The organism is Acinetobacter sp. YH12094, from assembly GCF_013419295.1.
GTDB lineage: Bacteria > Pseudomonadota > Gammaproteobacteria > Pseudomonadales > Moraxellaceae > Acinetobacter > Acinetobacter amyesii.
In genome coordinates this window covers 57,672-115,342 of the sequence record NZ_VPAK01000009.1, presented here as the reverse complement: position 1 = coordinate 115,342, position 57,671 = coordinate 57,672, and the positions used below count along the sequence as shown (strand labels likewise).

50 protein-coding genes and 3 tRNA genes (2 of these 53 cut by a window edge) are annotated in these 57,671 nt (G+C 40.6%); 37 read left to right on the top strand and 16 right to left on the bottom strand.

Annotation, left to right across the window (positions count from 1 at the left end; translation table 11 throughout):
* The 6 genes from FTU34_RS09030 to FTU34_RS09005 all read left to right on the top strand — a co-directional run.
* Positions 1–795, top strand: the 3' portion of a protein-coding gene (locus tag FTU34_RS09030) for a sodium:proton antiporter (RefSeq protein ID WP_180035353.1). Its footprint begins 705 nt before the window's first position; 795 of the gene's 1,500 nt are visible here — the last part of the coding sequence; its start codon lies beyond the left edge, outside the window; it ends in the stop codon at positions 793–795.
* 385 nt (positions 796–1,180) lie between these two features.
* A complete protein-coding gene (locus FTU34_RS18125) occupies positions 1,181–1,372 on the top strand; it encodes a BapA prefix-like domain-containing protein (RefSeq protein WP_373685092.1) in 192 nt (63 codons plus the stop codon).
* Complete coding sequence (locus FTU34_RS09020; RefSeq protein WP_180035355.1) at positions 1,347–1,544, top strand: hypothetical protein; 198 nt, start codon at positions 1,347–1,349, stop codon at positions 1,542–1,544. Before FTU34_RS18125 ends, FTU34_RS09020 begins: the two co-directional genes overlap by 26 nt.
* A 27-nt stretch (positions 1,545–1,571) precedes the next feature.
* Positions 1,572–1,793: an Ig-like domain-containing protein gene (locus FTU34_RS09015; RefSeq protein WP_180035356.1), complete on the top strand. Its 222-nt coding sequence runs from the start codon at positions 1,572–1,574 to the stop codon at positions 1,791–1,793.
* A gap of 30 nt (positions 1,794–1,823) precedes the next feature.
* On the top strand, positions 1,824–2,183 hold the full coding sequence (locus FTU34_RS09010) for a type I secretion C-terminal target domain-containing protein (protein ID WP_180035357.1): 360 nt from the start codon (positions 1,824–1,826) through the stop codon (positions 2,181–2,183).
* 71 nt (positions 2,184–2,254) lie between these two features.
* A complete protein-coding gene (locus tag FTU34_RS09005; RefSeq protein ID WP_180011029.1) occupies positions 2,255–2,572 on the top strand; it encodes an MGMT family protein in 318 nt (105 codons plus the stop codon).
* 109 nt (positions 2,573–2,681) lie between these two features.
* Here the strand turns inward: FTU34_RS09005 and FTU34_RS09000 are convergent, their stop codons facing one another.
* Entirely contained in the window at positions 2,682–3,122 is a 441-nt protein-coding gene (locus FTU34_RS09000; protein WP_078189919.1) for a universal stress protein, read from the bottom strand.
* 294 nt (positions 3,123–3,416) lie between these two features.
* Positions 3,417–3,833, bottom strand: a complete 417-nt coding sequence (locus FTU34_RS08995; RefSeq protein ID WP_180035358.1) for a hypothetical protein — start codon at positions 3,831–3,833, stop codon at positions 3,417–3,419.
* Between the two features lie 167 nt (positions 3,834–4,000).
* On the opposite strand from FTU34_RS08995, the gene FTU34_RS08990 reads away from it, so the two are divergent.
* Positions 4,001–4,077 (top strand) — tRNA-Met (locus tag FTU34_RS08990).
* Positions 4,078–4,341: 264 nt separating this feature from the next.
* Here the strand turns inward: FTU34_RS08990 and FTU34_RS08985 are convergent.
* Together FTU34_RS08985 and FTU34_RS08980 are read right to left on the bottom strand one after the other, a co-directional pair.
* Positions 4,342–5,967 carry an NAD+ synthase gene (locus FTU34_RS08985; protein WP_180035359.1) on the bottom strand — a complete coding sequence of 542 codons (1,626 nt, stop codon included), beginning with the start codon at positions 5,965–5,967 and terminating at the stop codon, positions 4,342–4,344.
* Positions 5,968–6,342: 375 nt separating this feature from the next.
* Complete coding sequence (locus FTU34_RS08980; protein WP_180035360.1) at positions 6,343–6,855, bottom strand: hypothetical protein; 513 nt, start codon at positions 6,853–6,855, stop codon at positions 6,343–6,345.
* A gap of 30 nt (positions 6,856–6,885) precedes the next feature.
* On the opposite strand from FTU34_RS08980, the gene FTU34_RS08975 reads away from it, so the two are divergent.
* The 5 genes from FTU34_RS08975 (at position 6,886) to FTU34_RS08955 (ending at position 13,659) form a co-directional block, all read left to right on the top strand.
* A complete protein-coding gene (locus FTU34_RS08975; RefSeq protein WP_373686491.1) occupies positions 6,886–8,523 on the top strand; it encodes an AAA family ATPase in 1,638 nt (545 codons plus the stop codon).
* Positions 8,511–9,947 carry a VWA domain-containing protein gene (locus FTU34_RS08970; RefSeq protein WP_180035362.1) on the top strand — a complete coding sequence of 479 codons (1,437 nt, stop codon included), beginning with the start codon at positions 8,511–8,513 and terminating at the stop codon, positions 9,945–9,947. Before FTU34_RS08975 ends, FTU34_RS08970 begins: the two co-directional genes overlap by 13 nt.
* Before the next feature lie 239 nt (positions 9,948–10,186).
* Positions 10,187–11,143 carry a metal-dependent hydrolase gene (locus FTU34_RS08965; protein ID WP_111884407.1) on the top strand — a complete coding sequence of 319 codons (957 nt, stop codon included), beginning with the start codon at positions 10,187–10,189 and terminating at the stop codon, positions 11,141–11,143.
* 12 nt (positions 11,144–11,155) lie between these two features.
* Positions 11,156–12,022 carry an SDR family NAD(P)-dependent oxidoreductase gene (locus FTU34_RS08960; protein ID WP_180035363.1) on the top strand — a complete coding sequence of 289 codons (867 nt, stop codon included), beginning with the start codon at positions 11,156–11,158 and terminating at the stop codon, positions 12,020–12,022.
* A complete protein-coding gene (locus FTU34_RS08955) occupies positions 12,019–13,659 on the top strand; it encodes an NAD(P)/FAD-dependent oxidoreductase (RefSeq protein WP_180035364.1) in 1,641 nt (546 codons plus the stop codon). The genes FTU34_RS08960 and FTU34_RS08955 overlap by 4 nt, the downstream gene beginning before the upstream one ends.
* Before the next feature lie 320 nt (positions 13,660–13,979).
* On the opposite strand, the gene gltA is transcribed toward FTU34_RS08955, so the two are convergent.
* On the bottom strand, positions 13,980–15,257 hold the full coding sequence (gene gltA, locus FTU34_RS08950; RefSeq protein ID WP_078189909.1) for a citrate synthase: 1,278 nt from the start codon (positions 15,255–15,257) through the stop codon (positions 13,980–13,982).
* A gap of 1,027 nt (positions 15,258–16,284) precedes the next feature.
* On the opposite strand from gltA, the gene sdhC reads away from it, so the two are divergent.
* The 13 genes from sdhC (at position 16,285) to pgaD (ending at position 34,598) form a co-directional block, all read left to right on the top strand.
* Positions 16,285–16,683 (top strand): succinate dehydrogenase, cytochrome b556 subunit, encoded by a 399-nt coding sequence (gene sdhC, locus FTU34_RS08945; RefSeq protein WP_078192993.1) that lies wholly within the window; start codon positions 16,285–16,287, stop codon positions 16,681–16,683.
* Positions 16,683–17,048: a succinate dehydrogenase, hydrophobic membrane anchor protein gene (gene sdhD, locus FTU34_RS08940; RefSeq protein ID WP_078192992.1), complete on the top strand. Its 366-nt coding sequence runs from the start codon at positions 16,683–16,685 to the stop codon at positions 17,046–17,048. Before sdhC ends, sdhD begins: the two co-directional genes overlap by 1 nt.
* A gap of 12 nt (positions 17,049–17,060) precedes the next feature.
* Entirely contained in the window at positions 17,061–18,959 is a 1,899-nt protein-coding gene (gene sdhA, locus FTU34_RS08935; RefSeq protein ID WP_078192991.1) for a succinate dehydrogenase flavoprotein subunit, read from the top strand.
* Between the two features lie 14 nt (positions 18,960–18,973).
* Positions 18,974–19,681 (top strand): succinate dehydrogenase iron-sulfur subunit, encoded by a 708-nt coding sequence (locus FTU34_RS08930; RefSeq protein ID WP_078189905.1) that lies wholly within the window; start codon positions 18,974–18,976, stop codon positions 19,679–19,681.
* Positions 19,682–20,475: 794 nt separating this feature from the next.
* Positions 20,476–23,298, top strand: a complete 2,823-nt coding sequence (locus FTU34_RS08925; protein ID WP_180035408.1) for a 2-oxoglutarate dehydrogenase E1 component — start codon at positions 20,476–20,478, stop codon at positions 23,296–23,298.
* Between the two features lie 16 nt (positions 23,299–23,314).
* Positions 23,315–24,532, top strand: coding sequence for a 2-oxoglutarate dehydrogenase complex dihydrolipoyllysine-residue succinyltransferase (gene odhB, locus FTU34_RS08920; protein ID WP_111884404.1), 1,218 nt, complete (start codon positions 23,315–23,317; stop codon positions 24,530–24,532).
* 60 nt (positions 24,533–24,592) lie between these two features.
* Positions 24,593–26,023, top strand: coding sequence for a dihydrolipoyl dehydrogenase (gene lpdA, locus FTU34_RS08915; RefSeq protein WP_180035365.1), 1,431 nt, complete (start codon positions 24,593–24,595; stop codon positions 26,021–26,023).
* 180 nt (positions 26,024–26,203) lie between these two features.
* On the top strand, positions 26,204–27,370 hold the full coding sequence (gene sucC, locus FTU34_RS08910; RefSeq protein WP_078192988.1) for an ADP-forming succinate--CoA ligase subunit beta: 1,167 nt from the start codon (positions 26,204–26,206) through the stop codon (positions 27,368–27,370).
* A gap of 13 nt (positions 27,371–27,383) precedes the next feature.
* A complete protein-coding gene (gene sucD / locus FTU34_RS08905; protein WP_180024115.1) occupies positions 27,384–28,274 on the top strand; it encodes a succinate--CoA ligase subunit alpha in 891 nt (296 codons plus the stop codon).
* Positions 28,275–28,506: 232 nt separating this feature from the next.
* Positions 28,507–30,963, top strand: coding sequence for a poly-beta-1,6 N-acetyl-D-glucosamine export porin PgaA (gene pgaA, locus FTU34_RS08900; RefSeq protein ID WP_180035366.1), 2,457 nt, complete (start codon positions 28,507–28,509; stop codon positions 30,961–30,963).
* Positions 30,963–32,828, top strand: coding sequence for a poly-beta-1,6-N-acetyl-D-glucosamine N-deacetylase PgaB (gene pgaB / locus FTU34_RS08895; protein WP_257226250.1), 1,866 nt, complete (start codon positions 30,963–30,965; stop codon positions 32,826–32,828). Before pgaA ends, pgaB (FTU34_RS08895) begins: the two co-directional genes overlap by 1 nt.
* On the top strand, positions 32,828–34,099 hold the full coding sequence (pgaC, locus tag FTU34_RS08890; protein WP_180035367.1) for a poly-beta-1,6-N-acetyl-D-glucosamine synthase: 1,272 nt from the start codon (positions 32,828–32,830) through the stop codon (positions 34,097–34,099). The genes pgaB (FTU34_RS08895) and pgaC overlap by 1 nt, the downstream gene beginning before the upstream one ends.
* Positions 34,086–34,598, top strand: a complete 513-nt coding sequence (gene pgaD, locus FTU34_RS08885; RefSeq protein WP_180035368.1) for a poly-beta-1,6-N-acetyl-D-glucosamine biosynthesis protein PgaD — start codon at positions 34,086–34,088, stop codon at positions 34,596–34,598. The genes pgaC and pgaD overlap by 14 nt, the downstream gene beginning before the upstream one ends.
* A 54-nt stretch (positions 34,599–34,652) precedes the next feature.
* On the opposite strand, the gene pgaB (FTU34_RS08880) is transcribed toward pgaD, so the two are convergent.
* The 4 genes from pgaB (FTU34_RS08880) to FTU34_RS08865 all read right to left on the bottom strand — a co-directional run bounded on the left by pgaB (FTU34_RS08880) (position 34,653) and on the right by FTU34_RS08865 (position 39,749).
* Positions 34,653–35,954, bottom strand: coding sequence for a poly-beta-1,6-N-acetyl-D-glucosamine N-deacetylase PgaB (gene pgaB / locus FTU34_RS08880; RefSeq protein WP_257226249.1), 1,302 nt, complete (start codon positions 35,952–35,954; stop codon positions 34,653–34,655).
* A 260-nt stretch (positions 35,955–36,214) separates the two neighbouring features.
* Complete coding sequence (locus FTU34_RS08875) at positions 36,215–37,927, bottom strand: flotillin family protein (protein WP_180035369.1); 1,713 nt, start codon at positions 37,925–37,927, stop codon at positions 36,215–36,217.
* A 176-nt stretch (positions 37,928–38,103) separates the two neighbouring features.
* Positions 38,104–38,742 carry a YqiJ family protein gene (locus tag FTU34_RS08870; protein ID WP_180024121.1) on the bottom strand — a complete coding sequence of 213 codons (639 nt, stop codon included), beginning with the start codon at positions 38,740–38,742 and terminating at the stop codon, positions 38,104–38,106.
* Between the two features lie 464 nt (positions 38,743–39,206).
* The gene (locus FTU34_RS08865; protein ID WP_111884395.1) at positions 39,207–39,749 is read right to left on the bottom strand and encodes a hypothetical protein; all 543 of its coding nucleotides are present in this window, start codon (positions 39,747–39,749) and stop codon (positions 39,207–39,209) included.
* A gap of 320 nt (positions 39,750–40,069) precedes the next feature.
* On the opposite strand from FTU34_RS08865, the gene cysD reads away from it, so the two are divergent.
* The 7 genes from cysD (at position 40,070) to FTU34_RS08830 (ending at position 44,982) form a co-directional block, all read left to right on the top strand.
* A complete protein-coding gene (gene cysD, locus FTU34_RS08860) occupies positions 40,070–40,984 on the top strand; it encodes a sulfate adenylyltransferase subunit CysD (RefSeq protein ID WP_078189893.1) in 915 nt (304 codons plus the stop codon).
* Between the two features lie 129 nt (positions 40,985–41,113).
* Positions 41,114–42,727 carry a sulfate adenylyltransferase subunit CysN gene (gene cysN / locus FTU34_RS08855; RefSeq protein WP_180035370.1) on the top strand — a complete coding sequence of 538 codons (1,614 nt, stop codon included), beginning with the start codon at positions 41,114–41,116 and terminating at the stop codon, positions 42,725–42,727.
* An 84-nt stretch (positions 42,728–42,811) separates the two neighbouring features.
* Complete coding sequence (locus tag FTU34_RS08850; protein ID WP_180035371.1) at positions 42,812–43,435, top strand: DUF4238 domain-containing protein; 624 nt, start codon at positions 42,812–42,814, stop codon at positions 43,433–43,435.
* Between the two features lie 75 nt (positions 43,436–43,510).
* On the top strand, positions 43,511–43,759 hold the full coding sequence (locus FTU34_RS08845) for a hypothetical protein (protein WP_180035372.1): 249 nt from the start codon (positions 43,511–43,513) through the stop codon (positions 43,757–43,759).
* 113 nt (positions 43,760–43,872) lie between these two features.
* Complete coding sequence (locus FTU34_RS08840; protein ID WP_180035373.1) at positions 43,873–44,394, top strand: PadR family transcriptional regulator; 522 nt, start codon at positions 43,873–43,875, stop codon at positions 44,392–44,394.
* A complete protein-coding gene (locus FTU34_RS08835) occupies positions 44,391–44,708 on the top strand; it encodes a DUF3861 domain-containing protein (RefSeq protein WP_180011006.1) in 318 nt (105 codons plus the stop codon). Before FTU34_RS08840 ends, FTU34_RS08835 begins: the two co-directional genes overlap by 4 nt.
* 13 nt (positions 44,709–44,721) lie before the next feature.
* The gene (locus FTU34_RS08830; protein ID WP_180026651.1) at positions 44,722–44,982 is read left to right on the top strand and encodes a DUF2798 domain-containing protein; all 261 of its coding nucleotides are present in this window, start codon (positions 44,722–44,724) and stop codon (positions 44,980–44,982) included.
* A gap of 13 nt (positions 44,983–44,995) precedes the next feature.
* Here FTU34_RS08830 and FTU34_RS08825 read toward each other — a convergent pair whose 3' ends face one another.
* Complete coding sequence (locus FTU34_RS08825; protein WP_180035374.1) at positions 44,996–45,346, bottom strand: co-chaperone YbbN; 351 nt, start codon at positions 45,344–45,346, stop codon at positions 44,996–44,998.
* Between the two features lie 131 nt (positions 45,347–45,477).
* Between FTU34_RS08825 and FTU34_RS08820 the strand changes: the two genes are divergently transcribed.
* Positions 45,478–46,470 carry an NAD(P)H-quinone oxidoreductase gene (locus FTU34_RS08820; RefSeq protein WP_180035375.1) on the top strand — a complete coding sequence of 331 codons (993 nt, stop codon included), beginning with the start codon at positions 45,478–45,480 and terminating at the stop codon, positions 46,468–46,470.
* A gap of 498 nt (positions 46,471–46,968) precedes the next feature.
* Here the strand turns inward: FTU34_RS08820 and FTU34_RS08815 are convergent.
* A tRNA-Leu gene (locus FTU34_RS08815) sits at positions 46,969–47,054 on the bottom strand.
* A gap of 10 nt (positions 47,055–47,064) precedes the next feature.
* Positions 47,065–47,138 (bottom strand) — tRNA-Cys (locus FTU34_RS08810).
* 152 nt (positions 47,139–47,290) lie between these two features.
* On the opposite strand from FTU34_RS08810, the gene folD reads away from it, so the two are divergent.
* Complete coding sequence (gene folD, locus FTU34_RS08805) at positions 47,291–48,139, top strand: bifunctional methylenetetrahydrofolate dehydrogenase/methenyltetrahydrofolate cyclohydrolase FolD (protein ID WP_078192972.1); 849 nt, start codon at positions 47,291–47,293, stop codon at positions 48,137–48,139.
* Positions 48,140–48,402: 263 nt separating this feature from the next.
* Positions 48,403–49,071 carry a methyltransferase gene (locus FTU34_RS08800; protein ID WP_078189884.1) on the top strand — a complete coding sequence of 223 codons (669 nt, stop codon included), beginning with the start codon at positions 48,403–48,405 and terminating at the stop codon, positions 49,069–49,071.
* A 67-nt stretch (positions 49,072–49,138) separates the two neighbouring features.
* Here the strand turns inward: FTU34_RS08800 and FTU34_RS08795 are convergent, their stop codons facing one another.
* The 3 genes from FTU34_RS08795 to FTU34_RS08785 form a co-directional block, all read right to left on the bottom strand.
* On the bottom strand, positions 49,139–49,567 hold the full coding sequence (locus FTU34_RS08795) for a hypothetical protein (RefSeq protein ID WP_078193296.1): 429 nt from the start codon (positions 49,565–49,567) through the stop codon (positions 49,139–49,141).
* A gap of 197 nt (positions 49,568–49,764) precedes the next feature.
* The gene (locus FTU34_RS08790) at positions 49,765–51,084 is read right to left on the bottom strand and encodes an MFS transporter (RefSeq protein WP_180035376.1); all 1,320 of its coding nucleotides are present in this window, start codon (positions 51,082–51,084) and stop codon (positions 49,765–49,767) included.
* A 287-nt stretch (positions 51,085–51,371) separates the two neighbouring features.
* Positions 51,372–52,691 carry an MFS transporter gene (locus FTU34_RS08785; RefSeq protein ID WP_078192971.1) on the bottom strand — a complete coding sequence of 440 codons (1,320 nt, stop codon included), beginning with the start codon at positions 52,689–52,691 and terminating at the stop codon, positions 51,372–51,374.
* Positions 52,692–53,032: 341 nt separating this feature from the next.
* On the opposite strand from FTU34_RS08785, the gene glpD reads away from it, so the two are divergent.
* Positions 53,033–54,550 carry a glycerol-3-phosphate dehydrogenase gene (gene glpD, locus FTU34_RS08780; RefSeq protein ID WP_180035377.1) on the top strand — a complete coding sequence of 506 codons (1,518 nt, stop codon included), beginning with the start codon at positions 53,033–53,035 and terminating at the stop codon, positions 54,548–54,550.
* Positions 54,551–54,630: 80 nt separating this feature from the next.
* Here glpD and FTU34_RS08775 read toward each other — a convergent pair whose 3' ends face one another.
* Positions 54,631–56,463, bottom strand: coding sequence for a phosphoenolpyruvate carboxykinase (GTP) (locus FTU34_RS08775; RefSeq protein WP_180007483.1), 1,833 nt, complete (start codon positions 56,461–56,463; stop codon positions 54,631–54,633).
* A 412-nt stretch (positions 56,464–56,875) separates the two neighbouring features.
* Between FTU34_RS08775 and FTU34_RS08770 the strand changes: the two genes are divergently transcribed.
* Positions 56,876–57,671, top strand: the 5' portion of a protein-coding gene (locus tag FTU34_RS08770) for a diacylglycerol kinase family protein (RefSeq protein ID WP_078192968.1). 143 nt of this gene lie beyond the right edge of the window; 796 of the gene's 939 nt are visible here — the first part of the coding sequence; it begins with the start codon at positions 56,876–56,878; the stop codon falls past the right edge of the window.

Sequence of the window (57,671 nt, the reverse complement as noted above, 5' to 3'; positions counted from 1 at the left end):
AAACATGAAATGGAGTCCTTGATTTTAACCACAGCATTATTGGCAAGTGGTTCATATCTAGTCGCTTTATTCGCACATGCATCTGCACCAATTGCATGTGTTATTGGTGGTCTGATCGTTGGGAATAAGTGGAAAGAAATCCTTCAAGATCGTGAAATCCGTGAAGTCAATCATTTCTGGCATACCGTGGAAGGGATCATCAATTCCTTCTTATTTACCCTGATCGGTCTTGAGTTATTTATCTTAGATTTAAGTATCAGCTTGATTTTAGGCGGCATGGTGGCGTTTATTATTTTGCATGCATCGCGCTTTGCAGCAAACTATTTATCTTTCGCATTTTTCCCGAGTTTCCGTAAAAAAAGCTATAACGGTAGTCTTGCGATTTTATCCTGGGGTGGGGTTCGTGGAGGCATTTCATTGGCTTTGATCCTCGCTGTTGCCAATATTCCTGAACTCAGTGAATACAGTAGTATTTTGATTGGATATACATTTATTGCGGTATTAATGTCGGGGCTCGTGTGTGGTCTAGGTTTACCTGCTGTGATGAATGCTTTTTATTACAATCCGAATGAAGAAACCAAAGGCTTTAAAGGTTGGTACCAAAGAATGTGCCATAAAATGAATAAAAAGGGCTTCCAATATATTGTGGGTGAAGATATCCATGGTAATGAAACCATTACGGTTTATAACCCAGAAGCGTTAATAGATACCAAAGCGGATGATGGTGTTGCTGCTGTACATAACCCAGAAAAAGTGCAAGAAGTTCGTCGTTTGGAGAACCCTGAAAACTTCTAAAACTGTTTTGTTTGACTTAAAAAAGGAAATGCTTGAGCATTTCCTTTTTTTATTTCTAGTTATGTTTCATCATGGTACATCAAAATGGGGGGAAATTATGACTGTTCATTCATTGGTGTTATTGTGACTTACATCACATAAATAAGTGTTTGTTATTACTTGCATAAAGATGGATCTAAAATCTAAATGTATTGATAAAAATATTAAAATATTCAAACAATTATGCAAAAAAATACACAAAGCATGATATAACGAACACAATTAAAAAAATTGGTTTTAATGATTTGTAATTAAAGAAATTATTAATCACCAACAAATCATTACAAAACCAAAAAACATAAAAACGGCCCTAATACAAATAAATGAGGTTTTACCTATGTCGTAAATTTCTGTCATTTCTAAAGAAAGTCATAAAGTTTTGTATCAAGTTGAATCCAATCAAGTTGGGCTTATCGAAAATTCTGTCATCGTACTCAAAATCCGGAAAGAGGATGTTACTTCAATTACAAAGAATGGTGCTGACGTAATAATCACCTTAAAAAAATGGGGAAGTGATTACTGTACAAAACTATTTTAGTGAGGCGACACCAGACAATAGTTTGGTATTTGAGGGTGAAGACGGTACATGGTATTGGGCAAAATTTACAACAGCCAATGGTGATATTGCGGATGTTATTCAGTATCAACTTTTAGAAGAAATTAAACTGCTGCTTTATAACGATTCATTGACGGATGTAATTTTACCCTGAATTGCGGGAGCAGATGGTGCTGGTTTATTGGGTGCAGCTATTGTTGGTGAATTTGATTATTCTGGTGGTTCTAAGGATACGACTAAACCTGACGCGTCTAAAGATGTGGTGATCACCGATGATGGTGAGCACGTCACAGGTGAAGGTGAGCCGGGTACAACGGTAGAAGTAAAAGATCAAGATGGCAAAGTCATTGGCGCAGGCACAGTGGATTTATCAGGGAATTTTGATGTTGAATTTAAAAATTAATTAACCAAGGGTGAAACCATTGAAGTCACTGTGATAGATAAAGTAGGCAATGATCAATTCAACACCAAAGCGGGCATTGATACGGTTATTTATAAAGTATTGGATCAAGCCGATGCAACGGGCGGTAATGGACATGATACTTGGAATGACTTTAATTCGTCTGTAGGCGATAAAGTGAATATCAAAGCCTTGTTACAAGGTCAAAATGTCAATCAGTCGAATATTGATCAGTTTGTTTCGGTGAAAGCGGATGGCAAGGGCAACACTGTGATCAGCATTGATCGTGATGGAACAGGATCTAAATTTGGTGATAAAGTTGAATTACTCACTTTGAAAAATACCGATGTGACTTTACAAGATCTAATCGATCACAACCAATTACTGTACTAATCTGTCAAAATTAAGTATTAATCAAAGAGAACCTTCGGGTTCTCTTTTTTATGCGGCTCAAAGGAGATCAGATGAAGCAGAGTGATGAATTGGCAACGCAAATTTTGTCGGTCATTCAATTGATACCGCAGGCGAAGATTGCCACTTACGGACAAATTGCCAAATTAGCGGGTTTACCGAAGCATGCACGACTGGTTGGCTATGTACTCAAGCATCTAGATACAACATCAACGATCCCATGGCATCGGGTGGTGAATGCTCAGGGAAAAATCAGCACGCAGCGTTGCAATGAAAAAGGTGAAAATATCCAGCAATTGAAATTGGCAGCTGAAAATGTCTTTGTGGTGAATGGACGCATCTCATTGAAACAATATCAATGGTTACCCTAAAAAATCCTTGCCTTAAACATAGAATTATAATTTTATAATTGATGAAGTAGTCAATAAAAAGCCCTCTAGGATCAGAAGGCTTTTTATTTCACGCTATAAATCTAATGGCTTATTTGCGTACAACCAAAACAGGAATGTCTGAAGCACCTAGTACGCTTTGAGCTACGCTGCCCAAGAAGAATTTTTTGATCCCTGTACGGCCATGTGAACCAATAATAATCAAGTCCGCATGTGTTTCTTCTGCAGCTTTAACCAGTTCAGTATGCACCACTTGACCTTCAAGTAAGCGAGTTTCAACAGTGACACCTTCAGTTGAAAATTTCGCTTTTGCTTCTTCAAGTGTATTTAAAATCGATGCACGAGCACGTTCAATTAAATCATTGGTTTGCGCTGCTGAAATATACTCTGCAGCAATATATGGATCGAGCGTCAGTACTTGAACCACAGTAATTTTACTGCCAAAAGTTTTTGCAAACTCGACAGCTTTAGCCACCGCAGCATAAGAAGTTTCTGAACCGTCCACTGGAACTAAAATATTATTTAAAGCCATCTTATTTCTCCTTATCTGATCAATTGAATTTGGATGGAAAAACCTGAAAAAAAGCGCTATTTACATTGATCATAGTTTCATCATACGCTTTTTTATTTAGGAATAAAACCAAGTAAATTCATAGGGATATTGCGAAATTAGCAATAAAAATATTGCAAAAATATGGACTTGTTTTCACCATGCTTAGCGATAGCAAAAATGCTCAATAATGTAAGCAGCTATGTCTAGATTGTAAGACAATTTGGTGCAGAAAAAATTGAGCTTTGATAATTTCATTTAACAGCGGACATGGTTTTAATCACACTGTTTCTCTTGCTCTGTCAGGGTAATATGCAACGCTTGTTGCTCAAGCAAGCTTAATTTATGCAAAGTATCTTCAGGAAAGATCTGTTTCTGTAGGCGTTGAATCTGTCGAGCTGATAAATACTGATTGGCACAATACATTGCAGCTTCATTGGCGCGAGCAACACTGACTAATTTCTCCTGATCATTGAAGTCGAGACGAATGATGGGTTGCTGTGCTCGGCTAAGTTGAGCCATGCTGCGCTTTTGTTGCATGCTCAATAAGGGCTGTTTATTAATCCAAGTCGCCACATCACGTCGCACACCATAGTAGTCAACAAAAATAGGCGAAACGATTTGGCAGCCCGTCAAGGTCATGACGGCTAGGCTGAGGGTCAGACAGGCTTTTTTTATCGAATTGACTTGCATGATAAAACTCTAATTTTTAATCAAAAAATATAGTGATTAGGGCTAAAAATAGCATGATTTGCTTAAATAGTAACATCTTGAACTTTGCTTGTTTAAACTCTGAACAATTGCATACAAAAATGCTTGACGATAATGTGTGAAATCTAGATAATGCCACCACAGTTTACGGCTATGTAGCTCAGTTGGTTAGAGCACCGCACTCATAATGCGGGGGTCACAAGTTCAAGTCTCGTCATAGCCACCATTTTTATAGACCAAGCTCTCAGCTTGGTCTCTTTTTTTGTGCCTAGAAAAAGTCAAATAGATTGAAATAATTACTGCACTAATAAAATGATCTGTTAACGGTGTTTATGTAGAAAAAAGAGAACTCAAATCTTTAACTGCATTATTTTATGACCTAACTTTTGAAATACACATCTCAATTACTTTTTATATTTACTGCTGTGTTTTTTGCGCCTATAAAAAGCCCAGTTATAGAACTGGGCTTTTTTTAATTTGAATCGAATAATTAGATACCCGGTTTCCAACCATTCACGATTGGGTAGCGTCGTTCACGGCTAAATGCACGTGAGCTGATACGTGGACCAATCGCGCCTTGGCGACGTTTGTATTCGTTTAGATCAACCAAACGGATGACTTTTTTCACCACTTCAGCATCAAAACCTTTGGCAATGATGTCATCTTGGCTCATGTCTTCTTCGATATACGCATATAAGATGGCATCTAATACATCATATTCAGGTAATGAGTCTTGGTCTTTCTGATCTGGACGAAGTTCCGCAGAAGGTGGACGTGTAATTACACGTTCAGGGATCACTGGTGTTTCTGAAATGCTGTTACGATATTTTGCTAGTTCAAATACAATCGTTTTATAGACGTCTTTAAGAACCGCAAAGCCACCGACCATGTCACCGTACAATGTACAGTAGCCAACAGATAATTCAGACTTGTTCCCTGTAGAAAGGACTAAATTGCCGAACTTGTTCGATAAGGCCATTAGCAACGTACCACGAGAACGCGCTTGTAGGTTTTCTTCAGTCGCATCAGTCGGTGCATCGCCAAAGAAAGGGAATAAGGTTTGCATAAAGCCATTCACAATTGGATTGATTTCGGCAATACCAAAAGTTACGCCCATATTCTTGGCTTGTTCAGCAGCATCTTCAACGCTGATTTGCGCGGTATAGGTATATGGCATCATGACCGCTTGAACTTTATCGGCGCCAATCGCATCGGCAGCAATCGCTAAAGTTAATGCTGAGTCAATACCACCAGATAGACCTAAAATCACGCCAGGGAAGCCTGAACGTTGTACGTAGTCACGGGTTGCGATTACAAGGCTTTGGTAGATTTCAGCCATGGTATTTAATACAGGCGTGATTGCACCTGTTTTAAAGGCTTTTTGTTCAGCATCGTATTCTGCGATATATAGATCTTCAACAAAACTCGGTGCTTGCAATGCAACTTCACCTGAATTGTTCATCACAAAGCTTGTGCCATCAAAGACAAGGTCATCTTGACCGCCCACTTGGTTACAGTAAACCAAATTGATGTTCAATTGTTTGGTCAATGCAGCCATGGTTTCAATGCGATGCTGTGGTTTACCAACTTCATAAGGTGAAGCATTTAAAACCAAAGCGGTTTCAACATTTAACTGAGCAAGCTGTTGAACAGTTGGTAATGCCCAAACATCTTCGCAAATCAACACACCAAACTTATGACCTAAATATTCAAAGACTAGGTGTTGATGACCTTCACTGAAATAACGTTTTTCATCAAAAACGCTATAGTTTGGAAGATTTTGTTTATTGTAAATCCCGAGAACTTGACCATTTTTCATGACAGCAGCAGAGTTATAGCGCTGACCATCTCCAGTTTGATTTACAAAACCAAAGACTAAAACGATGTCCTTAATGCTCGCTAATTGTTCAAAAGCTTGCTGTGTACGTTTATTTAAACTTGGACGTAATAATAAATCTTCAGCAGGATAACCAACTGTAGAAAGTTCCGGAAAAACAATAATATCTGCGTTCTGTTCTTTTGCAACATTGGCTTGTTGAAGCATTTTTGCTGCGTTTGATTCTAGGTTACCAATATGCGGAGAGAACTGAGCAAGTGCAATTTTAAAACTATTCATTCCAACTAAATCCTATTCCTATAGGTGAATACACTTAACACACTGATTTGTATTATTGTGATTATTCAGCGAGTGTATTTAGATACGAAAAATACTGCCGAAAGGCGAAAACAAAACACCATCATCGTATGATAATTCACTTGTTTTGATGCAAAGCAAAAAAATAAGGTGAGCCTATTTTATCTGAATTTAAGCGAGATACTAGAGGTATTCATAGCTTTTAAAAGCCTAGCTGAGCTTATGTGCCATAAAGTAAATATTAATGCTGTTTTTTTGTACTCAAAATAGCGTCAATGGTCGAGCACTAGTGTGAAATAGAATGATCAGGCGATATTCAATTTTATCTAAAAATATTCGCTACAGAGCATGGAAGCTTTATAGCTCAATTTGATGAACAAGTTCTGGATATAAAATAATATTTTTAATTCGCTTTAAATAGATGTCACGTGCAATGTCACCTTGTTGCTCAATGTTGTAGTCAAAAAATGCCTTGTGTGCTTTGAGGGTATAGCGGTATGGATTATATTTTTTAAAACTGAAGAAATACGCCATCTGCAAAATAGCACCCCGACCCAAAACATTGATCTGTTGCTGGTATTGATAAACATGGGCCATTTCATGAATAAACAGGGCACGATATCCTAAAGACGCTTTGGCATAGTCCGCTTTAAACAGTAAATTTCGTGCATGGATACACCCCTGAGGCGCCATGACCACATGCGCCGATTGCCAAGGCAAAAAAGGGTGATTCATCACTTTCACTTGCTCATATTGAATCAAATCACCAAACACACTGCGACACATGGATATTTCACCTGCCGTGAGGGATCGATATTTAAAACCTTCAAGTTTTAATAGTCGAATGAGTGTGTGAAAAAAGGGCAACATGATGAAAGGTGTCTAAATCTCTAAAGGGATGTGCAGTTTAACTATAACCTGAAAATAAGGCATCGCGCTGTTGCTCTGTATTTAAAAAGCGATATTTTTGCATCTGCTACAGCGAAAAAACAGTTAGGGCGTTACAATTCAGTTTTCGGTCAAACAGATAGTCAGATGCAAGCACGGATCAATACTTTAATTTCTGAAATCAGCAAAAATATGTATGAACGTGAGCAGATTATTGCTTTGAGTTTGTTGGCTGGTGTTGCGGGCATGAATACCTTTTTATATGGTTTGCCCGGCACAGCAAAAAGTTTGATTTCACGTCGAATCGCTTCTGCTTTTGAAGTCCATGACTATTTTGAATATTTGATGAATCGTTTCAGTACGCCGGAAGAAATTTTTGGGCCAGTTTCTATTAAAGCCTTAAAAGAAGATCAATACATTCGTAAAACAGAACATTATTTACCACGGGCAGATTTTGCTTTTTTAGATGAAATTTGGAAAGCCAGTCCAGCGATTTTAAATACTTTACTGACCTTGGTGAATGAGCGGAGTTTTAAAAATGGTGACATTGTCCAAAAAGTTCCATTGAATGTTTTGGTCAGTGCATCGAATGAAATTCCCGAACCAAATCAAGGTCTAGATGCCTTATATGATCGTTTTATTTTGCGCTTAGAAGTGCCGCCGATTGCTGTTGCAGAAAACTTTCATGCACTATTACAGGCCAAGCCGAGTCAAGTCAGTGTTGAAGTCGATGCGACCTTAAAAATAAAAAAAGCCGAGTTGCAAGATTGGCGGGAACAGATATATCAGGTGGAATTACCCGCTTCGATTTTAAATCTGTTTGATCAACTTAAAACTCGACTCAACCATAACTTTGAAGATCACGTGGTCTATGTCTCTGACCGTCGTTGGCAACGTGTGGCTTATTTAGTCAAAGCCTGTGCATTTTTAAATGATCGTCCATCGGTGATTTTGAGTGATCTATTAATTTTAAAACATTGCTTATGGAATCAGCCAGAAGACATTGCCTTTGTTTCGCAGCAGATAGATGATGTATTGGCTGAAAATGGCTTAAATTACGGGTTGCAGTTTGGACAGCATGCGGCAGAGAAGGATGCACTTGAACAGCGGGTGCTCAATCATTTTTATTATACCGATGATGTCTATGTGAGTTATTTAATTCATGGCACTGACTACTTACGTGCAGTGACCAATCTAGATCGACACTATAAAGATAAAGTGTTGTATCTCGAACTGGATAAAATGGATACGAAAAAGGACTTCTTTGCCTTAGATGATACCGGTGAAGAAGTGCGTGGCATCGTATGTAATTTTAATGGTTCAAGAGTGTGTACGTTAAAAGGTGGCTATTACGGCTTAGAAGAAGTGGTGACGCCGTATATAAAACATACCAAAGGCAGTCCACGCAGCGCACTTTCAGCACAAAGCCAATATGAGCTGTTACACGAAGTTCAACGGCTCAAATCATATTTTCAAACAGAATTGGATCTGTTAACGGAACGCTTTAACGGCCAAAAGCATCAGTTTAAATCGGTCTTTGTCACTGAACAGGATATTCAACAATTAATTCAATCGATTGAGCAGCAATTGGCGAGATATCAGTTGCAATTGCAAGATTGTGAGCGTCTGGAACAGTTATGTCGCAATTAGAACCGTCACGACAACAAACCCAATCAGCACTCGATGAATTAAGTTCGCAACTTTATGATGAGTTAAAACATTCCAACTTAAAACATTGGTTGGATAATCATAAAGTTGCAAAAAAGCTCGATCAAAAAATTCAGGAATGGGCCTTTCAGGCAAAGTCGAGTTTAGATCAGCAGCATCCCTATGCAATGGCGCAGCAGCAATTGGAACATTGGCTTGCGATAAAGCATTGGGAACAGGGCGATTTTGTTCAATTCCACACTGAATATGCCGCCTTCATGCAAACCTTGGGGATTCCAGAATTCACTGAAATGTGGCAACAGAGCCAACAGTCGTTGCTGACCGAGCAACAGCGTCAATTACACATTGAGCTATTCAAAGGTAAATGGCAGCGCAAATTGACTGAAGCTATTGCGCATTGGGAGTTTGAGCAACTCCGTTTACAACGAGATGCCTTTTTAGATGAAATCAAAGATTTTCTTGCGACATTGTCGAAAATGGTCAAGCACCATGACAGTGTCGGGTTTGAAACTGGGATTTTTCTGGACTATTCCAAAGGGCAATTAACTGAGCATGATGTACAGAACTTTGAGCAATGGGCGAATTATCTCGAGCAAGATCGGGCGCTTAAACGTCTATGTCAAATGATCGGAAGCGCACAGCCGAATATGCCACGTAAGCGGATTTCTGCTCAGTTAGAACAAGAACCACAGCAGCTTATTCACACCCCGATGGCGCAAGAGGAAATTACAGGAATTAAATTGGCACAAGAACTCAGTATGGCTTTACCTAGCGAGTTGGCGCTGTTAGCCGATCCAGACTTGCAGGTTTTATTTGATTTGAAATATTTAGAATCTAACCTGATGAGTTTTAATCGACAAGGTCAGCAACAGGGACGGGTGATCGAAGACCCACGCCATACACAGCGTCGAGTCGGACAAAAAGGCCCGATGATTGTTTGCTTAGATACTAGTGGCTCAATGAATGGACAACCTGAACTGATTTCCAAAGCGATTTGTTTGTATTTATCTATTCGAGCGCTAAAAGAAAAGCGAGCGATGTATTTGGTTAATTTCTCGACCAATTTAACCGCGCTGAATTTACACTGTAACAGCGCTTTGGATGATGTCATTCACTTTTTAGGGCAGTCATTTCATGGGGGAACAGATATTATCCCTGCGATGAATCATGCCGTGGACATGCTGAAAAAACCGAATTTTGTACATGGCGATGTGGTAGTGATTTCCGACTTTATTATGGGTCAACTGACTGAAGAACTCATGCAAGAGATCACACATTTTAAGCAGCAGGGCAATGGATTCTATGCTGTGGCTATCGGTAATTTTAAACTGGATCATTTAGACGACAGCCTGTTTGATCATCAATGGGTCTATCAATCTGCGACTGGCGAAGTGCAAAAAATCTAATAACCGTCCCTCATAAAAAATTCGCCATGACCTTTAATGACAAGCTTTTGAGCCATACAGCATGGATGTTTTAAAGATTGTCTGACAAAGAAAATATTTGAGCATTTTTGCAAATCTAGAGGACGGTTTTGCTAATGGCCTAGTGATCTATCTCACTTAATTTGATCTCAATCTATGTGTTTTTACTTCAATCGACATGAAGTCAATGAAGTGGAAACACCCAAATTGAGAGCAAAATCATGAGCGCTTTTCAACCGATAAAAAAAACTTTAGCACGCGTATTTGCAGGCCCTGTCTTTGACCCAACAAAACAGTCTGCCGTTGTTCCTATTCGTCATATGAAATTTGATTTCGAACCCGAAAAAATTGATCCAAAATTTTATATGAATGCAGAATTGGCCAGTGCCTATTTTGCGTCATTGTCTATTTTCTTAACCCGTGGCGAAGATTTGGTGATTGATACTGCTCGATATCATCGCGACTTTATTCAAGATCCTGTATTAAGACAACGTGTCACGTCGTTGATTGGGCAAGAGGCCATTCATTCACGTATGCATGAAGAAATGAATGAAGCGTATCGCGCAAGAAATCTGCCTGTGCAATTTTTTAGAAAGTTAGAACACTACGTCTTTGCCTATGGTTTTGAACGTATGCCACAGCCAATGAAGTTATCCTTAATGGCAGCAATTGAGCATTTCACCGCAGTGCTTGCGGAATACATGATGAATCATGAAGAAATCTTTTTTAATTCAATAGATGAAAAGCAGCGCGCCATTTGGATGTGGCATATGTTGGAAGAGTCTGAACACAAAGACATTGCCTATGATGTTTATCAAGAATTATCAGGTAATTATGCTTTACGTATTGCTGGCTTTTTCCCTGCATTAATTACCATTTTGGGTTTGATTTCAATTGGTGCATCGATTGTCCCTTTCTACAGAAAGCCATCAAATTTGATTAGCCTAAGCTACTGGAAAGATGTTCCGCGCAGTTTCCAACTGATTTTTGGTCTAAGAGATGGTGTTTATGGCAGCAGCCTCGGGCATATTTTTGACTATTTACGACCAAGTTTTCACCCCAATGACCATGACACTTCTGCATTTCTTGAATATTACAAAAAGCGCCTGCTGAACCCTGTTGATGGTGTGTTGACACCTTATTTCGTCAAAGAATTTACACCAGCATTAAAACGATAAAAGGACAAAACCATGGGTCTATTTGGAAAAAAGAACAAGCCAAGTGAAAACGCCTACGCGGTGGTTACTGGTGCAGGCAGTGGTATAGGAAGAAGCTTTGCTTTGGAGTTGGCACGTCGTGGTGGGACAGTGGTCTGTGCCGATATTCATCTAGAAGCAGCGCAAGAAACGGTGGATCAAATTCAATCCACGACCTCATCAAATGCTTATGCGGTGCAGTGTGATGTAGGTAAGGCTGAAGAAGTTAAAGCACTGTCAGAGCAAGCTGAGCAGTTGATGGGGCATGCTGTGACCTTGGTGATCAACAATGCAGGCGTCGGGCTGGGTGGTAAATTTGATGAGCTGAGTTTAGATGACTGGCAGTGGTGCATGCATGTCAATTTGTGGGGTGTGGTGCATGGCTGCCATTATTTTGTACCCAAGTTGAAACAAAATAAGCAGGGGGGCGCGATTATCAATGTTGCTTCTGCTGCGGCATATACCGCTGCACCAGAAATGACAGCATATAACGTGACGAAGTCGAGTGTGTTGGCATTGTCTGAAACTTTATCGGCAGAGCTCAGATCGGCAAATATCCGTGTGAATGTACTATGCCCAACTTTGGTGCCGACCAATATCATGAAAAATGGACGCTTGCCCAATCGATATTCAGGCTTGGCTGATCAACTGCTGATGAATCATGCATTTACGACGAGCCACGATGTCGTCAATTTGACATTGAATAATTTAGATGCAGGGAAGTTGTATACCATTCCGCAACCTGATGCCAAATTATTTTGGTGGTTAAAGCGTCTATCCCCGCAAACCTATACCCGCTTATTGGGGGTGGGTTATCCCTTATTTAACAACTATATTAAAAAGTCGGGAGCAAAAGCATGAATATGCCGACACAATTACATGACGAAGATGTAAAAGCATTAGATCAAGAGAAAACTCAAACTAAAAAGGCAACAACGCAAACTAATGCACGTCGTACTGTAACGTCTTCTGCCAAAGCAAAAAAAGCAGTACAAGACCAATCAGAGTCAGAGCCTAGCCTAGAAAAACCAAGCGTAGAAAATCAAGTGCGTGTCTACGATACCATCGTGATTGGTGCGGGGATATCAGGTTTAGCTGCTGCTCATCAAATGAATGAACGGGGTTATACCGATTATGTGGTTTTAGAAAAAGCCAATCGCGTGGGAGGAACATGGCGCGACAACACCTATCCAGGTTGTGGATGTGATGTTCCTTCGGCGTTGTATTCTTTTTCATTTGCGCCGAGTCATAAATGGAGTCATTTATTTGCCAAGCAACCTGAGATTCTGAACTACTTAGAGGATGTGGCAGAGCAGCATGGGCTTTATCGTAACATTCAGTTCAACTGTGAATTGATTGCAGCGGAATGGAATAAGGAATTAAAGCAATGGCAATTGGAGACGAGCAAAGGTAAGTATGCGGCGAGAACGGTAATATTTTCCACTGGGCCGATTACTGAACCTCAAATTCCAAAAATTAAAGGTATTGAAAGCTTTGAAGGTGAAATGTTCCATTCTGCGCGATGGAACCATGCCTATGACTTAAAAGATAAACGTATTGCGGTGATTGGTACGGGGGCATCTGCGATTCAGTTTATTCCTCAGATTCAACCTATTGCCAAAAATGTGGTGGTGTTTCAACGTACCGCACCATGGGTATTGCCAAAAGCAGATTTGCCACTGAATGACCGTGCGAAAGGCATCATTACCCGCTTTCCAACAGTACAAGAAACTTGGCGCAAAAGTGTGGCCGGTATATTAAATGGTATTAATTTAGGACTACGTAATCCTTTGCTTTTAGAGCCTGTGAATTATTTGGGTCGTCAGTTGTTAAAAACACAAATTCAAGATGCTGAATTACGTGAAAAAGTTACACCAAACTTTTCTATTGGTTGTAAGCGTCTTTTATTTGCCAATAACTATTATCCTGCTTTGCAGCAAGCCAATGTCGAACTTGTACCACATGGTTTAGTTGAAATAGAAGGTAATACTGTTATTGCTGCGAATGGTGAACGTCATGAAGTCGATGTCATTATTTGGGGTACAGGTTTTGAAGTTTCTCATCCGCCGATTGGGCAACGTGTAAAAAATGCCAAAGGGGAGTTATTGTCAGAACTTTGGAAAAACAGTTCTCCTGAAGCGTTTTTGGGTACCAGTATCGCGCAAGTACCTAATGCCTTCTTGGTGCTTGGGCCAAATATTTTGGTTTATGACTCATTTATTGGGATTGCAGAAGCACAGGTTGGGTATATCGTCGATGCCTTGGTAAAAATGAAACAGGAGAAGATACAGCGGCTTGAAATTAAGCCAAATGTATTGGCCTATCACAATGCAAAAGTGCAGACACATCTACAGACTACAGTCTTTAATAGTGGCGGCTGTAAGAGCTATTACTTAGATGCCAATGGACGTAATTTTGCAGCTTGGCCGTGGTCACTGAAACAGTTAAAGCAGCGTCTAAAACAGGTGGACTTGACAGACTATGAGACGGTTGCTTAATAAAAGTTACTTAACTTAATAAGCTAAAATAAAGCATCATCAATATTTAAGCCTTTTGTTTACAGCCTAATTTCTACGTGGAATTAGGCTTTTTTTATGACGATATCTGATGAAGCAGTGTGCGATTGTCTAGAAAATGGCGATTTAAAATACGTTCAGCAATATACACCATACTTTATAGCTTGTGAGACATCGTTTTATCTAATGATTGAGCAGGAAAATTCAGTCAGATGGGTCTGTTTTAAAGTGCAAAATAAATCTAGCCGCATAAAAAAACCGCCCCAAAGGGGCGGTTTTTAGATTCGCACAATTCTTTCGAATTAACGACCTTGGATATCGCGTTGAGTTTCGCCAGTGTAAAGCTGACGAGGACGACCGATTTTGTAAGGTGCGCTGTGCATTTCTAACCAGTGGCTGATCCAACCAACAGTACGTGCAAGAGCGAAGATAACAGTAAACATTTCTGTTGGGATACCAATCGCTTTAAGGATGATACCTGAGTAGAAGTCTACGTTAGGGTATAGGTTACGTTTGATGAAGTATTCGTCAGAAAGCGCAATACGTTCAAGTTCCATAGCCAAAGCAAGTTGTGGATCGTTGATACCAAGTGCAGTTAACACTTCGTCACAAGTCTCTTTCATTACTTTCGCACGTGGATCGAAGTTTTTGTAAACTCGGTGACCGAAGCCCATAAGTTTAACTTCTTTAGTTTTCACTTTTTCCATGAACGGAGCAACGTTTTCTACAGTGCCGATTTCATCAAGCATCTTAAGAACAGCTTCGTTCGCGCCGCCGTGAGCAGGTCCCCATAGAGCCGCGATACCCGCAGCGATACATGCGTATGGGTTAGCGCCAGTAGAACCAGCAAGACGTACTGTAGAAGTAGACGCGTTTTGTTCGTGGTCAGCATGAAGCGTGAAGATACGGTCCATTGCTTTAGCAAGAATAGGGTCAACTTTGTAATCACGGTCTGCAGGAGTAGCAAACATCATGTACAAGAAGTTTTCTGCGTAGCTTAAGTCGTTACGTGGGTAAACGAATGGTTGGCCTACTGTGTATTTGTAAGTCCAAGCAGCTAAAGTAGGAACTTTAGCGATTAAGCGAATAGCAGTGATTTCGCGGTGGTCAATGTTTTCAACATCGAAACCGTTGTGATAGAACGCAGAAAGCGCACCAACAACACCACACATGATCGCCATAGGGTGAGCGTCACGACGGAAACCATTGAAGAAACGGCCAACTTGATCGTGAACCATAGTGTGGTTACGAACTTTAGCATCGAATTCTTGTTTTTGTTCAGCAGTAGGAAGCTCGCCGTTCAAAAGAAGGTAGCAAGTTTCTAAGTAGTCTGCTTTAGTAGCAAGCTGGTCGATTGGGTAGCCACGGTGTAGAAGAACACCTTTACCGCCGTCAATGAAAGTGATTTTAGATTCACAAGCAGCCGTTGAGACAAAACCAGGATCAAAAGTAAAGTGACCTGCGGCCAACACATCTTTAACGTCAATTACATCTGGGCCTAGAGTGCCACTGTAAATTGGTAAGTCAATTTCTTTGCCATCAAGCTGTAAAACGGCTTTTTTGCCAGTTGCTTCAGACATTCAATAGATCTCCTGTCCTGGTGAATGTTTTATCTGACTCAGTACTAATCTTTTAATGCGAGAATCAGACAGATCAAAAATTTGCTCTAAGATTAGAGGGAACTGAAATTTTGTCAATTATACTTATGGATATAAATTGAGGATCATTCCTTGAAATGAAGCACAATTCATACGCTTAAAAAATGAGTAAAATCACAGTGCCGACGCAGTATAATAAGTCAATTTGCAGGGGAGGTGCAGATTAAAAAAAGCCTATTGCCTTAATTGTAAGCAATTTTTAATTCTTAAAAACTCTGAAACAAATATGAATTACAAGACCGCTATTTCATTAAATTATTATAATTTTCGTAACTTACATACATCTGTGGCTCTAAATTGCTTTTTTCTTATTCATAATTAAAACGACTTAATCGTACTTAAAAAAAAGTTCGTTTGGTTAAAAAATAGTTAATTAAACGCCTTTAAAGGATCAATAAATGAGCATTTTTGTCATTGGAAAGGTAAAAAATGGCGTTTTATTAAACAGATTTGCTGTTGCTGAGATTTTTATGCACAGACTAAGTACTTATTTCGTTTCATGATCTTTCAGTTTTATCATTTGAGAAAATGGTGCACATTTATTTTTATGATTATGGCTTGGCGAATGTGCTGGAAGATTTTAAAATGTAGTGGGAAAAGAAAGATTTAGATTTGTTCATCTTTAGTCTAAAAGTTTAAATCGCCATATACACACAAAAACAATAAGTGAAACTTACATTTAACCGATTAAAACCAATAACATAGTATGATTTTCTTAGATAAATAAGGTATTTGTTTTTAGAAAAGTTATTGTTAATGATTCTTATTTAAGGATATTTTGCAAAATTCCTAATTGTCTTCGTTTGTGTTTTGAAAGTTCACGTTTTATAATTCCCTGTCGTTTATAAGATCAGACAGCTGCAGAGTTTATTATATTGTAATGTCTGACTATGCTAGCTTTCCTACGAATTAATTCCAACAAACTCCGGATGGAGTTTTTACTTACAGGATGCCCGCTGTGAAAAGCAACAGACCTGTCAATTTGTCCATGGGTCAAGTTTTAGACGTAAACTTAAAATCCCCTGTGGCTATTGCATCAATTTTACACCGTCTATCAGGTGTTATCGTATTTTTACTCGTACCGGTCCTTCTTTGGATTTTAGACAAATCTTTATCTTCACCTGAAGGTTTTGCGCAAGTTCAAGCTGTGTTTGATAGCTTTATTGTGCGTTTTGTCGTATGGGTATTTGTAGCCGGCTTAATTTATCACCTTATTGGTGGTATCAAGCATCTATTTGCAGATCTTGGCGTTGCTGAAGAACTTCAAAGTGGTCGTATCGCAGCTACTATTTCATTGATCTTGTCTGCAATCGGTATTGTTGCAGCATTTGTATGGATTGTTCTCTAATGAAAAGTGCTACAGGTTTAACAGGATCAGGTTCTCGCGATTGGTTTATCCAGCGTGTAAGTGCCGTTGTATTGGCTGTTTATACTATTGTTGTACTGGGCTGGATCCTTTGCAATAGCGGATTCACTTTTGAGCAATGGTATGGCTTTATGATGACAACACCAATGAAGATTATGTCTTTATTGTCTGTCTTATCTCTTGTTGCGCATGCTTGGATTGGTATGTGGCAAGTATTCACTGACTATGTGACTACTCGTCAAATGGGTCCTTCAGCAAACGGTCTGCGTTTAGTGCTGACTTCTGCAGTGATTGTTGCAGTATTTGCATACGCGATCTGGGCGATCCAGATTTTTTGGGCAAATTGATAGGAAAATATCATGGGCGCTATAACCCCTAAAGAAGATTACACAAATATTCCACACCTAACTTTCGATGCAGTCATCGTTGGTGGTGGTGGTTCAGGTATGCGTGCTTCTTACCAACTTGCTCAAGCTGGTTTGAAAGTTGCTGTACTGACTAAAGTATTCCCAACTCGTTCACACACTGTTGCAGCGCAGGGTGGTATTGGTGCATCTCTTGGTAACATGCAAGAAGATAACTGGCACTACCACTTCTACGATACAGTTAAAGGTTCTGACTGGTTAGGTGACCAAGACGCAATTGAGTTTATGACTCGTGAAGCGCCTCAAGTTGTATATGAGCTTGAACACCTAGGTATGCCATTTGACCGTAACGCTGACGGTACAATTTACCAACGTCCGTTTGGTGGTCATGCTGCGAACTATGGTGAAAAACCAGTTCCACGTGCATGTGCTGCTGCCGACCGTACAGGTCACGCTCTTCTTCATACGCTTTATCAAAGCAACGTGAAAATGGGTACTCAATTCTTCGTTGAATGGATCGCACTTGATTTGATCCGTAATGAAGAGGGTGATGTGCTTGGTGTGACAGCAATTGACCAAGAAACAGGTAAAATTGCAGTATTCCAAGGTAAAGCAACATTGTTCGCTACTGGTGGTGCTGGTCGTGTTTACCGTGCATCTACTAACGCTTATATTAATACTGGTGACGGTCTTGGTATGGCAGCTCGTGCAGGTATTCCATTACAAGATATGGAATTCTGGCAATTCCACCCAACAGGTGTTGCGGGCGCAGGCGTATTGTTGACAGAAGGTTGTCGTGGTGAAGGTGCGATCCTTCGTAACGATGCTGGTGAGCCTTTCATGGAGCGTTATGCTCCGACACTGAAAGACTTGGCACCTCGTGACTTTGTATCACGTTCTATGGACCAAGAAATTAAAGAAGGTCGTGGCTGTGGTCCTAAGAAAGACTACATCTTGCTTGATATGACGCATCTTGGTGCTGAAACAATCATGAAACGTCTTCCATCTGTATTTGAGATTGGTAAGAAATTCGCGAACGTTGACATCACTAAAGAGCCAATTCCTGTAGTACCTACAATCCATTACCAAATGGGTGGTATTCCTACAAATATTCATGGTCAAGTGGTTGTTCCTGTATCTCGTGAAACTGAAGCTTTGGTTGCGAACTACAATAAAGAAACTGGTGTGTACTCACACAATGCGGGTGACCGTGATTTCACTAAACCAGTGAAAGGTTTCTATGCAATTGGTGAATGTTCATGTGTATCTGTACACGGTGCTAACCGTCTAGGTACAAACTCATTGCTTGACTTGGTTGTATTTGGTAAAGCTGCTGGTGAACATATTGTTGACTATGTAACTAAACACCACGGTGATGAATATGCACCGCTTCCTACAACTGTTCTTGAAAAAACTTTGAATCGTGTTCGTCATCTTGATGAATCAACTTCTGGTGAAAATGCTCAAGAAGTTGCAGATGCAATCCGTGACATCGTTCAAGATCACGCTGGTGTATTCCGTACATCTGCACTTCTTGAAGAGGGTGTGAAACAGATTCTTGCGCTCGAACCACGTGTACGTAACATTCACTTGAAAGACAAATCTAAAGTATTTAACACAGCGCGTGTTGAAGCTCTAGAAGTTGAAAACCTGTATGAAGTTGCGAAAGCGACACTGATTTCTGCGGCTGCACGTAAAGAATGTCGTGGTGCGCATACAGTGGTAGATTTTGAATTACCACCTGATCATGCTGACTACCCATACGGTCGTCGTGATGATGAGTGGATGAAACACACTTTATGGTTCTCTGTAGATAACCGTCTTGAGTACAAACCAGTACGTTACAAGCCTTTATCTGTAGATGCTATTCCGCCTAAACCACGTACATTCTAATTGGGAGAAGTAAGATGAGTAGAGGTACTCGTACATTTAATATCTACCGCTACGATCCTGATAAGGATGCAGCTCCGTACATGCAAACTTTTAAACTAGAGTTGACTGATAAGCATCGTATGTTGCTTGATGCACTTCTAGCATTAAAAGTTCAAGACGAATCATTAACATTCCGTCGTTCATGTCGTGAAGGTATTTGTGGTTCTGATGGTGTAAACATTAATGGTAAAAATGGTTTGGCGTGTCTTTGGAACCTAAACGACTTACCAGAAGTGATCACAATTCGTCCACTTCCAGGTCTTCCAGTAATTAAAGATTTGGTTGTAGATATGAATCAGTTCTACGATCAGTACAATAAAATCCATCCGTTCCTAATCAACAATCAGCCTGCGCCTCCTAAAGAGCGTTTGCAGTCTCCTGAAGAGCGTGAACATTTAGATGGTTTGTACGAATGTATTCTTTGTGCATGTTGTTCAACTTCATGTCCATCATTCTGGTGGAACCCAGACAAGTTCTTGGGTCCTTCAGCATTGTTGAACGCATATCGCTTCATCATTGACTCTCGTGATACAGCAACTCAAGAGCGTTTGGCTCGTCTTGACGACCCATTCTCATTGTTCCGTTGTAAAGGTATCATGAACTGTGTATCTGTATGTCCTAAGGGTCTTAACCCAACTAAAGCAATCGGTCACATCCGTAATATGCTTTTAGATCTAGGTTAATAGATTTGGCAGTAAAAAGAAGCGCACCATTGGGTGCGCTTTTTTTGTCATATATAAAAGTGATGATAGTGAAAGTTATTCGCTGTCATTGCAGAGTGCTATAAATGGATTTCATAGAAACGTAGTGAATTAAAAGTATAAAGTGATAGATAAATGGTTATTTATTGATGAAACGCTCGTTCAAGTCTGTCAAAAGGATTAGAAGATGTTATTATGTAACGTAGTAAAAAGAGAGAGGATAGGAATGTCAGCTCTCTTTTGTTTTTGTATATGAGATGAGGTAAAAATCGAACGTAGACTTTTGTCTTAATTGAAAGATCATTTTATATGTAGCACCATATCATAGATGAAAATACAAACAGTGTATTTCGCTAATTTATGAGAGGTATGTGTCAAAAAAATCAATTGAAATGCTCGAACGTGTTAGCATTTAAGGTATCACTATATGTAAAAAATGACTTTGAATTGGGTACATTTTTTCTACAATTTAAGCGCTGTAGACGGTATATAAATGTTAATAAAGTCGCTTTAGAAAAGATAATTGCGAAAAATTTATTTTTTCTAAGATGATTTGCAAAAATTGCCCGATTTATGTCGGGTATTTCTCAATGAGTAATGATGCCGCTGAGGGCGTTATTGTTCATTAATCACATTGGGTAATCCTAATGTAGTGATAACGCCTCAAGGCTTAAGCCTAATGGGGACTAATGTCATATTACCAATTTGACATTACTAATCATGGGTTCGCTTAAAAAGCATCCTGAAATGTTTTGCAATAGGAAATGGGTCCACAAATGCAAGAAGTTGCTGACGCACTGCGTCTTGACACTGAACTTAGCGCTGACAGTGCAGCGTATATTGAAGAACTTTATGAGCAGTATCTAACGGCTCCAGACTCAGTAGAGGCTGATTGGCGTGAATACTTCGATAAATTCCCGAAAGGTGATCAACCACACAGCAATGTACGTGAGCAATTCCTATTATTAGGCCGTAATTCAAGCCGTGTTCAGCCTGTAGTGCAAAGTGCAGTAAGTTCTGAGCATGAACGCCGTCAAATCGGTGTATTACAGTTGATCGCTGCATACCGTAACCGTGGTCATCAAAACGCAAAATTAGATCCACTTGGTCTTGCAAAACGTGAAATCGTGCCTGATCTAGATCTTGCTGCGCATGGTCTAACGCAGTCTGACTTAGATACTGTGTTTAATACAGGTAACCTTGCAATTGGTAAGTCTGAAGCAACACTTGGTGAAATGGTTCAAGCAATGGAAGCAACTTATACTGCTTCGATTGGTGTTGAATACATGCACATTGTTGATACAAAAGAAAAACGTTGGATTCAACAACGCCTTGAAGGTACTCGTGGTCAATTTGGCTACACTGCAGACCAGAAAAAACACATCCTTGAACGTCTAACTGCAGCTGAAGGCCTAGAAAAATACCTTGGTAACAAATTCGTTGGTGCGAAACGTTTCGGTGTTGAAGGTGGTGAATCTTTCATTCCTATGGTGAATGAACTTATTCAACGCGCAGGTTCAGTAGGTTGTAAAGAAGTGGTTATCGGTATGCCTCACCGTGGCCGTTTAAACCTTCTTGTAAACATCATGGGTAAAAACCCAGCTGATCTATTTGGTGAGTTCGAAGGTAAATCTCTGCATAAAAAAGGCTCTGGTGACGTTAAATACCACCAAGGTTTCTCTTCAAACGTCATGACTCCGGGTGGCGAAGTTCACTTGGCATTAGCGTTTAACCCATCACACTTAGAAATCGTTGGACCTGTAGTAGAAGGTTCTGTACGCGCACGTCAAGTACGTCGTAAAGATATCGGTGGTGATGATGTATTACCAATCATCGTTCACGGTGATGCTGCATTTGCAGGTCAAGGTGTAAACCAAGAAACTTTCCAAATGTCACAAACTCGCGGTTATACCGTGGGTGGTACAGTTCATATCGTCGTGAACAACCAAGTTGGTTTCACAACGTCTGACCCACGTGATGCGCGTTCTACAGAATACTGTACTGACATCGCGAAAATGATCCAAGCACCGATCTTCCATGTGAACGGTGATGATCCTGAATCTGTATTATTTGTTTCTCAATTGGCACACGATTTCCGTCATACATTCCGTAAAGACGTTGTAATCGATATGTTCTGCTACCGTCGTCGTGGTCATAACGAAGCCGACGAGCCAGCTGCAACTCAGCCAATGATGTATCAAATCATCAATAAAAAAGCGACTACACGTACGCTTTATGCTGACAAGCTTGTACAAGAAGGTGTTATTGATCGCGCTTCTGCTGATGCAATGGTTGAACAGTATCGTTCTGACCTTGAAGCAGGTAAACACGTTGCAAATGCGTTGGTACTTGAGCCAAATACAAAAATGTTTGTGGACTGGAAACCTTACCTAGGCCACGAATACACAGACAAATGGGATACCACTTTCCCAATCGAACGTCTAAAAGAGCTTGGTGCGAAAATGCGCGAGCTTCCAGAAGGCTTCGTGATGCAACGTCAGGTTGCTAAAGTGATTGATGACCGTCTGAAAATGCAGACTGGTGAAATGCCATTGAACTGGGGTGCTGCTGAAACATTAGCTTACGCGTCTCTTCTAGATGAAGGTTTCCTTGTTCGTTTAACAGGTGAAGACGTTGGTCGTGGTACATTCTCACACCGTCATGCAAAACTTCATAACCAAGTAGATGGTTCAACTTACATTCCATTATGTAACTTGAAAGAAAACCAACCACGTACAGCTATTTATGACTCATTATTGTCTGAAATGGCGGTTCTTGCATTCGAATACGGTTATGCAACGACTCTTCCGAAGAGCCTTGTGATTTGGGAAGCGCAATTTGGTGACTTCGCAAACTGTGCACAGGTTGTAATCGATCAGTTCATCGCGTCTGGCGAAACTAAGTGGGAACGTGTATGCGGTCTGACTATGCTTCTTCCACATGGCTTTGAAGGTCAAGGTCCTGAGCATTCATCAGCTCGTTTAGAGCGTTTCTTACAGCTATGTGCTGAAGAAAACATGCAAGTGATCACACCGACTACACCAGCGCAGATTTACCATGCGATGCGTCGTCAAGCACTTCGTCCAATCCGTAAACCAATGATCGTGACTTCACCGAAGTCTCTTCTTCGTCACAAACTTGCAACCTCTACATTAGAAGAACTTGCAAATGGTTCATTCCAAACTGTGATTGATGAAATCGACAACATCAACAAATCAGACGTAACTCGTCTAGTGCTTTGTGGTGGTAAGGTTTACTACGACTTACTTGAAAAACGTCGTGAAAAAGAATTGAACAACACAGCAATCGTTCGTATTGAACAATTGTATCCGTATCCAGAAGCACGTCTTGCTGAAGTTCTGGCACAATATCCAAACGTTAAAGAATTGGTATGGGCTCAAGAAGAACCGAAGAACCAAGGTGCATGGTTATTCATCGCTCCGCGTCTTTATGACGACGTGATGAAAGCGGGCAAACAAGTTCGTATTACTTATGCAGGTCGTGAAGCTTCTGCTGCACCGGCTTGTGGTTCACCATATTTGCACGCAAAACAACAAGCTCAGCTCGTAAATGATGCTTTAGCTATCGTAGCTGAATAACAGGAGATTCTTAATAATGGCAACCGAAATTAAAGCACCGGTATTCCCAGAGTCAGTTGCTGACGGTACAGTTGCAACTTGGCATAAACAACCAGGTGAAGCAGTATCACGTGACGAAGTGATTTGTGATATTGAAACAGATAAAGTTGTTTTAGAAGTTGTAGCTCCTGCTGACGGTACGATTTCTGCAATCGTTAAAAACGAAGGCGATACAGTTCTTTCTGCTGAAGTGATTGCGACTTTTGAAGAAGGTGCTGCTTCTGGCGCTGCTCAAACTCAAGCTGTTCAATCAGAAGAGAAAGTAGAACAAGCTGCTGCGCAAACTCAAGCGGGCGCTGCTCCTGTTGTTGAACGTGCTCAACCTGTTGCTGATCAAGCTCCTGCAGTGCGTAAAGCATTGACTGAGTCTGGCATTGCTGCTGCTGACGTTGCTGGCACTGGCCGTGGCGGTCGCATCACTAAAGAAGATGTTGCAAACCATCAAGCTAAACCAGCTGCTCCTGCTGCTGCGCCATTAAGCGTTGCTGTTGGTGAACGTATCGAAAAACGTGTTCCTATGACTCGTCTTCGTAAGCGTGTTGCTGAACGTTTACTTGCTGCAACTCAAGAAACTGCAATGTTGACTACGTTCAACGAAGTAAACATGAAACCAATCATGGAAATGCGTGCGCAATACAAAGATGCTTTTGAAAAGCGTCATGGTGCACGTCTTGGCTTCATGTCATTCTTCGTTAAAGCGGCAACTGAAGCACTTAAACGCTACCCAGCTGTAAACGCTTCAATTGATGGCAATGACATCGTTTACCACGGTTTCTACGACATCGGTGTTGCTGTATCAAGCGACCGTGGTCTAGTAGTTCCAGTTCTTCGTGATACTGACCGCATGAACTATGCTGAAGTTGAAAATGGTATCCGTGCATACGCTGGTAAAGCGCGTGATGGTAAATTGGGTATCGAAGATATGACTGGCGGTACATTCACTATTACTAATGGTGGTACTTTCGGTTCTTTGCTTTCTACACCTATCTTAAATACGCCACAAACTGCGATTTTGGGTATGCATAAAATCCAAGAACGTCCTATGGCTGTAAATGGTCAAGTTGAAATCTTGCCAATGATGTACTTAGCGCTTTCTTATGACCACCGTCTAATCGATGGTAAAGAAGCAGTAGGCTTCCTTGTAACAATCAAAGAATTGTTAGAAGAACCAGCTAAGCTAATCCTTGATCTTTAATACTTCAGAATAATGCAATGGGCTTAGAGCGATCCTCTAAGCCCATTTTTGGAGATACACATGTCTCAATTTGATTTAGTTGTTATTGGTGGCGGTCCTGGTGGTTATGAAGCTGCTATCCGCGCTGCTCAATTAGGCTTTAAAGTAGCTTGTATTGAAAAACGTATTCATAAAGGTAAACCATCTTTAGGTGGTACTTGCTTAAACGTGGGTTGTATCCCATCTAAAGCATTACTTGATTCATCTCACCGCTATGAAGATACCGTTCATCACTTAGATGACCACGGTATTACAACTGGTGAAGTGAAATTTGATCTTGCAAAACTGCTTGATCGTAAAGACAAAATTGTTAACCAATTGACGATGGGTATTGATGGCCTACTTAAAGGCAACGGTATCGAATGGTTAAAAGGTACAGGTAAATTACTTGCAGGTAAGAAAGTTGAGTTTGTATCTCACGAAGGTGAAACTCAAATTTTAGAACCTAAATATGTAATCCTTGCATCGGGTTCTGTGCCAGTCAATATTCCAGTTGCTCCTGTAGATCAAGACATTATTGTTGACTCTACTGGCGCGCTTGAGTTTCCAGAAGTGCCTAAACGTCTTGGCGTAATTGGCGCGGGTGTCATTGGTCTAGAGCTTGGTTCAGTATGGCGTCGTCTTGGTTCTGAAGTTGTTATATTTGAAGCAATGGACGCATTCTTACCAATGGCTGATAAAGCTTTGGCAAAAGATTACCAAAAAGTATTGACTAAACAAGGTCTTGATATCCGTGTTGGCGCTAAAGTTGCTGGTACTGAAGTCAATGGCCGTGAAGTTACTGTTAAGTACACTCAAGGCGGCGAAGACAAAACTCAAACTTTCGATAAATTGATCGTTTGTGTGGGCCGTAAAGCATATGCAGAAGGTTTATTGGCTGAAGATTCAGGCATTAAACTCACTGAACGCGGTTTAGTTGAAGTAAACGATTGGTGTGCAACTTCAGTTGAAGGTGTATACGCAATTGGTGACTTGGTACGTGGTCCAATGCTTGCACATAAAGCAATGGAAGAAGGCGTAATGGCTGTTGAGCGTATCCACGGTCATGCAGCTCAAGTGAACTATGACACTATCATCTCTGTAATTTACACACACCCAGAAGCGGCGTGGGTTGGTTTAACAGAAGAGCAAGCGAAAGAAAAAGGCCACGAAGTTAAAACAGGTCAATTTGGTTTCGCTGCAAATGGTCGTGCAATGGCTGCTGGTGAAAACGCAGGCTTTGTTAAGTTTGTTGCTGATGCGAAGACAGATCGTCTACTCGGTATGCACGTGATTGGACCTGCAGCGTCTGATATCGTACACCAAGGTATGATCGCACTTGAGTTCGTATCAAGTGTTGAAGACCTACAGTTAATGACTTTCGGTCACCCGACATTCTCTGAAGTCGTTCACGAAGCTGCACTTGCAGTCGATGGACGTGCAATTCACGCGATTCAGCGTAAACGTAAATAAGATGTAAAAAGAGCGGCTTAGGCCGCTCTTTTTTGTTTCAGATGGTTGTTTTAATTTGAATAATCATCTAAAAATAAAGATAAGAAATATTTTAAGATTTAAAAAGGTTAAAGCTGCTTTGACGGATGTCTGGGCTTTAATGGGTCATAACAAAGCGAAGAAAGAGTAAAAGGTTGTTCAATGAATCTACACGAATATCAAGCTAAAGCGTTATTAAAAAAATATGGTATGCCTGTTCAAGAGGGCGTATTTGTAACTACCGCAGAAGAAGCAGTCAAAGCTTTTGAGCAACTGGGTGGTAAGTTTGCGGTACTCAAAGCCCAAGTGCATGCAGGTGGTCGTGGTAAAGCAGGCGGCGTTAAAGTCGTAAAATCTGCACAAGAAGCCACTGATTATGTGAACCAAATGGTCGGCTCACGCTTAGTCACTTATCAAACAGATGCATTAGGTCAACCCGTCAGCGGTATTTTGGTATCTGAAGATGTTTATCCAGTAGAGCGTGAATTGTACCTAGGTGCTGTAGTTGACCGTTCTAGCCGTCGTGTGACCTTTATGGCATCGACTGAAGGCGGTGTTGAAATTGAGAAAGTTGCAGAAGAAACGCCTGAAAAAATTATTAAAGTTGAAGTAGATCCTCTAGTTGGATTGTTACCATTCCAAGCACGTGAAGTGGCGTTTGCTTTAAACCTAAAAGATGGTCAAGTGAATCAATTTGTCAAAATCATGTCTGCGGCTTATCAAGCATTCATTGAAAATGATTTTGCTTTATTTGAAATTAACCCGTTATCCGTACGTGAAAATGGCGAGATTTTATGTGTGGATGCAAAAATTGGTATCGACTCAAATGCTTTATATCGCTTACCAGAAATCGCAGCACTACGCGATAAAACGCAAGAAAATGAGCGTGAGCTGAAAGCATCAGAATTTGATCTGAACTATGTTGCCTTAGAAGGCAATATTGGCTGTATGGTCAATGGTGCTGGCCTAGCGATGGCAACCATGGACATCATTAAACTCTATGGTGGTCAACCTGCAAACTTCCTAGATGTAGGCGGTGGCGCGACCAAAGAACGCGTAATTGAAGCATTTAAAATCATTTTGGCGGATAGTTCTGTGCAAGGTGTATTAATTAATATTTTTGGTGGGATTGTACGTTGTGACATGATTGCTGAAGCAATTATTGCAGCGGTTCAAGAAGTAAATGTGACTGTACCTGTGGTTGTTCGTTTAGAAGGGAACAATGCAGAGTTGGGTGCAAAATTACTTGATGAATCAGGTTTGAAATTGATTTCTGCAAATGGCTTGGCTGATGCTGCAGAAAAAATTGTTGCTGCAGTAAAAGGCTAAGGGAGTAGAGATCATGAGCGTATTAGTTAATAAAGACACCAAAGTATTGGTACAAGGTTTTACCGGTAAAAACGGTACATTCCATTCTGAACAGTCAATTGCTTACGGCACAAAAGTGGTCGGTGGGGTGACTCCGGGTAAAGGCGGCACACAACATTTGAATCTACCCGTATTTAATACCATGAAAGAAGCGGTGCGTGAAACGGGTGCAACGGCAACCTCGATTTATGTACCTGCACCATTTGTGCTAGATTCAATTATTGAGTCTATAGATGCAGGTGTAGAGCTGATCGTTGTGATTACGGAAGGTGTACCGACACTTGATATGCTAAAAGCGAAACGTTACCTAGAAACCTATGGTAACAATGCACGTCTAATTGGTCCGAACTGTCCAGGGATTATTACTCCGGGTGAATGTAAGATCGGTATTATGCCGGGGCATATTCATCAACCGGGTAAAATCGGCATTATCTCGCGTTCAGGGACTCTGACCTATGAAGCTGTAGCGCAAACCACGAAGCTGGGTCTAGGTCAGTCGACGTGTATCGGTATTGGGGGAGATCCAATTCCGGGCATGAACCAAATTGATTGCTTAAAGCTGTTCCAAGACGACCCGCAAACTGAAGCGATCATCATGATTGGTGAGATTGGTGGTACAGCAGAAGAAGAAGCGGCTGAATATATCCAGTCGAATGTAACTAAGCCTGTTGTCGGTTATATCGCGGGAGTGACTGCACCAAAAGGTAAACGTATGGGACATGCAGGCGCGATCATTTCGGGCGGTAAAGGTACAGCAGAAGAGAAATTTGCTGCTTTTGAAAAAGCCGGAATGGCTTATACCCGTAGTCCTGCTGAATTAGGCTCAACTATGTTTGAAGTCTTAAAGTCAAAAGGTCTTGCTTAAGTACGGTAAGTTTCTGTTAATAAAAACCCCTCAAATGAGGGGTTTTTTTATTTTTATTTAATAATAGTGGGTGAATAGTAAAGAAAATTTATAAAATCAGCATATTCTCATTCATTATTAACACTTTAGTGTGAATAATTAACCAAATTTAATCGGACAAAATATGATATAATGTGAAACACGTCACATTAATTTAATTTGATGAATAATTACTCTTCTAACGTGAATAATCATGATTTATAAATCTTATTTATCTCGTCTATGTTTCTTGTCGATTTTTTCGAGCCTGCCTACGGTTGTATTTGCAGTTGATAATATTGATCAGCAAAGAGAACAAAGTGTTGCAGATATCCGTGTCGGTAAAGTGGATCAGGGATTTAACCAATTACAAGTTTTATTAGCGCAACATCCTGAAAATCAGAAGCTCATTGCAGATTACACGCTCCTGCGTTATGCAAATGCAACCTTTAGCTCTACAGATATGGCCTACTTGGCGAAGATTAGTCCAACGACGTTTCCAGATTATGGCAAAGTCAGTGTCATCAAAGCTTTACGTGATCTTAAACAATATGATCAAGCCTTACAGTGGGCACAAAAATTTTATCAGCAGGATCAATCGGAACAGTGGTTGATTTGGCAGGGTGTGTTGCTGGCAGAATCAGGTCAAAAAGATCAAGCAAAACAAAAACTGGCAAATCTCAACTTACAGTCGCTTGGTGCAGATTATCTTTCGCAATTGGCCTATGCCTATCGATTATTGGATATGCCTGCTGAATCTCTCAATGCAGCGAAATATGCGCTAGAAAAACAGCCAAATACTGATACCCAAGAACAGTATATATTGGCTCTATTGCAAAATAGCGATTTTGCCACTGCGCAAAGCTATATTCAGGCCAATGGACTCAATAGTTCTAAGCCAGTGTTGCAACATTTGCTCAAGATGAATGAGTTCTCACAGCGTATCCAACAAGGCATTCAAGCCTCAAAAAATGCGTTTGATATGAAGCGTGGGGCAACGGCATTTGAACCACTAGATCGTGTTCTGGCTGAAATGAGTGCTTATGAAGACTCACTTCCTGCAGATGAAGCCAGTAAACGTAAATTTTACTATGAATATATCTATGCCTTAAATGCACGTAATGCTTCAAAGCATGCATTGGCACAAGTAGAAAAAACAGGTCAAACAGCTAAAGAAATGCCTGCTTATGTACGACATGCTTTAGCAGACAGTTATTTAAAATTACGTCAACCTGAAAAAGCTGAGCCTTTATATCAGAGTTTATTTGCTGAAAAAAATTATGCGGACTATAACGTCTATGCTGGTTTGTACTATAGCTTGATCGAACAAGAAAAATTTAAACAAGCCAATCAGTTAATCGACACCATGGACAAACAGTTGCCGACCTTTGTTTATAGTAATGCAAAAGGTGTTGATAAGGCGCCACACGATGATCGTACTGAATTTATTGCGTTGAAGGGATTGAACTATGCTTATCGCAACGAGCATGAAAAAGCGGAACGTTACTTTAATGACTTAACCGCAAAGGCTCCCGGCAATATCGGGTATCAAAATAATTTGGCATTAATTCAACGTTGGCGTGAAAAACCAGAGCAATCCCAGCACACTTTGGCACAGCAGAATAGCTTGGAGCCCATTTCACAGGGAACGCAAATTAACCGCATGCACAATTTCCAAGCCTTGAGTCAAATTCAAGCTTGGCGTGAACTCAATCAATATATGGTCAGCCATGTCGGTGATGATACGGGCGTAAAACAAAGTAAAAAAGAATTGGATGATCGGAATCGTGCGTCAATTCAACATCAAAGTACCTTTGCGAAAAGTGAGTCTGATGATCCTCGTGTACAAAATCGCCTGAAAGGTTCACGTGAACAGGAAAACTGGACGCGTATCAATAGCCCATGGTTTTACGATAATTATCGACTCTTTGCAGACCATAGCAATCGTTGGTCGAAGTATGAGTCTGGCAAATTAAAAGACCAAAGGATTGGCATGGGTTTAGAGTGGGCTTCGGATCGTAAAGCTGCATCTGCATTATTCTCTCAAAGCACCGATGGCGACCGTTTTGGTGTGCAATTGGATTGGTCACATTGGCTGAATGATCATTGGAGCTATGCACTGGGTTATGACAGCCAAGCGGATATTCCATTGCAATCTTTGGCACAGGATCATGAAGGGCAGGCTTATCGTTTTGCACTGAACTGGCAACAAAATGAATCACGTAAGGCAGGCGCAAGTTATCAATTGACCGATATTGATGATGGAAATCTACGCCAAGAACTCTCTGGATACTTTAAACAACAATTCCAACAATCCCCGCATCATATTTCTGCGGCAACACTGCGTGGTTATTACGGAAAAAATGATTCGGTTGATGTGCCTTATTTTAACCCTGAACATAGCTATAGCGCTGAAGTGACATTGGAACATGATTGGATGACATGGCGTGACTATGAACGTCATTTTAACCAGCACTTTGCAGCAACTATCGGTACCTTCGGACAAAAAGGCTACTCAAGTCATCCGATTTATAATTTGTATTATCAACATGAATGGCAGCTCTCGCGCACGTGGAAATTGAACTACGGCATAGGTTGGGGTTCACATCCGTATGACGGAAAAGATGAAGATCGTAGTTATGCAGTTGTTGGATTTGAGGGGCGCTTCTAATGAAAAATACATTAATACACCGCATGTTGAAGCAAAGCTTAATTCTAGCTGTGACTTTGCCCATCAGTACGACATATCTTTTTGCTGACAATAATGTGCCAAAAACTGCAAATTTGGCGATGCCTGAACTCGATGAAATTACAGCACATAACCAATTTGTAACGCTGACCTTTCATGATGTTCGAGATGATGTTGCCAAACGTGGTGATCGAGATGTCTATGCGATTAGTACGCAAAATCTTGGGCAATATTTTGCGTGGATTAAACGAGAAGGTTGGCAACCCATTCGTTTAGAAGATGTCATGCAGGCTCGCTTACAAAAGAAAAAGTTACCTGAAAAGGCACTGTTATTAACCTTTGATGATGGTGCGCTGAGTAGTTATAGCAAAGTTTTTCCATTGTTAAAGCAATATCAATTTCCTGCAGTTTTTGCTATTCCAACCAGTTGGATTAATGGTAATACCAAAGATGCTTATGAAGCTTATGGTGTGGGTAATTTGATGAATTGGGATCAAATGCGGGAAATGCAAAAGTCGGGATATGCCGAATTTGTGTCGCATTCGGATGATCTGCATCATGGTATTTTGGCAAACCCACAAAAAAATATGGAACCTGCTGCGATTACACGTCAGTATTTTCCAGCTCAAAATCGTTATGAAACCGATGCTGAGTTTGAGCAGCGTATTGTGCAAGATTTGAAGAAATCTAAACAAGAACTCGATCGTCAACTGGGTATTCATAGTATGGCAATCTTCTGGCCATACGGTGCAGTTACACCGGAAATTGAGGGATATGCACGTAAAGCAGGACTGCCCATGTCCTTTAGCTTAGGTAATGTAGTCAGTCAGGCAGATTCGGTGCATACCTATCAGCGTGCCCTGATTATGGATAACCCAACGCCAGAGTTTATCCATCAAAATATGGAAGACTTTATCGTTGAAGCTCGTGCGCCGTATAAACAGCGTAAAACATTCCTGAATTTTAATTTGGCTGAATTACAAGCACCAACGGCTGAGCAATCAGATCAGAAATTGGGGACATTATTAGACCAGGTCAATGCGTTAAAAACCAATACATTGCTTTTAAATGCCGCAGTTGATCATGATGGTGACGGTAAAATTGATGCCTTATTTTTCCCAAATTCAAAACTGCCGATGCAGCAAGATTTACTGAATCGTACCGTATGGCAAGCTCGTACACGAATTGGTAATCGAGTCTATGCACAGCTTCCAATCAGTTTGGAGCTACAGCAGGGGATTAATCTAGCAGACCTAACGGCAGATCTATTGAAAAACAATAGTTCGTTAGAAGGTTTAATTATTAACACCGGTAACAGCTTGGACTGTGCAATTCATTCAGCTCAGTGGTCAACCGCATGTACTGAGCAAGTGCAAAAAATTATTGCAATTAAAGAGCGTAGTAAGGCGCAAGCGCATTTTTATTCCAATATTAGTAATGACAACCAAACCGCGCTCAAGGTGAATTTAACTGGACATCAGTTTTCTGGATTAAAACCGTTGGTGACTCGTGTCTTAACAGCGTCGGACTTTCTGTATTTAAGTATTAACCCAGGTCAACATCCGCAAAGTTTTAAAGCCTTTATGTCAGCATTGAAGACTTTGAATACAGAGCAAAAGCAACGCTTGATTGTCAGTTTGGATATCAATCCAAATATGAGCGAGAAAGATTGGGTGAAGTATCAGCAAAACTATCAGGCTTTACGCGCAGCGTCGGTTCAAAAAATCGGACTGAATAATTATCAGCTTCAGGATGGCGAACGCGTTCAACATCACCTATATCAAAGCATCAGCTTGAATGGCAGTCCACTGACTTACCGTGATCCGTATATACAAGGAGGTCAGTAATGCAAGAATGGGAACTGAGTTTTAACGATCTGTTTTTTGCCTTTGCTTTCCTATATCCCTTGTTTATGGCGTGGATTTGGATTGCTGGAGGCGTGTGGTTCTATTTAAAGCGTGAATGGAAACAACCTGAACTTCCCGTGCCAACTGGACACGGTTGTAGCATTATTGTTCCTTGCTTTAATGAAGAAGCACAGGTACGAGACACTATACGTTATGCGATGCAGAGCCAATATCCAAATTTCGAAGTGATAGCGGTGAATGATGGAAGTAAAGATCGAACCGCTGAAATTTTAGATCAATTGGCACTTGAGTATCCTAAATTACGTGTAGTGCATTTGGCTGAGAATCAGGGCAAAGCGTATGCATTACGTGCAGGTGCGATGGTCAGCCAATTTGAATATTTAATCTGTATTGATGGTGACGCATTGTTGCACCCGCATTCGGCACTTTGGATGATGCATCATCTGACCAGTTTTCCACGCGTGGGCGCTGTAACCGGTAATCCACGTATTGTGAACCGTTCAAGCATCTTGGGTAAAATTCAGGTTGGAGAGTTTTCTTCGATTATTGGCTTAATCAAGCGATCTCAAAGAACCTATGGTCGTATTTTTACAGTGTCGGGGGCAATTGCAGGTTTCAGAAAAACGGCACTCGACCGCATCGGTTATTGGCGTGATGACATGATCACAGAAGATATTGATGTGTCATGGCGTTTGCAGTTTGATCATTGGGATTTGCACTATGTACCGCAAGCCCTTTGCTATATCTATATGCCAGAAACATTTAATGGACTTTGGAAACAACGTTTACGTTGGGCTCAAGGCGGCATCGAAGTACTATTTGCCTATTTACCTAAAATATTTAAATGGCGTTTACGTCGGATGTGGCCGATTGCATTCGAATCTATCATTAGCGTGATCTGGGCATATGTCATGTTCAGTATTTTTGTCTTGTATTTTTATGGTCTATTTTTCTCATTACCGGGTGAGTGGGCGATCCAATCACTTTTACCTCAATGGTATGGGGTGATTTTAGGTGTAACCTGTTTATTCCAGTTCCTCGTGAGTTTATGGATCGATCGTGCTTACGACAAAAAACGTTTACTGCGAAATTATTTTTGGGTGATTTGGTATCCCTTATTTTTCTGGATATTAGCCATGCTGACCACGGTCGTTGCTTTGCCAAAGACTATTTTTAAAACCCAAAAACGTGCGCGTTGGGTCAGTCCAGACCGTGGATTTAGAGGGGAGGAAAACAATGAACCAAGTTAATTTACAAAATCAGAAGCCGGTTGCAGATTCAGATTTTAAAATTATTCAAGATGAATCATTGCTTGAATTACCTGAATATATTGATAAACCTGAATACGTCAAACGTAAGTCCGCAGGCTATGGTCTGATGGCAGTCGGTTGGATGCTTTGGATGTGGTTATTTTTACCGCTATTAACCCTAGTGTTTTGGTGGTTTGAAGGCACGGTGGTGTATTCACAGGTTATGGATCACTCCCAACCGATGACCAGTCTATCGATCATGAAATTGATTTTCTCAATAGGAATCTTTATTTGCTGTCTATTTGTTTGGGCAAGTTATAACTGGATGCGTTTTCATGGGGAAGATCGTAGAAAGGCGCCTGAGAATGCTCAAGATGAAGATTTGGCGAAAAGCTTTCATGTAAAAGCCAGTGATATAGCCACGATGCGAGAATCAAAAAATATCACCTTGCACTATACGGACGAAGGACAATTAGAACACTATAAAATCAACAGCTAATCAGCGTTCTTCATCAGATCTAGAATCCTAGATCTGATGATGTAGGCATTGGTATCAGTCCTTAGCTAGGGCAGGTGCAAATGCCTTTTTTATTTGCTGTACATCTGGATGATTTTGCACGAAATCATCTGGATAATACCCAACATGTTGCACACCATGTTGTTCCAGTAAACGGATGGTGTCAATGAGCTCCTGATTGGAAATGGGTTTTTGATGATTCCAATCGGTCACTTGAAGTTCAAAAATGGTACGGCTCAAATTGGGGTCATATTTTTTGGCACGTTCGATCAAGTTTAAATAAAACTGACGATGGTCATCTGCCTTTTCCATGTAGGGCATCGCCATGATGGCGTTGTAATCATAATGCTGATACGTGCTGGCATTGGACTGGCTAAACCATTTTTCACTATTCGGGTTCAGCACAGCTTCAGCATACATATTGCGAGCAAAATGTAATTCAGGTTGTTGCTGTTTTAAAATCTGACTAATGCCTTCAGCAAATTGGTCTAAATAGGCGGTTTTGTAGCGTGAAAATTCAAGCTGCTGCGCATGCTTTGGCTGTCCAATCAATTGTTGATCGAAGCCCCATGTTTTGTAGGTCTGAAGCGCTGCTGCACTATTATCCTCAAAATCATTGAGAGTGATATCGTCATGATAAAGAATGCCATCTACTTTATTTTGCTGAATAAAGTCTAGAAAAATTTCTGCTGTGTATCGTTGGTTTTTCGGGTCAAAGGGTGATATCCGAATATAACCTTTTTTTTCACTTTGGCTTTTTACATATTGCAGAGGGTATTGTTTCGGGAACTCCCACGCAATTAAAGGCAGCCATGCATATACGGTTTTTACTTGAGTCTGCTGTCGTATTTCGTGCAAAACACGTTGAAATAAATCTGAGCGCATTGGGATATAGCGATTTTTAAAATACACAGCATCAGCCGAACCATTGGCATCAGGGTCTGCAAAAGCCTGTAGAAAAATCGTATTGGCTTCAATGCTGCGGATACGTTCGATCAAAGCGCGGATATTTTTTTCTTGTTGAGCCTGATTGGCATCATATACATAATCTAAGTCGATATGCATAATGCGCATACGCTCTGTAGTGCTTGGCTTTGGTGTTTTGCTGGTCAAGGTTTGATGTAAAGGATTGGCTGATGCATATTGCTTGACCAAATCTTGTATAGGGTGGTGGATAATACGTACCGTTTCAGCACTGCTACAGCCTGAAAAGACCAAACCGAAGCAGGTCATTAGACCTATTAATTTTTTAAAGGGGCGTAGGGAAGTAACGGCATTTAAGGAAGAAGTCATATTTATACTTGCACTGAGCGTATTATCATTCGTAAATGTTTTCATCGCATATTTTGCTGCACGTTTTAGCAAGTACAGCTAAGCAGAATATGATGAATTTGAAGATTGTAGCAAGATTGCAGGAAAGGGTTATTCTTAAAAGTGTGATTTGGTTTGCACTTTGTTGTGATCCAGTATTCCGTCATTTTAAAGTCATGATTTGGTACTGAACTTATTTTTTTAGCTTTATGAGTCTTCCTTGTCGATGATCTCAATAAAAAAAACCGCAGGATTAAACTGCGGTTTTTCTTAGCGAGTATAACGAATTAACCAGCTTTTTTATTTAAGCTCTGAGTTAAACCGTTAATATCGCCACCTTGGATACCGAGCTCACTCATCAAGCTATCAATCAGTGGGGCCTGGCTGCGGTAGCGTAGGGCGCTATTCACCACTTGGTCTGACAAGGCAACATTACCACTACCTTCGTGGTGAGCATCACCTTGGCAAGAACCTGCATGTCCACCATTTAGGCCATTCACTTGTAAAATCTTAATGTCATCAATGTTTTCCATTGGTTTAACACTTTCGCGAATGATTTCTGGTAAGTATTTCAGCATCGCTAAACGAATCTGCATTTCAACCTGTTCAGATGACAATACGTTGTTTGCTTCGTTCACTGCACGTGTACCTTCAGCATCAACTTGGTATTGTTTTTCCATCGCTTGAGCCAACAGAACTTTTGCGTCAGCTTCACCTTTGGCTTTTAAGCGAACTTTTTCAGCTTCGGCTTCAGCTGCAATACGGATAGCTTCAGCTTCATCTGCGGCTGCTTGTTTACCCGCTTCAGCCGCGACAGTAATGGCAATCGCATCTTTCTCCGCTTTTTCTTTCGCAGAGACCAATTCAACAGCTTTTTGACGTTCAGCTTGTTGGATTTGACGAACGGTAATCACTTCTTCTTCGGCTTTTACCGCTTGAGCACGGGCTTGATCGGCATGTGCCTTAGCTTCAGATTCAGCACGAGATTTTTCAGCAATGGCAATTGCACGGTCTTGCTCAGCGAGTTCAATTGTTTTCTTTTGTTCCACTTGGGCTTGCTGAATAATTTGTGACTTTTGAATATTTTGATTTTCAACGTCACGTGCAGCAGTAATACGCTTTAAGTCAACTTCACGTTCAGCAGCAATACGCGCTTCTTCGGCTTCACGTTTTTTAGCAGCTTCTTGTGATGCAATTTCTGCAAGCTGTTCTGCACGACGGATTGAAATTTCACGTTCTTGTTGCAGTTTTGCATATTCTTCTTCACGCAAAATTTGTAGACGTGCTTGTTCTGCTTCTAAGTTCTTGGTCTTAATTGCAAGATCTGCATCTTGTTCAATCGCATTACGTTTACGACGACGGTCTTCAATGGTTTCTGTCAGTTTAGTTAAACCTTCAGCATCGAACGCATTTTGTGGGTTAAAGTATTTAAAGCCTGTTTGGTCTAAGCCAGTTAATGAAACGGTTTCAAGTTCCAAACCGTTTTTATGTAAATCTTCAGACACCACTTGCTGAACTTTTTGTACGAAGTCGACACGTTTTTCATGCAACTCTTCCATCGCCATTTCTGCGGCAACTGCACGTAGAGAGTCAACAAATTTACCTTCAACCAAATTCTTAAGTTCATTCGGTGACATGGTCTTTTGACCTAACGTTTGTGCTGCGGTAGCAATCGAATCTGCGGTTGGTTTCACACGGACATAGAACTCCGCCATCACATCGACACGCATACGGTCACGTGTAATCAGCGCTTGGTCATCTGCACGGCGTACTTCAAGACGTAGGGTGTTCATATTGACTGGAATAATTTCATGCAGCACAGGAAGCACAATAGCACCGCCACCTAAAATCACTTTTTCACCGCCGAAGCCTGTACGCACAAATGAAATTTCTTTACTTGAGCGACGATAAAGTCGAGCAATAATAAAACCAATAAAAATAAGTGCGGCAAAAATTATCCCGACTGTTACAAGGATACCGCTTGGAATAATGTCTAACATGGACGTTTATCTCTTTTGTTGTAGTTCAAGTTAACCCTCTAAAGTGCTAACAAGTTTGGTTTAAAAATCAGTATTTTGTTGACTCATCATGACTTCGATATATGCAGAAGGTATGACGTGTTAAATGTATTTATATGGTGTTAAAAGAACTGATCGAGCATCAATTCATTCAAAATTTAGAGCATGGTGGCTTGAAAGCCTACATTTGTTTTTTGGGTTAAAACCACTGATTGACCTTGGCTGAAAATTTCATCTTGTTCAGGTTCAACCAAAATATAATGGGTCAATCCGTGTTGATCTTTGACTTTGGCTTGAGCAGGAGACTGGGGTCGTGCATCACCCAAAATGATCGTGGCCGTTCTACCGATCAATTCATCACTATAAATGGCGGTTGTTTCATCTTGCGGTAAAATACGGGCAATGAGCATTGCGCTAAAACGTACGAAGGGCATGCACAGAAAAACACAGGCTGGTGCAATAATCCATGCACTGAACATCATACTGGTCATTTGGTTAACGATGGCTTGAATAGCAAAGCCCAATAAACTATAGACACATAAGAAAATGATGAGCCATACAAACAGCGGAATACGACCCAAATACAACCAATCGAGCACACGTGTCACGATACCTGCATCGGCATCTACACCTAGCTCTGCATTATGACCAACATCCTCAGGTAGGAATTGATCTAAAAAGCCTTGAGAACCACCCCCTAAAATTGTTAACACAATCTCAAAAAGTCCAAACAAGAACATTAAGCAGAGACTGATGCTAAACACGATATTAGACGGGTGAGTAAACAATTCCCACATTATATTTATCTCTATATTTATGCTTATAAAAAATCAAAAAAAATAATTCTGGCTGAATTTTTTTCAGTAAATAAAATAACATTATCTGTCGAAATTGTGTAAAAAAATTACAGATCGGATTAACAAAAAGTCGGCTTTTATGTGAGCTATTACTAAGTTTTTCTTTAAAAATAGGTGATCAATTAAGTTGGGATTATCTAAATCTAAAGTTAATAGTATTTCTGCTTTACCCATTTAAGATTTAAGTCATTGTGATCAATCAAATTTTCAGTCTAATTGCAGATATATAAGTGGTCGTGCTCAAGGGAGAGAAATGGCCTGTTAAACGGCACAGAAAACAATGTTAGGAAATGTAATTTTATAACCGTCACGGCAGTGCTGAGGGCTTTGCCGTGACTTTCGATGTCATATGAAGATTTGAACTGGCGTTCAATAGAGCGCTTTTTAGTAAGCTTTAACCCTTTTTATAACAATGAAGTTTGAATGCGTACTTTCATATCTAAAGCCGCTTGAACAATAAAGGTTTTCATCCACTTCACTTGCTCGCCCATCGGATTGGTTTTAATCGCAGTGTCTAAAAAGCCCATGCTTTCAAGTTGAAACAGTTGCTTTTCGATCTCTTCCTCTAACTGGGTGCTATTGGCTGCGAGCGGGAAGTGGATTAAGTGAAATGCTTTGGGGAAATTGTAAAAAGCATAGAGCAGATTAAATGCGCGTTGATCGGCCTTTAAATTGCCTGCGCCAATTTCGTAGCCGCGATCTTGGTTACTGTGAGTCACCCCAATCAAAAACTCGAGTTTATTGTCCAAAAGTCGTAGGCCGAACTGAAGGCCAATTTGGTCTGCACTCAGCTCATGTTGGATAAAGTTATTCAGTGGGCTGCCGTCATCATTCAAGGCTTCTTGGAGCACGAGCATGTGTGAAGAATGCTGATAAATATAGCCAGCAAGACCTGCGGCTTCAATCAGCGACTTTAAGGTTTCAAGCGTATAGTGACTATATGGCATATCAATAACTATTGGAGAGTGATATAGCTACTTTAGGTAATTTGAGCGAGTTTGAATACCGATTGTTTAGAGGATTTAGCGATTAGTTAATTGATAAAAATTGCGTAAAATTACGGATCTCGGACTAGAATAATAATGAAATTGATAAGTCTATCGTATTAAATTAATTAAAATTGATAAGCAGTATCAGACAATTTGTATATGACGAATAAGAATATCAATATCACAAAACAAGCAATCGTTATGAAAGCTTAATCACTATAATGTATATATATCTTTAAAAGTGTAATAAGTACACATATTCTAAGCTGGTGTTGTCCATGTCATTAAATGAGGAAAGACTTACTCATCTTAAACAGCTTGAAGCTGAGAGTATTCATATCATCCGTGAAGTTGCTGCTGAGTTCGAAAACCCAGTCATGCTGTATTCAATCGGTAAAGATTCAGCGGTCATGCTGCATCTTGCTTTAAAAGCATTCTATCCTGCCAAACTTCCATTCCCACTACTGCATGTAGACACGGGTTGGAAATTTAAAGACATGATTACTTTCCGTGACAACATGGCAAAAGAGCATGGCTTTGATTTGATCGTGCATCAAAACAAAGAAGGTAAAGATGCAGGCGTGAATCCGTTCGATTACGGTAGCTCAAAATATACTGATATCATGAAAACTCAAGGCTTAAAACAAGCGCTTGATAAATATCAGTTTGATGCGGCTTTCGGTGGTGCGCGCCGTGACGAAGAGAAATCTCGTGCCAAAGAGCGTGTTTACTCATTCCGTGATACCAAACACCGTTGGGACCCTAAAAACCAACGTCCTGAACTTTGGAATCTTTACAACGGTAAAGTGAACAAAGGTGAAAGTATTCGTGTGTTCCCATTGTCTAACTGGACTGAGTTGGATATTTGGCAATACATCTACCTCGAAAATATTAAATTGGTTCCTTTGTACTTGGCTGCTGAACGTCCAGTGGTTGAGCGTAACGGTACTCTGATCATGGTTGATGATGAGCGTATGCGTTTGAACGAAGGTGAAGTGCCACAAATGAAATCGGTGCGTTTCCGTACTTTAGGTTGTTACCCATTAACTGGTGCGGTTGAATCAACTGCAACAACTTTGCCGGAAATTATCCAAGAGATGCTTTTAGCCACCACATCTGAACGTCAAGGTCGTATGATCGACCATGATGAAGCAGGTTCGATGGAAAAGAAAAAGCAGGAAGGTTACTTCTAAAAATCTCTCCCCTTGCGCAGCAGTGCTGCTCATCTTTGAAAAAGAGAGGAGAAAGTCCCCCTTTTATAAAGGGGGAAACAGGGGGATTAAAAGAAACCGATTTCAAAAGAATATGTGGAGCTTTGAGCAATGTCTCATCAATCAGATTTAATTAGCCAAGACATCTTGGCGTATTTAAAACAACACGAAAATAAAGACCTTCTACGTTTCCTCACTTGTGGTAACGTGGATGATGGTAAATCGACTCTAATTGGTCGTTTACTTTACGATTCAAAATTGATTTATGAAGATCAATTGCAAGCCGTAACACGTGACTCTAAAAAAGTCGGTACTACGGGTGATGCACCTGACTTGGCTTTACTTGTAGATGGTCTACAAGCGGAACGTGAGCAGGGTATTACCATTGACGTGGCTTACCGTTATTTCTCTACTGAAAAACGTAAGTTCATTATTGCTGACACCCCAGGGCATGAGCAGTACACACGTAACATGGCAACTGGTGCGTCGACTGCAGATTTAGCGATCATCTTGATTGATGCGCGTTATGGCGTTCAAACCCAGACTCGTCGTCACTCATTTATTGCGAGTCTTTTGGGTATTCGTAATATTGTGGTTGCAGTGAACAAGATGGACTTGGTTGAATTCTCTGAAGCGCGCTTCAATGAAATTCAAGCAGAGTACAACGAGTTCGTAAACCAATTGGGCGACCGTAAACCTGCGAACATTATCTTCACGCCTATTTCTGCGTTGAATGGTGATAACGTTGTAAACAAATCGCCAAATACGCCGTGGTACCAAGGTCAGACTTTAATGGAGACTTTGGAAACTGTTGAAATTTCGCATGATACGAGCAAGCACGAATTCCGTTTCCCTGTTCAGTATGTCAACCGTCCGAACCTCGACTTCCGTGGTTTCTGCGGTACGATCGCACTTGGTGAAGTGAAAGTTGGCGATACCATTACTGCATTACCATCTGGTAAGTCTTCTACGGTTAAAGAAATCGTGACTTTTGATGGTAACTTGGACCATGCTGTTGCAGGTCAAGCGGTGACTTTAACACTGAATGATGAAATTGATATTTCACGTGGTAACGTGTTGGTAAAAGCGGGCGAACAGCCGTTAATTTCACGTTCTGCACGTGCCTCTGTGGTATGGATGACAGATGCGCCTTTAGTAGTTGGCAAGCTGTATAACGTGAAGTTTGGTACACAAACTATTCCTGCGAAAGTTGCGAAAATTAACTATCGTACCAATGTGAACACACTGGAAAAAACGGAAGTTGAACAGCTTGAATTGAATGCGATTGCAGATGTAACGATTGAGTTTGATGCGCCAGTGGTATTTGACCGTTACCAAGACAGTCGTTACACAGGTTCATTCATCTTTATTGACCGTTTAAGCAACGTGACTGTTGGTGCGGGTATGGTTGAATCTGCGGTTGAATGGACTGCACACAATGAGCCTGTAACTGCTGAAGCGCGTGCTGCACGTTTAGGTCAAAAACCTGCTGCTGTAACTGTGCCTGCAAAAGCACTTGAAAATGCGCAAGCGATTGAAAGTTTGTTGATTCAGCAAGGTGTGGTTGCAATTGCGAAAGCAGGTTTGACTACAGAGCAAGTTGCACTAGTTCGTGAAACAGGTGTGGTTGTGATTACGGATACTGCTGAAGGTACTGATGTGACTTATACAGTGGAGACTGCTGAAGAAGTTGCTGAGAAAATTGTTGAGTTGGTTCGTCTTTAAGACTGTACTGATTTTAAAAAAGACCCGCTGAAAAGCGGGTCTTTTTATTGTTATAATGAGTATTAAAATTAAAAAGTAAATATTATGAAGATAAATGGTGTTGCAACGATACAGCATTATGTTCCGCAATGTATTTTAAGAAATTTTAAAAGTGGCAAGAAAGACCAAATTTATGTTCTAGATAAAATTAGAAAAAAAATCTATCTCTCAAATATTAAAAATGTCGCTAGTGAGAGATATTTTTATAATATTGAAATAGATGGAGAGGCTATTACTCTTGAGGATTATTTTGGAACAAAAGTGGAACCCAAAATTAATAATATCCTAAATAGAATTAGTGAAAATAAAAATCTGAATGTCTTGTCAACGGATGAAAAAATATTTTTGAGTGAATATATTTGTATCCAATATTTAAGAACTAAGAGTCATAGAGAATCAGTTAAAGATTTGATTATGAAAATGGTTGAAAAATTAAAAGGATTTGGTATTCCAGAGGTCAAAAATTTTTCATTTGATGATGTAAATACAAGAGTTGCACAAATAACAACTATGAATCTTTTAACTTTATCTAAAGAATTGCTTCCTTGTATGTTGGATAAAAAGTGGTTTTTATTAAATTCTTTTGATGCAGGGTTTTGTATTGGTGACGCACCAATAGTATTACGTAATTACACTATTAATCCAGTTTTTGGCGATCCTGATATTTGATTTGGATCAAAAGGCATAGAAATTTATTTTCCCATTAGTCCAAATTTATGTATAGCAGCTATATGCTCTAGTCATATGGAAAAATTGGAGAAAGCTAGATCATTTCCTAATTATGATAAACCGGGAATGACAATTCTTGGAGCTATTGAATTGGGCAGTTACTTTAATGTCACAAAATCTTATGAGCAATATTTGAACCGATTGCAGTTTAATTTATCGGAGCAGTTTTTATTTTCACAAAGTGAAAGTGAATTGAAAGAGTATTTAAATTTAGTATTAAGCAATTCTGAGGTTATCGGTCAAAAAAGATTTAAATTTTATTGAGTGTGTCATAGCTGTTTGTAAATTTAACCATTTAGTACTAAATGGGGATGGTTGAAAATTAGGTAAACTTAATTTAAGATATATCTTAATTAATCTTAAGGTGTATCTTCGCAATGTCAAATTCAGACCTTCTCGACAGTAGCGATAGTCTAGTCAAAACCCGAAAACGCTTGTTTGAAGCAGGGCACATGAAACTATTGGTGCTGCATCTTATTTCCCAAGCGCCTAAATTCAGCTACGACATTATTAAAGATGTTGGTGCAATCGTAGGCGGCGGTTACAGCCCAAGCACAGGGACAATTTACCCAACGCTGAATTACTTAGAAGAACAGCAATACATACACGCAGAACTAAATGCGGAAGACCGTAAACAATACAGCGTTACGCAGTCAGGCTTAGCGCATCTGGATGCAGAAAAAGCCACTGTAGAGAAAATTCTGTGCCGTTTTGATACCCGTAAGCAAATACATAACAACGAACAATACGTTGATATCAAACGTGCGATGGAAAACTTAAAAGCATCATTACGCATCAAAATTCAGCACTGTGAACTGACACCTGAACAGGTGTATGCCATTGCAGAAAAAATCGATCAGGCGGCCGTCGAAATCAGCCGTATGGAGGTGACACAATGAAACAGCATCAATATGAAATTACGCTCAAACACATTGCCGATGCACAGGGCAATCCATCGACCTATACCGAAGCTTTGCAGTTTAATGCTTACAACCATGATGACATGTTTAAGGTGCTGGAGCATTTGACCAAAGCGCAATTGTTAGATGATGAAAAGACCAAAGCCTTTGCTGTGGGTCTGAAACTGTTTGGTGAAACCTTGTTGGAAAATAAAGACCATCCTTTATTTAAAGATTTCATGCCGCATTTCGGCCAATTTATGAAAACACTAAAACAAACCGTAAAAGCCCAGAACGCAGCCCAAGACGAATAATAGGTATTTACAGATGAATCAACTCCCAAAATTTCATCCCAAACACATGACTTGGCTGATGCCTCTAATTCTGTCCGGCATTATGAGCGGTTCAATTTCCTGCTTTAACATGCTGATGAATAAAGGTTTAGTTGAAGGTTTTCTTGGCATTTGGCTGCGTGCATGGAGCATGTCATGGATGATGGCCTTTCCGCTCATTTTGATCGTGTTGCCATTGGTGCGTAATACGTTAATGAAGTTTGTACGCCTACCGAATGAGCCTGCATCCAAATAAAAGGTACATCCGTTTAGTCATGAGTTGAGGGTGACTGCATAGCATCTTGAATGATGGCTGTTAATTCAGTCAGTGATTTGACACCTGCAATACGTTGAATCACTTTCCCACGATAAAACAGCAAGGTTGAAGGCAGTCCATAAACGTTATAACGCAAGGTAAGTATCGGTGAGGAATCAATATTCACTATGCCAAATTTAAGCCGTGTATGCTGCGCTGACATTTGGCTTGCACACTGCTCAAATACAGGGAAGTTCTGCACACAGGGCGCGCACCAGTCTGCATAGAAACGAATCACGGCAAAACCATCAAACCATTCATAGTCGCTGGCGTTATCTTCATTGTATTCAACGATCTGAGACATGCTTGGCCTATTATTCATTTACGAAATACAGTACAGATTATACATAAGTCCATGCTTATTCATTCTGCGGCATTTCTATGTTCAAATAGTGCAGAGATAGATGAATAGTCAATAATTGAAAAGGAAAAACAATGTCACAGCAAAGCATGCAGCAGGTCATTATTACTGAACCGGGCGGTGTCGATAAACTGGCGTATGAAAGCGTTGCCATCCCAGATGTGAAAGCGGATGAAGTGTTGGTTAAAGTGCATGCCTTTGGTATTAACCGTCCAGACATTTTACAGCGCCAAGGCTTGTACCCAATGCCGAAAGGGGTAACACCAGTACCGGGTCTGGAAGTGGCGGGTGAAGTAGTTGCTGTGGGTGCAGATGTCACTTTGTTTAAAGTGGGTGATAAAGTCTGCGGTCTGACCAATGGTGGCGGTTATGCTGAGTATTGTGTTGTACCTGAAAGCCAAACCTTGAGTATTCCTGAAGGTGTGAGCTTTACTCAAGCAGCGGCCATTCCTGAAACGTTTTTTACAGTTTGGGCAAATGTATTCCAAATGGGTAAAGCCAAAGCAGGTGAAACGGTGCTGATTCATGGTGGAACCAGTGGTATTGGAACCACGGCAATCATGCTGTGTAATGCGTTGGGCATGAAAACATTTGCAACAGTCGGTTCAGATGAAAAAGTGGCAGCGATCTCTGATATCACGCATGCGATTAACTACAAGACTCAAGACTTTGAGCAAGTGATTAATGAAGCGACCAATGAGCAAGGTGTAGATGTTATTTTAGATATCGTGGGTGCACCGTATTTAGCACAGAACTTAAATCTATTACGTCGTGATGGTCGTTTGGTCTATATCGCCTTCTTAGGTGGTGCAAAAGCCAAAGAAGTGAAGTTGGGTCAAATCATGATGAAGCGTTTGACCATTACAGGCTCAACCATGCGTGCGCGTAATACTGCAGAAAAAGCAGAGATTGCCAAAGGCATTCAGGAAAATGTTGTTCCGTTATGGTCTAAAGGTGAATGCCTGCCAATGATTTACAAAACATTTAAGTTTGACCAAATTCAAGAAGCACATGCAGCCATGGATACAGGCGAGCATGTGGGTAAGATTGTGGTTGAAGTGATCTAAAGGATTATTTTTAAAACGCGATGTATTTGCAGGGTGTTTTAAAATAATTAAAGAGGGCAATGTCCCTCTTTTTTATTGTATTCCTATCTGATTTGACGCAGTAACATCAAAAGCACAATTTGATTCAAATAAAAGAATGATACGCGGTAAGGTCATCCGCAAGTGTATGAGACAGGGTTGTTTTTAATCAAAAATGTTTTTGCAATACTTTGAATAAGTAGACGCTAGTGAACGAGTTTTGTCGGTGAGGTGCATTGCACCGCAAGATGGTTTCCTTGCGAAGCTTCGCTTCTCATTTTGCCGAAACAAAAGTACCTCCAGCCGAAGGCTAATCCCTTTATTCAATCCCTAGATGTAAGACTCTGTCGAGTAGATTTAAATATCGGTAAATAATGTGAAATTACTTTTACGTGCGTAACATCTGTTGCTAAATTTTAGGCATAAAAAAACCAGCTTATCGCTGGGTTCTTTATTACACCATCTTCAGTAGTAGAAGAATGGTGCCCGAGGCCAGACTCGAACTGGCACGCTTTGTGGGCGGGGGATTTTAAATCCCCTGTGTCTACCGATTTCACCACTCGGGCTTAACAAGATTGGAGGCGGAGGTCGGAATCGAACCGGCGTACACGGAGTTGCAGTCCGCTGCATGACCACTCTGCCACCCCGCCATGTCTTGTTGATGCGTATATTAGCAAGCTCTGAAAAAAAAACAATAGCAGATTCATCTGTATGAGCATAAAAGCAGCATACAAGGTAAAAAATTTAAAATAATCATGTATTATGTGCAAAATTGATTCATATCATCACTTGGAGAAGTGCCGTGGCATTAGTTTTAGATGGTCGTGCATTGGCGAAGAAAATTGAAGCTGACTTGTTGACTCGCGTAGAAGCGCTAAAAGAGAAAACTGGTCGTACCCCAATTCTTGCGACTATTTTGGTAGGTGACGATGGTGCATCTGCAACTTATGTACGTATGAAAGGGAATGCTTGCCGCCGTGTTGGTATGGATTCATTAAAAGTTGAGCTTCCTAAAGAAACTACAACTGAGCAATTACTTGCTGAAATTGAAAAATTAAATGCAAACCCAGATGTTCACGGTATTTTGTTACAACACCCAGTACCTGCTCAAATTGACGAACGTGCTTGCTTCGATGCAATCTCTCTTGAAAAAGACGTAGATGGCGTGACTTGCTTAGGTTTTGGTCGTATGGCAATGGGTGAAGCTGCGTATGGTTCTGCGACTCCTGCAGGTATCATGACCATTCTAAAAGAAAACAACATTGAAATCGCAGGTAAGCATGCGGTTGTTGTGGGTCGTTCTGCAATTTTGGGCAAACCAATGTCTGCAATGCTGCTAGAAGCGAATGCAACAGTGACCACTTGCCACTCACGTACTCAAAACTTAGCTGACTTTGTTAAGCAAGCTGACATTATTGTGGGTGCGGTAGGTAAAGCTGAATTAATTCAAAAAGATTGGATCAAACCAGGTGCAGTGGTTGTTGATGCTGGCTTTCATCCACGTGATGGCGGCGGTGTAGGTGATATCCAATTGGTGGGTATTGAAGAAGTTGCTTCTGCTTATACACCAGTACCGGGTGGTGTAGGTCCTATGACCATTACAACGTTGATTCGTCAAACTGTTGAAGCTGCTGAAAAAGCGTTGGGTTAATCTTTTAATAAAAAGATATTAAAGTCACAACGGAGTCTTACCGTTGTGACTAAAATGTAAGAAGCTCGTATGTTACTTTTGTTTCGGCAAAAGTAACCAAAACCATTTGTTATCTGCTGAACTCGACAGAATCAGTCTTTTGATTAATGGTATCGCAGAAACAGTGTTCATTCGATTAAGGTCTGTCTCGCACAGCAGCAGATGACGATGTCGCATATCTAATACGTTTATAAATTCAAATAAAATCATCTCCAAGGCTTAATATGAGCTGTACTTTCCAATTCCCCAAAGCCCCTGAACATTTACTGAAAGCACTGCATGAAGTCATTCCGCATTGTGAATTACATGCACAACAGTTGCCTGAAACCCCCATTTCTTTATGGTTGATCCCACCGGTATTTCCAACCGATAAATTGGATGATGAAGTCATTCGTCGTATATGGAATGATACGCCGTATTGGATCTTTTGTTGGGCTTCAGGGCTTGCAATGGCGCAGTGGTTGTTGGCAGAGCCGCATCATGTCAAAGATAAAGTGGTGTTGGACTTTGGTGCAGGTTCAGGCGTGGTGGCGATTGCCGCGAAAATGGCAGGGGCGAAACGCGTGATCTGCTGTGACATCGACCAAGTGAGCCTAGATGCCTGCCGTGCCAATGCAGAGCTGAATAATGTCGAGCTCGAATATTTGGACGATCTGTATAAAGCCGAACAAGTCGATATTTTATTGGCTGCCGACGTGCTATATGACCAATGCAACCGTTTCTTTTTGGATGAATTTTTAAAGTTTGCTCCAGAAGTGTGGGTGGCAGACAGTCGTGTGAAAAACTTTAGTCATCCTAAATATGAAAAACTCGATGAACGAAGCGCAACGACATGGCCTGATTTGGATGAATCACCTGAGTTTCGAAATGTGAGTTTTTATAAAACCCTATAAATATTGAACCGATAAAAAATAAGACGCTTTAAGCGTCTTATCTTTGTCTTTTAAACTGCAAATTTGATTAAGAACAGGTATAGCGAACCACACGTAAGGTTGCAGGGCGAGCATCGAGTGCATCACGTGCGCCTAAGTTTTCAGAGTTACGAAGGTCTGGAGTATTTGACAGTCCAAAGTTCGCACGTGTATTACCAATTTGACGGCCGTACTGAGTATTTTCTAGAGCAGGATTTGCAATTTCGTTCACGCTTAAGATTTGTAATTTATAGGTCTTTTGCGTATTTAATACTTTTTGGCAAGCACGTTGTAATTTGTTGGCATCCAGTTGTTGGTTTTGGCGACCCGCTAAAGTATATGCAAGTGTTGCGCTATCTGCAGATTTGGACTCTATTTGAAAGCCTGTTTGACCATTAAAAGCACGTGGAGTGCTTTGGCAAGCAGCCATCGACATTGCAACAATACCTAAACTTAAAACTTTGTAAATATTTTTCATCATTCATTCGCCGTGTGTATTTGTATGCTCAGTATGCCATAGTCCGTCTGTCGACTCGATGGGAAAACCAAGAAAGCAAAAGAAGTTTGATTAAATCTTTGATGCAGCCGAAACGAAGAGTAGATGGAAATTGATATAAAAAAAGCTCATCAAAATAGGCTTTGATGAGCTTAAGTGTAATAGCAGGGCTGAGCGACTTAATCGTCAGTGATCATGCTATGTTTTTTCGTATCTTTCATGAAGACATACGTGATCAAAGATAAACCAATCATGAACGTAATGTAGTAGAAGAAGTAGTTTTCATGGCCTGCATTTTTGAAGCTCAAAGCTACAAGTTCTGCTGTACCACCAAAGAGAGTATTTGCAATGGCATAAGGCAATGCAACACCTAGGGCACGGATGTGTGCAGGGAACAACTCAGCTTTTACTACGGCATTAATCGCAGTATAACCAGTGACAATCACCATACCGCTCATACAAAGCATAAATGCTGTGGTTGGGCTAGTCGTAGAACCGATACCGTTGAAAATTGGAATGGTAAACAGCACACCAAGCACACCAAAGGCGATCATAATTGGCTTACGACCAATTTTGTCTGAAAGCGCACCGACAGCAGGTTGTAAAAGCATGAAGATGAAAATTGCAGCAGTGGTAATTTCAGTTGCTGTGGTTTTTTCAAAGCCAGACGTGTTGACCAAATATTTTTGTAAATATGTGGTAAAAGTGTTGAACGCTAAAGTACCACCGGCAGTCAACATGATCACAGTGAAGGCTTGTTTAGGGTATTTGGTAAATAACGCTAAAGCACCTGATTTTGGACCACCATTTTTAGCTTGTTCTTGAGCTTCTTTAGAGGATTGAGTTTCAACTAAACCGCGACGAATCCAGAACACCACTATAGCGAGCAACGCACCGATGAAGAACGGAACACGCCAGCCCCATTCAGTTAAAGCTTGTTCTGAGAAATTGCGTTGTAGGATAATTAAAACGCAAAGAGCCAATAGCTGACCTGAAATCAGTGTGACATATTGGAAACTTGAGAAGAAACCACGATGGTTTTTACCTGCCATTTCAGTCAAATAGGTCGCACTAGAGCCATATTCACCGCCGACACTTAAGCCTTGGAGTAAACGCGCTAAAAGTAGAATAGCGGGTGCGAGCATCCCTACAGAATCGTAGGTTGGCGCACATGCGATCATCAGTGAGCCGACACACATCAACGATACAGACAGCGTCAAACCTGCTTTACGACCTTTACGGTCCGCATAAATACCCATGACCCATGCGCCGATTGGACGCATTAAGAAACCGAGTGCAAAGACTGCAGCTGCTTGTAAGAGTTTTACAGTATTGTCACCGTCAGGGAAAAATTGCGGTGCAAAGTAAAGGGTAAAAGCAGCGTAGACATACCAGTCGTACCATTCAACGAGGTTGCCGGCAGATCCGCCGAGGATAGATTTGACACGAGTTTTTCTATCCAATTGTTCAGGAAAAACTGGCTCAGATGAGTTTGACACATCATTCTCCAAGGAATGAATGCAAAACATATCCATTTAAACTCTTTGAGAAAAGTTTAAATCAATATATTTTGTCGAAATGGGAGATGGAACTATATTTATTTAATTTATACTCCTGTTGTCGCAGAAAATCATGCGACTTTAGTCTATAAAATGCGATTTTTTTAAACAGATACATTTTTCACGACTAAATGAAAACAACAAAGCCTCATCGATTGAGGCTTTGATTGGAAACACATGCTGTTTTTGATCAGCTTGATCAATAAGTCGTCATCAAATAATTCTGATCAATGCTCCTGAATTTTGGAATGGTGTTTGGTGTCTTTCATAAAGACGTAGACCAATAACGAAATAAAAATCATGATGGTCACATAGATGAAGAACCAAGACTCGTGACCAGCTTCTTTAAAACTTAGCGCAAAGAATTCTGCCGTACCACCAAAGATGGTATTTGCAAGTGCATAAGGCAGCGCAACACCCAATGCGCGAATATGTGCAGGGAACATTTCTGCTTTTACAACCGCATTGATCGAGGTGTATCCCGTGACAATCACTAGACCTGCGAGACAGAGCCAAAATGCGGTCCAATAATCTTGAGTTTGTCCTAAGGCACTAAACAGAACATAGGTGAACAGCACCCCTAAGATCCCGAAGGCGATCATTAGAGGCTTACGACCAATTTTATCGGATAGACCGCCTGCAAGTGGTTGTAAGCACATAAAAATAAACAGTGCTAAAGTGGTGATTTGCGTGGCCTCAGGTTTACTAAAGCCAGAGGTATTGACCAGATATTTTTGCAAATAGGTGGTGTAGGTATAAAAAGCCAATGTACCCCCAGCTGTTAAAAATAACACCGTGAATGCTTCTTTCGGATAATGCTTAAATAGAGAAAATAAGCCTGATTCAGGCTGGTCCTTTTGCTCTTGTGCATTTTTGAAGGACTGGGTTTCTAGCAGGCCACGTCGAATACGGAAAACCACTACCGCTAAGCACGCACCAATAAAGAACGGAATACGCCAGCCCCAATCATGTAATTGTTCTTCTGTCAGCAACCATTGCAAAATAAGTAGTACGCACAGTGCAGTCAACTGACCTGCAATCAGTGTCACATATTGAAAGCTTGAAAAAAAACCACGACGGTCGCGGTCAGCCATTTCACTGAGGTAGGTAGCACTGGCGCCATATTCACCGCCGACACTTAAACCTTGAATTAGTCGTGCAACCACAAGAATAATCGGCGCCAAAATACCAATTTGGTCATGCGTTGGAGAAATGGCAATCATCAATGAGCCGATACACATGAGTGTGACGGAGAGGGTTAAACCTGACTTTCGACCTTTTTTGTCTGAATAGATCCCCATAATCCATGCACCAATGGGTCGCATGAGGAAACCGACTGCAAAGATGGCCGCAGCTTGGAGAAGCTGTGCAGTCTGGCTGCCCTGAGGGAAAAAAGCATGGGCGAAATAGAGGGTGAATGCCGCATAGACATACCAATCGTACCATTCAACAAGATTACCTGCTGAACCTCCGAGAATGGATTTTACTCGGGTCTTTGTATCTAAATTTGATTGAGTAACAATTTCTTCCGTCATTTTAAAATCCATCTTTTTTTATTGTGTGAAAATATCTTATGCGTATCGAAAAGCATGAAATGTAAACTAAAAAAGAGGTTTTGTTGAAAAAGTGTACAAATCAACGGCTTGTCATGAATTTTGCTTTGAATAAGGGTTTGTATATAAAATGATTGATTTCATACTTGAGCCAGGAATTGTTTAAACGTACATTTAAAATATAACTTCTCATTTAATGAGGAATACAAAAACTCAGCGTAAGGATGTTGTGACTAAAATAGGTAACTGGATCAAAAAATGATGATCAATGAGAAAAATAATAAAGCAAAGAAAACGAATCATTGTTGAATAAAAAGATATAGTGGGGGGGAGCAATGAATACACAACAGCAATTAATATATGACATGGTGGTCATTGGTGGTGGAATCAATGGTGTTGGTATTGCTTGTGATGCAGCGGGGCGTGGTTTAAGTGTTTTGCTTTGCGAAAAAGACGATCTCGCGAGCCATACTTCATCTGCAAGTAGTAAATTAATTCATGGTGGTCTTCGCTATTTAGAACATAAAGAATTTCGTTTAGTGCGTGAAGCACTGGCAGAACGCGAAGTTCTGCTTAAAAAAGCCCCCCATATTATTCGACCGATGCGTTTTATCATGCCACATGAACCGCACTTACGTCCGGCTTGGCTAATTCGGACTGGATTATTCTTTTATGATTATTTGGGTAAGCGAGAACAGCTTGCTGGCTCCAATGGTATTGAATTTGATGTGAAAGTTAGTCCTTTAGCACCCAGATTTACTCGAGGGTTTGAATATTCCGACTGCGTTGTGGATGATGCACGCTTGGTTGTACTCAATGCGATACAAGCACGGGAATATGGTGCACAGGTTCTGACTCGAACAGAATGTTTAAATGCATACAGTAAAGCTGGCATTTGGCAAGTGTGTTTAAAAAATGCCAAGGGTTTGCAAAATGTGCAGGCTAAAGTATTGGTGAATGCGGCAGGTCCTTGGGTCGCTGACTTTATAAAACAGGGTTTAAAGCAAGAGTCACCTTATGGTATACGCTTAATACAAGGTAGCCATATCATCGTTGCAAAGCTCTTTGACGGCGATAAAGCTTTTATTATGCAAAATGATGATCATCGCCTTGTCTTTGCGATCCCATATTTAGAACAATATACCTTGATCGGCACGACAGATCGTGAATATCATGCAGACCCAAATCGAGTAAAGATAAGCCAAGAAGAAATTGATTACTTACTTGATGTGTCAAATGATCACTTTAAAACTCAATTGACGCAAACGGACATAATTTCAACCTATTCAGGTGTGCGTCCGCTGTGTGATGATGAATCAGATAATCCAGCAGCAGTCACGCGAGATTATACTTTGGCACTGACCGATGTAGAAGGTGCAGCATTGCTATCAATTTTTGGTGGCAAGCTCACCACCTATCGAAAACTCGCAGAAGCGGCGCTAGATGAACTTAAAACTGTTTTTCATCATCGATCCAAGCCTTGGACTGCTGATACAGCATTACCTGGTGCGGAAAATTTAGAATCAATCGAGCAGTTGATAGCTGAAATCCAACAAAATGTTAAAGGTGTTTCAAACAGTCTAGCAAGTCGTTGGGCGCATGCTTATGGAACACGTGTCTGGATTTTGCTGAATCATTTAACTTCGATTGATGAGCTTGGGCAAAACTTCGGGCATGGCTTGTATGCTCAAGAAGTAGATTATTTGGTTGAGCATGAGTGGGCGAGAAGCTCTGAAGATATTTTGCAAAGACGCACAAACTTATATTTGCAATTCAGTGCATCTGAAGTTGATGTTTTGGACGAGTACTTAATGGCAATACGTATAAAGCAAAAAGCTCAAGATGTGGCTTAGTTGATATAAAAAAGACCGCGCAAGGCGGTCTTTTAAATCTTTCTTAATCCCTCTTTTAAAGGAGGGAAATTAAAGGCCGATTAAGCAGATTTTTTTACAGCTTCTAAAAGTTCGTCTTGACGTACTTTAAGTGCTTTTGGTAAGCGATCACCAAGTTTATTGAACAATTCAGTGTGGCTTTCAAGTTCTTTGATCCATTGATCTTTATCTTGAGAAGTTACAAGCTCGAATTGCTCTTTAGTGAAGTCTGAACCAGTCCAGTTCAATTGTTCGTATGTTGGAACAAGGCCGATAGGTGTTTCAACAGCGTCTGCACGACCTTCACAACGGTCAATGATCCACTCAAGAACACGCATGTTTTGACCGAAACCAGGCCATACAAAGTTACCTTCAGCATCACGACGGAACCAGTTCACGTTGTAGATACCAGGAAGTTTATTGCCAGCAGCTTTAGCTTTAGCAGCAACTTCTTCACCAAGTTCTAACCAGTGAGAGAAGTAGTCAGCCATGTTGTAACCCGCAAATGGAAGCATTGCGAATGGGTCACGACGAACGATACCTTGTTGACCAACAGCAGCAGCAGTTGTTTCAGAGCCCATAGTTGCAGCTTTGTAAACACCGTCAACCCAGTCAAATGCTTCTGAAATTAGAGGCACTGTGTCTGCACGACGACCACCGAAGATGAACGCAGAAATTGGAACACCTGCTGGATTTTCCCAGTCAGCATCAATAGAAGGACATTGACCAGCTGAAACAGTGAAACGAGCATTTGGATGAGCTGCTTTTTCTTCGCCGGTGTGTGGTTGACCTTTCCAGTTAGTCAAGTTAGCAGGCGCTTCTTTAGTAAGACCTTCCCACCATACTTCACCTTCGTCAGTTACAGCAACGTTGGTATAGATTACGTCTTTATGAAGAGTCGCCATACAGTTCGGGTTAGTCTTGGTATTTGTACCAGGTGCTACACCGAAGAAACCAGCTTCAGGGTTGATTGCATATAAACGACCATCTTCACCTGGTTTGATCCAAGCAATATCGTCACCTACAGTTTCAATTTTCCAACCTTCGTAACCCGCTGGTGGAATCAACATCGCGAAGTTTGTTTTACCACAAGCAGAAGGGAATGCAGCTGCGATGTAGTGTTTTTCGCCTTGTGGGTTAGTCACGCCAAGGATGAGCATGTGTTCAGCTAACCAACCTTGTTGACGACCCATAGAAGATGCAATACGTAAAGCTAGGCATTTTTTACCCAACAATGCGTTACCGCCGTAACCAGAACCGTAAGACCAGATTTCACGAGTTTCTGGGTAATGAACGATGTATTTTTCAGGGTTGCAAGGCCAAGCAACGTCTTTTTGACCTTCTTCAAGCGGAGCACCAACAGTGTGTACGCAAGGAATGAAGTCACCGTCAGTACCAAGTACGTCATAAACAGCTTTACCCATACGAGCCATTTTAGACATGCTTACAGCAACGTAAGGAGAATCAGTAAGTTCGATACCGATGTGAGCAATATGAGAACCTAAAGGACCCATAGAGAAAGGAACTACGTATAAAGTACGGCCTTTCATTGAACCGTCAAATAAACCATTCAGACGAGCACGCATTTCAGCTGGAGCTTCCCAGTTGTTTGTTGCGCCTGCATCTTCTTGTTTTTCAGAACAGATGTAAGTACGACCTTCAACACGAGCAACGTCAGAAGGATCAGAATTAGCAAGGTAAGAACCAGGATGTTTTTCTTGGTTAAGTTCTTGCATAGTGCCGTTAGCGATCATCAAGTCGATATAACGTTGATATTCTTCTGCGCTACCGTCACACCATTCGATTTTTGCTGGTTTGGTTAATTTGGCAATTTCTTCCACCCAAGCAATGAGCTTAGGGTGACGAACGAATTCTGGTGCGTTCACTTGGGTCATGGTGAGGCCTATCTCAAAAATGTACTAACCGTACAAAGTATAATCTGCATCATGGGATACATCATGCAGATAAAAGATGAAAAAAAGTGGCTGTATTAAAGCATAAAATCATAAAAAAAATAAGACTAAAGAAGTGGTAGATTTTTTTTGGTAGTTAATGCTATTTATATTAAATATAGATAAAATACAATAACTTAACATATTGTGTGGTGGATTTCCACTTTATTTATTAACGTGATGGACAATATTTTATATAGTTATTTTTAATAAAAACAAAAAGTTGCATGTAATTGATATTTGAGAATTATTATTGATTAAATAAATGGTGGTAATTCGATTTTTACATAAAGGCGCTATTATTTGCTGTTAAATTCGACAAAATACAATACTAAGCGGCCAAGATGTATAAAAAGTGATTAAACAAGCCAAGCCTTTATCTATTATCTATAATAAAAAATCAGGATTTCATGCTGCAAACAAAGATGAAGTCTACGAGGAACTTGTGCGGATTTTATCCGATCATAATTTCGAAATACAGTCATTTGAGCTTGGGCAGGAAGCGAGTTTTGATACTTTAATGAGCAAGGTATTTGCACGCCATAAAGACCCTGATAATTTGGGTGTTGTGGTTGCAGCAGGTGGTGATGGAACCTTAAATGCTGTTGCTCATCAGTTGATGCATACCGATATTCCTATGGGGGTCTTACCTTTGGGCACATTTAATTATGTGGCGCGGGTACTCAATATTCCTCTCGATTTAATTCAAGCGGCACAGGTGATTGCGACAGGCAATAATCGACAGGTGCACGTGGCGCAAATCAATGAACATATCTATTTAAACAATGCCAGTTTGGGCTTGTATCCTTTATTTATACAAAAAAGAGAATTTTATAATCAAAAGTTTGGGCGTTTCCCATTGCATGCTTATACCTCAGGTTTGGATGTGCTGATTCGAGATCGTAAAGAGCTGAAATTGGAAATCGAAGTGGATCATCATATTTATCCAGTCAAAACGCCCTTGATCTTTTTTGGCAATAATCAATTGCAATTGGCCGATTTAAACTTGCAAATCGCTAAAGATGCAGAGGCAGGTAAAGTTGCAGGTGTGGTGGTCGCAAAAAGTGATAAGAAAACGTTATTTAAAATTTTATGGCAATTGATCCGTGGCAATATCGACAATGCACCAGATGTGTATAGTTTTGCCGCTG

Bases quoted from the DNA above. Each gene is read 5' to 3' on its own strand.
- FTU34_RS08785 (WP_078192971.1), bottom strand. From the start codon at position 52,691: ATGGATTTTAAAATGACGGAAGAAATTGTTACTCAATCAAATTTAGAT.
- FTU34_RS08825 (WP_180035374.1), bottom strand. From the start codon at position 45,346: ATGTCTCAGATCGTTGAATACAATGAAGATAACGCCAGCGACTATGAA.
- sdhC (WP_078192993.1), top strand. From the start codon at position 16,285: ATGCCCGCTGTGAAAAGCAACAGACCTGTCAATTTGTCCATGGGTCAA.
- FTU34_RS09005 (WP_180011029.1), top strand. From the start codon at position 2,255: ATGAAGCAGAGTGATGAATTGGCAACGCAAATTTTGTCGGTCATTCAA.
- lpdA (WP_180035365.1), top strand. From the start codon at position 24,593: ATGTCTCAATTTGATTTAGTTGTTATTGGTGGCGGTCCTGGTGGTTAT.
- sdhA (WP_078192991.1), top strand. From the start codon at position 17,061: ATGGGCGCTATAACCCCTAAAGAAGATTACACAAATATTCCACACCTA.
- pgaC (WP_180035367.1), top strand. From the start codon at position 32,828: ATGCAAGAATGGGAACTGAGTTTTAACGATCTGTTTTTTGCCTTTGCT.
- FTU34_RS08865 (WP_111884395.1), bottom strand. From the start codon at position 39,749: ATGCCATATAGTCACTATACGCTTGAAACCTTAAAGTCGCTGATTGAA.
- FTU34_RS08875 (WP_180035369.1), bottom strand. From the start codon at position 37,927: ATGTTAGACATTATTCCAAGCGGTATCCTTGTAACAGTCGGGATAATT.
- pgaB (WP_257226249.1), bottom strand. From the start codon at position 35,954: ATGAAAACATTTACGAATGATAATACGCTCAGTGCAAGTATAAATATG.
- FTU34_RS08995 (WP_180035358.1), bottom strand. From the start codon at position 3,833: ATGCAAGTCAATTCGATAAAAAAAGCCTGTCTGACCCTCAGCCTAGCC.
- pgaB (WP_257226250.1), top strand. From the start codon at position 30,963: ATGAAAAATACATTAATACACCGCATGTTGAAGCAAAGCTTAATTCTA.
- FTU34_RS08930 (WP_078189905.1), top strand. From the start codon at position 18,974: ATGAGTAGAGGTACTCGTACATTTAATATCTACCGCTACGATCCTGAT.
- pgaD (WP_180035368.1), top strand. From the start codon at position 34,086: ATGAACCAAGTTAATTTACAAAATCAGAAGCCGGTTGCAGATTCAGAT.
- FTU34_RS08775 (WP_180007483.1), bottom strand. From the start codon at position 56,463: ATGACCCAAGTGAACGCACCAGAATTCGTTCGTCACCCTAAGCTCATT.
- cysN (WP_180035370.1), top strand. From the start codon at position 41,114: ATGTCTCATCAATCAGATTTAATTAGCCAAGACATCTTGGCGTATTTA.
- sucD (WP_180024115.1), top strand. From the start codon at position 27,384: ATGAGCGTATTAGTTAATAAAGACACCAAAGTATTGGTACAAGGTTTT.
- gltA (WP_078189909.1), bottom strand. From the start codon at position 15,257: ATGTCTGAAGCAACTGGCAAAAAAGCCGTTTTACAGCTTGATGGCAAA.
- FTU34_RS08830 (WP_180026651.1), top strand. From the start codon at position 44,722: ATGAATCAACTCCCAAAATTTCATCCCAAACACATGACTTGGCTGATG.
- FTU34_RS08835 (WP_180011006.1), top strand. From the start codon at position 44,391: ATGAAACAGCATCAATATGAAATTACGCTCAAACACATTGCCGATGCA.
- FTU34_RS08850 (WP_180035371.1), top strand. From the start codon at position 42,812: ATGAAGATAAATGGTGTTGCAACGATACAGCATTATGTTCCGCAATGT.
- glpD (WP_180035377.1), top strand. From the start codon at position 53,033: ATGAATACACAACAGCAATTAATATATGACATGGTGGTCATTGGTGGT.
- sucC (WP_078192988.1), top strand. From the start codon at position 26,204: ATGAATCTACACGAATATCAAGCTAAAGCGTTATTAAAAAAATATGGT.
- FTU34_RS08960 (WP_180035363.1), top strand. From the start codon at position 11,156: ATGGGTCTATTTGGAAAAAAGAACAAGCCAAGTGAAAACGCCTACGCG.
- sdhD (WP_078192992.1), top strand. From the start codon at position 16,683: ATGAAAAGTGCTACAGGTTTAACAGGATCAGGTTCTCGCGATTGGTTT.
- FTU34_RS08845 (WP_180035372.1), top strand. From the start codon at position 43,511: ATGGAAAAATTGGAGAAAGCTAGATCATTTCCTAATTATGATAAACCG.
- FTU34_RS08925 (WP_180035408.1), top strand. From the start codon at position 20,476: ATGCAAGAAGTTGCTGACGCACTGCGTCTTGACACTGAACTTAGCGCT.
- FTU34_RS08870 (WP_180024121.1), bottom strand. From the start codon at position 38,742: ATGTGGGAATTGTTTACTCACCCGTCTAATATCGTGTTTAGCATCAGT.
- FTU34_RS09000 (WP_078189919.1), bottom strand. From the start codon at position 3,122: ATGGCTTTAAATAATATTTTAGTTCCAGTGGACGGTTCAGAAACTTCT.
- cysD (WP_078189893.1), top strand. From the start codon at position 40,070: ATGTCATTAAATGAGGAAAGACTTACTCATCTTAAACAGCTTGAAGCT.
- pgaA (WP_180035366.1), top strand. From the start codon at position 28,507: ATGATTTATAAATCTTATTTATCTCGTCTATGTTTCTTGTCGATTTTT.
- FTU34_RS08980 (WP_180035360.1), bottom strand. From the start codon at position 6,855: ATGTTGCCCTTTTTTCACACACTCATTCGACTATTAAAACTTGAAGGT.
- odhB (WP_111884404.1), top strand. From the start codon at position 23,315: ATGGCAACCGAAATTAAAGCACCGGTATTCCCAGAGTCAGTTGCTGAC.
- FTU34_RS08985 (WP_180035359.1), bottom strand. From the start codon at position 5,967: ATGAATAGTTTTAAAATTGCACTTGCTCAGTTCTCTCCGCATATTGGT.
- FTU34_RS08970 (WP_180035362.1), top strand. From the start codon at position 8,511: ATGTCGCAATTAGAACCGTCACGACAACAAACCCAATCAGCACTCGAT.
- FTU34_RS08840 (WP_180035373.1), top strand. From the start codon at position 43,873: ATGTCAAATTCAGACCTTCTCGACAGTAGCGATAGTCTAGTCAAAACC.
- FTU34_RS08955 (WP_180035364.1), top strand. From the start codon at position 12,019: ATGAATATGCCGACACAATTACATGACGAAGATGTAAAAGCATTAGAT.
- FTU34_RS08800 (WP_078189884.1), top strand. From the start codon at position 48,403: ATGAGCTGTACTTTCCAATTCCCCAAAGCCCCTGAACATTTACTGAAA.
- FTU34_RS08965 (WP_111884407.1), top strand. From the start codon at position 10,187: ATGAGCGCTTTTCAACCGATAAAAAAAACTTTAGCACGCGTATTTGCA.
- FTU34_RS08795 (WP_078193296.1), bottom strand. From the start codon at position 49,567: ATGAAAAATATTTACAAAGTTTTAAGTTTAGGTATTGTTGCAATGTCG.
- FTU34_RS08820 (WP_180035375.1), top strand. From the start codon at position 45,478: ATGTCACAGCAAAGCATGCAGCAGGTCATTATTACTGAACCGGGCGGT.